General features: G+C 61.0%; 42 protein-coding genes and 2 tRNA genes (1 of these 44 only partly in view). 32 read left to right on the top strand and 12 right to left on the bottom strand.

Features of this window, described 5'->3' with window-relative positions; all coding sequences use genetic code 11:
• The 4 genes from OZY47_RS07680 to OZY47_RS07665 form a co-directional block, all read left to right on the top strand.
• A protein-coding gene (locus OZY47_RS07680; protein WP_277177758.1) for an NAD(P)/FAD-dependent oxidoreductase crosses the window boundary here: on the top strand, window positions 1-1,481 show its 3' portion. The gene continues 163 nt to the left of window position 1, outside the view; 1,481 of the gene's 1,644 nt are visible here — the last part of the coding sequence; its start codon lies beyond the left edge, outside the window; it ends in the stop codon at window positions 1,479-1,481.
• 341 nt (window positions 1,482-1,822) lie between these two features.
• Window positions 1,823-3,829 (top strand): transcription termination factor Rho, encoded by a 2,007-nt coding sequence (gene rho, locus OZY47_RS07675; protein WP_277177756.1) that lies wholly within the window; start codon window positions 1,823-1,825, stop codon window positions 3,827-3,829.
• A 316-nt stretch (window positions 3,830-4,145) separates the two neighbouring features.
• Window positions 4,146-4,538, top strand: coding sequence for a chorismate mutase (locus OZY47_RS07670; RefSeq protein ID WP_277177754.1), 393 nt, complete (start codon window positions 4,146-4,148; stop codon window positions 4,536-4,538).
• A gap of 262 nt (window positions 4,539-4,800) precedes the next feature.
• On the top strand, window positions 4,801-5,379 hold the full coding sequence (locus OZY47_RS07665; protein ID WP_277177752.1) for a hypothetical protein: 579 nt from the start codon (window positions 4,801-4,803) through the stop codon (window positions 5,377-5,379).
• A gap of 153 nt (window positions 5,380-5,532) precedes the next feature.
• Here OZY47_RS07665 and valS read toward each other — a convergent pair whose 3' ends face one another.
• The 4 genes from valS to OZY47_RS07645 all read right to left on the bottom strand — a co-directional run bounded on the left by valS (window position 5,533) and on the right by OZY47_RS07645 (window position 11,744).
• Window positions 5,533-8,283, bottom strand: a complete 2,751-nt coding sequence (valS, locus tag OZY47_RS07660) for a valine--tRNA ligase (RefSeq protein ID WP_277177750.1) — start codon at window positions 8,281-8,283, stop codon at window positions 5,533-5,535.
• 135 nt (window positions 8,284-8,418) lie between these two features.
• Entirely contained in the window at window positions 8,419-9,948 is a 1,530-nt protein-coding gene (locus tag OZY47_RS07655; protein WP_277177749.1) for an ABC transporter substrate-binding protein, read from the bottom strand.
• A 167-nt stretch (window positions 9,949-10,115) separates the two neighbouring features.
• Window positions 10,116-10,784: an endonuclease III gene (gene nth / locus OZY47_RS07650; protein ID WP_277177747.1), complete on the bottom strand. Its 669-nt coding sequence runs from the start codon at window positions 10,782-10,784 to the stop codon at window positions 10,116-10,118.
• A gap of 159 nt (window positions 10,785-10,943) precedes the next feature.
• The gene (locus tag OZY47_RS07645; protein WP_277177745.1) at window positions 10,944-11,744 is read right to left on the bottom strand and encodes a response regulator transcription factor; all 801 of its coding nucleotides are present in this window, start codon (window positions 11,742-11,744) and stop codon (window positions 10,944-10,946) included.
• 261 nt (window positions 11,745-12,005) lie between these two features.
• Here OZY47_RS07645 and OZY47_RS07640 point away from each other — a divergent pair, with 261 nt between their 5' ends.
• Window positions 12,006-12,941 carry a hypothetical protein gene (locus tag OZY47_RS07640; RefSeq protein WP_277177743.1) on the top strand — a complete coding sequence of 312 codons (936 nt, stop codon included), beginning with the start codon at window positions 12,006-12,008 and terminating at the stop codon, window positions 12,939-12,941.
• Between the two features lie 308 nt (window positions 12,942-13,249).
• Here OZY47_RS07640 and OZY47_RS07635 read toward each other — a convergent pair whose 3' ends face one another.
• From OZY47_RS07635 to OZY47_RS07620, 4 genes are all read right to left on the bottom strand, one after another.
• Entirely contained in the window at window positions 13,250-13,819 is a 570-nt protein-coding gene (locus tag OZY47_RS07635; protein WP_277177742.1) for a manganese efflux pump MntP family protein, read from the bottom strand.
• Window positions 13,820-14,206: 387 nt separating this feature from the next.
• Window positions 14,207-14,698, bottom strand: a complete 492-nt coding sequence (locus OZY47_RS07630) for an inorganic diphosphatase (protein WP_277177740.1) — start codon at window positions 14,696-14,698, stop codon at window positions 14,207-14,209.
• 210 nt (window positions 14,699-14,908) lie between these two features.
• Window positions 14,909-15,478, bottom strand: coding sequence for a hypothetical protein (locus tag OZY47_RS07625; protein WP_277177738.1), 570 nt, complete (start codon window positions 15,476-15,478; stop codon window positions 14,909-14,911).
• 4 nt (window positions 15,479-15,482) lie between these two features.
• A complete protein-coding gene (locus OZY47_RS07620; RefSeq protein ID WP_277177737.1) occupies window positions 15,483-17,579 on the bottom strand; it encodes a maltotransferase domain-containing protein in 2,097 nt (698 codons plus the stop codon).
• 355 nt (window positions 17,580-17,934) lie between these two features.
• Here OZY47_RS07620 and OZY47_RS07615 point away from each other — a divergent pair, with 355 nt between their 5' ends.
• From OZY47_RS07615 to OZY47_RS07600, 4 genes are all read left to right on the top strand, one after another.
• Window positions 17,935-20,178: a peptidase gene (locus OZY47_RS07615; RefSeq protein WP_277177736.1), complete on the top strand. Its 2,244-nt coding sequence runs from the start codon at window positions 17,935-17,937 to the stop codon at window positions 20,176-20,178.
• A gap of 311 nt (window positions 20,179-20,489) precedes the next feature.
• Window positions 20,490-21,269 (top strand): hypothetical protein, encoded by a 780-nt coding sequence (locus tag OZY47_RS07610; protein WP_277177735.1) that lies wholly within the window; start codon window positions 20,490-20,492, stop codon window positions 21,267-21,269.
• Between the two features lie 427 nt (window positions 21,270-21,696).
• Complete coding sequence (locus tag OZY47_RS07605; protein ID WP_277177734.1) at window positions 21,697-22,659, top strand: dolichyl-phosphate beta-glucosyltransferase; 963 nt, start codon at window positions 21,697-21,699, stop codon at window positions 22,657-22,659.
• Between the two features lie 80 nt (window positions 22,660-22,739).
• Entirely contained in the window at window positions 22,740-25,556 is a 2,817-nt protein-coding gene (locus OZY47_RS07600) for a glycosyltransferase family 39 protein (RefSeq protein ID WP_277177733.1), read from the top strand.
• 450 nt (window positions 25,557-26,006) lie between these two features.
• On the opposite strand, the gene OZY47_RS07595 is transcribed toward OZY47_RS07600, so the two are convergent.
• Window positions 26,007-26,083, bottom strand: a tRNA-Met gene (locus tag OZY47_RS07595).
• A 364-nt stretch (window positions 26,084-26,447) separates the two neighbouring features.
• Here OZY47_RS07595 and metA point away from each other — a divergent pair.
• The 12 genes from metA (at window position 26,448) to nucS (ending at window position 38,806) form a co-directional block, all read left to right on the top strand.
• Complete coding sequence (gene metA, locus OZY47_RS07590; protein WP_277177732.1) at window positions 26,448-27,482, top strand: homoserine O-succinyltransferase; 1,035 nt, start codon at window positions 26,448-26,450, stop codon at window positions 27,480-27,482.
• 478 nt (window positions 27,483-27,960) lie between these two features.
• A complete protein-coding gene (gene atpB, locus OZY47_RS07585) occupies window positions 27,961-28,773 on the top strand; it encodes a F0F1 ATP synthase subunit A (protein ID WP_277177731.1) in 813 nt (270 codons plus the stop codon).
• Window positions 28,774-28,863: 90 nt separating this feature from the next.
• Window positions 28,864-29,091, top strand: a complete 228-nt coding sequence (atpE, locus tag OZY47_RS07580; RefSeq protein ID WP_277143542.1) for an ATP synthase F0 subunit C — start codon at window positions 28,864-28,866, stop codon at window positions 29,089-29,091.
• A 55-nt stretch (window positions 29,092-29,146) separates the two neighbouring features.
• Entirely contained in the window at window positions 29,147-29,674 is a 528-nt protein-coding gene (locus OZY47_RS07575; RefSeq protein WP_277179230.1) for a F0F1 ATP synthase subunit B, read from the top strand.
• 60 nt (window positions 29,675-29,734) lie between these two features.
• Window positions 29,735-30,562, top strand: a complete 828-nt coding sequence (locus OZY47_RS07570; protein WP_277177729.1) for a F0F1 ATP synthase subunit delta — start codon at window positions 29,735-29,737, stop codon at window positions 30,560-30,562.
• A gap of 62 nt (window positions 30,563-30,624) precedes the next feature.
• Window positions 30,625-32,256: a F0F1 ATP synthase subunit alpha gene (gene atpA, locus OZY47_RS07565; protein WP_277177728.1), complete on the top strand. Its 1,632-nt coding sequence runs from the start codon at window positions 30,625-30,627 to the stop codon at window positions 32,254-32,256.
• A 3-nt stretch (window positions 32,257-32,259) separates the two neighbouring features.
• The gene (locus OZY47_RS07560) at window positions 32,260-33,210 is read left to right on the top strand and encodes a F0F1 ATP synthase subunit gamma (protein ID WP_277177727.1); all 951 of its coding nucleotides are present in this window, start codon (window positions 32,260-32,262) and stop codon (window positions 33,208-33,210) included.
• A gap of 8 nt (window positions 33,211-33,218) precedes the next feature.
• Window positions 33,219-34,715 (top strand): F0F1 ATP synthase subunit beta, encoded by a 1,497-nt coding sequence (atpD, locus tag OZY47_RS07555; RefSeq protein WP_277177726.1) that lies wholly within the window; start codon window positions 33,219-33,221, stop codon window positions 34,713-34,715.
• Entirely contained in the window at window positions 34,715-35,011 is a 297-nt protein-coding gene (locus tag OZY47_RS07550; protein WP_277177725.1) for a F0F1 ATP synthase subunit epsilon, read from the top strand. Before atpD ends, OZY47_RS07550 begins: the two co-directional genes overlap by 1 nt.
• A gap of 319 nt (window positions 35,012-35,330) precedes the next feature.
• Window positions 35,331-36,272 carry a nucleoside hydrolase gene (locus OZY47_RS07545; protein WP_277177724.1) on the top strand — a complete coding sequence of 314 codons (942 nt, stop codon included), beginning with the start codon at window positions 35,331-35,333 and terminating at the stop codon, window positions 36,270-36,272.
• A 3-nt stretch (window positions 36,273-36,275) separates the two neighbouring features.
• Window positions 36,276-37,706 carry an MFS transporter gene (locus tag OZY47_RS07540; protein ID WP_277177723.1) on the top strand — a complete coding sequence of 477 codons (1,431 nt, stop codon included), beginning with the start codon at window positions 36,276-36,278 and terminating at the stop codon, window positions 37,704-37,706.
• A gap of 257 nt (window positions 37,707-37,963) precedes the next feature.
• Window positions 37,964-38,806 (top strand): endonuclease NucS, encoded by an 843-nt coding sequence (gene nucS / locus OZY47_RS07535; protein WP_277177722.1) that lies wholly within the window; start codon window positions 37,964-37,966, stop codon window positions 38,804-38,806.
• A gap of 156 nt (window positions 38,807-38,962) precedes the next feature.
• On the opposite strand, the gene OZY47_RS07530 is transcribed toward nucS, so the two are convergent.
• Complete coding sequence (locus tag OZY47_RS07530) at window positions 38,963-39,934, bottom strand: FKBP-type peptidyl-prolyl cis-trans isomerase (RefSeq protein WP_277177721.1); 972 nt, start codon at window positions 39,932-39,934, stop codon at window positions 38,963-38,965.
• 140 nt (window positions 39,935-40,074) lie between these two features.
• On the opposite strand from OZY47_RS07530, the gene OZY47_RS07525 reads away from it, so the two are divergent.
• From OZY47_RS07525 to OZY47_RS07515, 3 genes are all read left to right on the top strand, one after another.
• Complete coding sequence (locus OZY47_RS07525) at window positions 40,075-41,697, top strand: hypothetical protein (protein WP_277177720.1); 1,623 nt, start codon at window positions 40,075-40,077, stop codon at window positions 41,695-41,697.
• Between the two features lie 2 nt (window positions 41,698-41,699).
• The gene (locus OZY47_RS07520; RefSeq protein ID WP_277177719.1) at window positions 41,700-42,704 is read left to right on the top strand and encodes a hypothetical protein; all 1,005 of its coding nucleotides are present in this window, start codon (window positions 41,700-41,702) and stop codon (window positions 42,702-42,704) included.
• Window positions 42,705-43,419: 715 nt separating this feature from the next.
• Complete coding sequence (locus tag OZY47_RS07515; protein WP_277179228.1) at window positions 43,420-44,385, top strand: tetratricopeptide repeat protein; 966 nt, start codon at window positions 43,420-43,422, stop codon at window positions 44,383-44,385.
• 402 nt (window positions 44,386-44,787) lie between these two features.
• Here the strand turns inward: OZY47_RS07515 and OZY47_RS07510 are convergent, their stop codons facing one another.
• The gene (locus OZY47_RS07510; RefSeq protein ID WP_277177717.1) at window positions 44,788-45,408 is read right to left on the bottom strand and encodes a hypothetical protein; all 621 of its coding nucleotides are present in this window, start codon (window positions 45,406-45,408) and stop codon (window positions 44,788-44,790) included.
• A gap of 145 nt (window positions 45,409-45,553) precedes the next feature.
• On the opposite strand from OZY47_RS07510, the gene OZY47_RS07505 reads away from it, so the two are divergent.
• The 8 genes from OZY47_RS07505 to OZY47_RS07470 all read left to right on the top strand — a co-directional run bounded on the left by OZY47_RS07505 (window position 45,554) and on the right by OZY47_RS07470 (window position 56,403).
• Window positions 45,554-45,627: transfer RNA gene (locus OZY47_RS07505), tRNA-Arg, on the top strand.
• Window positions 45,628-45,689: 62 nt separating this feature from the next.
• Window positions 45,690-47,063, top strand: coding sequence for a hypothetical protein (locus tag OZY47_RS07500; protein WP_277177715.1), 1,374 nt, complete (start codon window positions 45,690-45,692; stop codon window positions 47,061-47,063).
• Between the two features lie 179 nt (window positions 47,064-47,242).
• Window positions 47,243-49,048 (top strand): arginine--tRNA ligase, encoded by a 1,806-nt coding sequence (argS, locus tag OZY47_RS07495; protein WP_277177714.1) that lies wholly within the window; start codon window positions 47,243-47,245, stop codon window positions 49,046-49,048.
• Between the two features lie 132 nt (window positions 49,049-49,180).
• Entirely contained in the window at window positions 49,181-49,591 is a 411-nt protein-coding gene (locus OZY47_RS07490; protein WP_277177713.1) for a GNAT family N-acetyltransferase, read from the top strand.
• A 165-nt stretch (window positions 49,592-49,756) separates the two neighbouring features.
• A complete protein-coding gene (locus OZY47_RS07485; RefSeq protein ID WP_277177712.1) occupies window positions 49,757-51,364 on the top strand; it encodes a diaminopimelate decarboxylase in 1,608 nt (535 codons plus the stop codon).
• A gap of 317 nt (window positions 51,365-51,681) precedes the next feature.
• The gene (locus tag OZY47_RS07480) at window positions 51,682-53,046 is read left to right on the top strand and encodes a homoserine dehydrogenase (protein ID WP_277177710.1); all 1,365 of its coding nucleotides are present in this window, start codon (window positions 51,682-51,684) and stop codon (window positions 53,044-53,046) included.
• 398 nt (window positions 53,047-53,444) lie between these two features.
• Window positions 53,445-54,596, top strand: a complete 1,152-nt coding sequence (locus OZY47_RS07475; protein ID WP_277179225.1) for a homoserine kinase — start codon at window positions 53,445-53,447, stop codon at window positions 54,594-54,596.
• Between the two features lie 265 nt (window positions 54,597-54,861).
• Window positions 54,862-56,403, top strand: a complete 1,542-nt coding sequence (locus tag OZY47_RS07470; RefSeq protein ID WP_277177709.1) for a Maf family protein — start codon at window positions 54,862-54,864, stop codon at window positions 56,401-56,403.
• Window positions 56,404-56,582: 179 nt separating this feature from the next.
• On the opposite strand, the gene OZY47_RS07465 is transcribed toward OZY47_RS07470, so the two are convergent.
• On the bottom strand, window positions 56,583-57,524 hold the full coding sequence (locus OZY47_RS07465) for an AEC family transporter (RefSeq protein WP_277177708.1): 942 nt from the start codon (window positions 57,522-57,524) through the stop codon (window positions 56,583-56,585).
• Window positions 57,525-57,671 lie beyond the last annotated feature (147 nt).

The following is a 57,671-nucleotide window of genomic DNA, read 5'->3' as shown; positions in this document are numbered from 1 at the left end:
ACAACGGCAATCGCATGGATATCGGCGGCCACCGCTTCTTCTCCAAGGACGACCGCGTGATGGACTGGTGGAAGAACATCATGCCGCTGCAGGGTGCGCCCTCGTACGACGACAAGAAGCTCGGTCGCCACCACGACCTCGAGCCCGGCGGCCCCGATCCGGAGAAGACGGACAAAGTGATGCTCAAGCGCCACCGCGTCTCGCGCATCTTCTGGAACCAGCACTTCCTGGACTACCCGATCTCGCTTTCGCCCGGCCTGTTCAAGGCGCTGGGCCTGAAGCTCACGTTGAAGGCCGGCTTCAGCTATCTCTGGTCGATGATCCACAAGCTTCCCGAGGACAACCTCGAGAACTTCTACATCAACCGTTTCGGCCGTCAGCTCTACTCCATGTTCTTCGAGGGCTATACCACGAAGGTCTGGGGCCGCACCCCGTCGCAGATTTCCGCGGATTGGGGCGCTCAGCGAGTCCGTGGCCTGAGCGTCATCAGCGTGCTCAAGAACGCCATCCAGAAGATGATGCCGAAGAAGCGTGATTCCAAGGACGTCGAGACCTCGTTGATCGAGGAATTCTGGTACCCGAAGCTCGGCCCGGGCCAGCTTTGGGAGATCGTCGAGAGCCAGGTCGTCGATGGTGGCGGCAAGGTCATCACCGACGCGAACGTGGTCGAGCTGCGCCAGAAGGATGACGGCAGCATCGCCTCCGTCGTCTATAAGGACGCCGACGGCCAGCGCGTCGAGCTCGGCGGCGACCAGTTCATCTCCTCGATGCCGGTCAAGGATCTCGTCAACGCGATCGACAAGGCGGTCAAGGAAGACGACACCCCGTCGCAGGATGTCGCCACGAAGCCTGCCGCCGTGCCCGCCGACATGACCCGCATCGCCAACGGCCTGCCTTACCGCGACTTCGTCACCGTCGGCCTGCTCGTCAAGCACCTGCGTCTCAAGAACACCACCGACATGAAGACGCTCGGCAACCCGCCGATCGTGCCGGACTGCTGGATCTACGTGCAGGACCCGGGCTACATGGTCGGCCGCGTGCAGATCTTCAACAACTGGAGCCCCTACCTGGTCAAGGATGTGGACAACACCGTCTGGGTCGGCCTCGAGTACTTCTGCGAGGAGGGCGACGACTTCTGGAACCTCTCCGACGAGGAGGCCACGGCGTTCGCCATCAAGGAACTGACCCGCATGCGCGTGATCAACGGCCCCGAGGACGTCCTCGACTCCCACCGTGAGCACGTCAAGAAGGCGTACCCCGCCTACTTCGACACCTACGACGAGATGCCGCAGCTCATCGACTACCTTGATTCCTTCGGCAACCTTTACTGCGTGGGTCGTAACGGCCAGCACCGCTACAACAACCAGGACCACTCCATGGCCAGCGCGATGGAGGCCGTCGGCAACATCAAGTCCGGCAAGACGGACAAGAAGAACGTCTGGTCGGTCAACACCGAGAAGTCCTACCACGAGGAAAAGTAGCGTTTCCTGGTCTTTAGGTTTTCGCAATCAGCCATCCATATTGTTGGGTGGCTGATTTTGTATTATCGCGAGATTGCGTTGCACATTTCGTCGTATGGTTTCATCTCGCAAATATTGCGTGATGTCCCACGATTTTGTGACGCATTTTTTCATGTTCCGGCGGCACCCGCGACACGCGGCACTCCGTGTCGCTATTGGTCTTAGCTCTACTGTATGGTGAAAACCAGTTCGAAAGCCGCATATTGGCGGCGAACGTTCTTAAGCGGTTTATAGTAATCCGCATCTTTTTCACAAAGCTTCCAAGCAGTAGTGCTATGGGAAGCCAAGGAAAGGCATTACCAGTGGCAACAAGCCAGAATATTGAGGATATGAAGCTGCCTGAGCTCAAGCAGCTCGCCAAGCAGATGGGACTCCGGGGCACGTCAACGATGCGTAAGCCGGATTTGCTCGCCACCCTGCAGGCCGCCCGTTCCGGCGGTGAGGCGCCCAGCGGCGTCACCGTCCGTGCCCCCAAGACCAGCGTCAAAAGCCCCGTCGATTCAGTGAAGCGCGATGCCGAGGATTCCGCGGCGAAATCGGAAAACTCGAAATCGAATATGAGCGGCAAGACCGCCGGCTTGCGAGATGAGCGCGAAGACGATCGCGAGGGCCAGCCTGGCGAGTCCGAAGCCGAGCGCAACGATGGACAGGCGGAAAGACGTGTCAATCGGCACGTCGGCACCAGTCAGGCCTCGGCGTCGGCGCATTCGTCCAACGGTTCGGATTCCGAGGAATCCGACGACGAGCCGATGCGCAGACATACGCGCGTGGCCGGTCACCACCATGGCGAGCGGATGATGGAGAACGATGAGGAGCGCGGTGGCCATCGTGGCGCGCGCGCCGATCGCGAGTCCAGCCATGACGGCAACTCCAGCGAGGTGCGCGACCTGGACGACATCCTGGCCACGCTGCCCGTGGTGGACGACAAGCGCGAGCACGATGACGAGAGGCAGGAGCAGCCCCGCCACGAGTTCAACCGCCGTTCGCGCGGCCGCAACGAGCGTTACGGCCGTGGCGATCACGAGCGGGGCAACGAGCGTCACCAGCGCCGCATGCGTGGCCGTGACCGCAACAACAATTACGATTACAACGACCGCGACGATCGCGAGGAGCGTTACAGCCGTTCCGAGCGCGACCGTGACCGCGATCGCGACGAGCGCCGCAACGATCCGCAGGAGGGCACCGTCCCCGTCGCCGGCATCATCGACGTGCTCGATTCCTATGCCTTCGTACGCACCTCCGGCTACCTCGCCGGCCCCAACGACGTCTATGTCTCCATGGGCCAGATTCGCAAGTACGGCCTGCGCAAGGGCGACGCCGTGCAGGGCACGATCCGCCCGCCGCGCGAGGGTGAGCGCCGCAACCAGCGTCAGAAGTTCGTGCCGCTGCAGTCCGTGGAGACCATCAACGGCATGAGCGTCGAGGACGCGGCCAACCGTCCGCACTTCTCCAAGCTCACCCCGCTCTACCCGCAGGAGCGCCTGGTGCAGGAGACCACGCCCAACAAGCTCATCGGCCGCCTGATCGACCTGGTATCGCCGATCGGCAAGGGCCAGCGTGGTCTGATCGTCTCCCCGCCGAAGGCCGGCAAGACCATCACCCTGCAGAACATCGCCAACTCCATCGCGACCAACAACCCCGAGGTCCACCTGATGGTCGTGCTGGTTGACGAGCGCCCCGAAGAGGTCACCGACATGGAACGCACGGTGCAGGGCGAGGTCATCTCCTCGACCTTCGACCGTCCCGCCTCCGACCACACCACCGTCGCCGAACTGGCCATCGAGCGCGCCAAGCGCCTGGTCGAGCTTGGCCAGGACGTGGTGGTGCTGCTCGATTCCATGACCCGCCTGGCCCGCGCCTACAACATCGCGGCGCCCGCCTCCGGTCGAATCCTTTCCGGCGGCGTCGATGCGCAGGCGCTCTACCCGCCCAAGAAGTTCTTCGGCGCGGCCCGCAACATCGAGAACGGCGGCTCGCTCACCATCATCTCCTCGGCGCTGGTGGAGACCGGCTCCAAGATGGATGAGGTCATCTTCGAGGAGTTCAAGGGCACCGGCAACATGGAGCTGCGCCTTTCGCGCGATCTGGCCAACAAGCGCCTCTTCCCGGCCATCGACATCAACGCCTCCGGCACGCGCCGCGAGGAGCTCATCACCCCGAACGACGAGCTGGCGGTCATCTATCGCCTGCGCCGTCTGCTTGGCGGCCTCGAGCCCGAGCAGGCCTACCAGACCATCGTGCCGCGCCTGAAGAAGACGGCCACCAACCGCGACTTCCTGCAGGCCATCATCAAGCAGAACAACAACTGATGCTCGTTTCCTGAGCTATAGCTGCTAGCTGCTGCCAACTGTTGATTGCAAATGTGACGCAAAACAAGCTGTTTGCGTCACATTTGCAATTTGTGGGTGTGTTTGGTTGCGGATGTGACGCGGATGGGCTGGTTTGCGTCACAAGCGCAAGTTTTTGGATAGCCCCGGTTGCATTTGTGACGTTTATGCTGGGGTTTGCGTCACGTTTGCAATCGGGGAATGGATGTGATTGCATTTGTGACGGCCGCCACGCGGTTGCGTCACATTTGCGACCAGGCCGTGGGGTGGTTGGCGTTGCGCGCGGTATCCTTGGATTATGAACGATAGTGACTCCTCTGGCTGGCGCAACACGACCATCGACGACGCCCAAGCCGCGCAGAACCCTGAAATCGCGCACGACGTCGCGCGCATCAAGCAATTGCGGCAGTCCATCGACAACGTGGACACGGCCATCGTCTCGCTGCTCGCCGAACGCTTCAAATACACCGCCGAGGTGGGGGCGCTCAAGGCGAAGGCGGGGTTCGCCCCTGAGGACCGCGAGCGTGAAAGCCGCCAATCCGTGCGTCTCAAGCAGGTCGCCATCAGCGCAGGGCTCGACCCGAACATCGAGGAGAACTACCGCGAGTTCGTGGTCACCGAGGCCAAGAACCGTCACCAGCGCATCGCTGAGGCCGGCGGCGACCCCGGCGTACTCGACGTCTATGCATGAGTGGTGTAGCGGGGCAGGCGTAGGTAATCGAGAGTCGAGAGCGTATAGCCTGAAAATCCAGTTTGCGGATATCGGGATGTCAAATCTGTCAAACGGTTTGTCGCCTTCGCGTCAACGGATTTTATAAGGACCGCGAACCCTTCTGCCGTATCGGGTTGTGACTTTGATGTATCAATGATGATAGTTTACAAATACCAATTTCAGTTGTATGGAATATTATTGGTATTGACACATACTGTCGCATATCAGCGAGGAGAATGGTATGGGCAAGAAGCAGTCCGGCAAGAAGCACGACAAAAAGAAAGGTTCCCATGCCAATGACGACATGATCGCCGCGCAGAAGCGGCTTGAGGACCGCGTGGAGCTGATGGAGCGGGCGATGGTCGAATTCGAGGAGGCCTTGGGCGGCACCCAGGACCTTCCTGTGTCGTGGTTTTTGTATTGTGAGCGCGCCGGGCTGTCGATGACGCAAAGCAAGTTGCTGCTCACCGGGCTCTCCTCACTGCTCAAGGCGTGCATCTCCAATATCTCCTGGGCGCCCCATGCGCCCGCCTGCCTGGGCGAGAACGGGCTGGAATTCTCCACGGATTTCGACGCGACGAAAGGCGAGCGTGGCCCGGCCTATGATGTCGAGCATGTGCGGCTGGTGATGCGCTCGGTGATTTTGGAGGATGATGTGGCGCGTATGCCGGACTCGCAGGTCACCGGGTTCATGCATGCCATCGAAAGCATGGCTATACGTGGCAAGACGCTGTGCGAGCCGTACACGGCCGTCGTGGGCACCGTTCCCAGTGAGAAGCTGGTTTGTGGCGATTTGTCGACCATCAGTGAGTGGTTGTGAACGATTGGTTGTGAGGCGCGAGAGGCGTTGAATATTGTGAGATATCGAGAGTGGGCCCGCATCGATGAACGGTGCGGACCCACTTCTTTGCCGGATTCACAAGAACCCGGGTTTTGGCTTTTTCTCTTGGCTTTCGCCTCGGCTATCGAGCCATCACTTCTTCTTCGGCTTCTTGGCCGGCGGTTCGCCGAGCTCGGCGTCGCTGACCTTCACCACGATTTCGTTGTCGGGCACGTCGGCCGAATCGTCGACCGCGACTGTAAGCGGACCGGTGACTTTGCCAGCCTCGGCGATGTCAATGAGGCTTTCGTCGATGGCCTTCTTGCCGGCTTCGGGGACGTTGAGCGTCGCCTTGAGGATCGGGGTCTTCATGGAGACCTTGGCCTGAGACTTCAAGCCACGCAGCTCGGCCAGCGCCTTGCCGGCCCAGACGAGCATGTCCGGATCAGCGTCACCAGCGGCGGCCTCGTACGGTTCGGCCTTCGGCCAGGCGGCGGTGTGCACAGAGCCCTCGCCCGCGTGCATCCAGTGCCAGACCTCTTCGGTGGCGAACGGCATGTATGGCGCGAAGAGACGTGCGAACGCCTCGAGACCCAAGCCCAGCGTGGTGCGAGCGGACTTCACAGCGGCTTCCGTTGGCGTCTTGCCAGTGGAATCAGCCGTTCCGTAGGCGCGGTTCTTTACCAGTTCGATATAGTCGTCGCAGAACTGCCAGAAGAACGTCTCGATGATCTCGAGCGCCTTGGAATGTTCGTAGGAATCCATCGACTTGGTGGCCTCTCGGATCACGGAAGCCATGCGTGCCATCACGGCGCGGTCAAGCGGTTCGGTGACATCGGCCGGGTTCCAGGCGGCACTCGCGGCGGCACCGACGTGATGGTTGTCGTCCTCGCGGCCGATGGCCAGCGCGAACTTGGTGGCGTTCAGGAGCTTGATGGCCAGACGGCGGCCGATCTTCATCTGGCCCTCGTCGTAGGTGGCGTCGAGGCCGAGCTTGGCGGAGGCAGCCCAATAACGCACCGCATCGGCGCCGTACTTGTCGACCGGCTCCTTCGGAACGACGACGTTGCCCTTGGACTTCGACATCTTCTTGTGGTCGGGGTCGAGGATCCAGCCGGAAAGCGCGGTGTGCGCCCACGGCAGGCAATGGTTCTCGAGATGCGCGCGGTCCATCGTGCTGAAGAGCCAGGTGCGGATGATGTCCTGGCCCTGCGGGCGCAGGTCCATCGGGAAGGTGGCCTTGAAGAGGTCCTTGCTTTCCTGGTCGGGCTCGGCCCAGTGGGTCACGATTTGCGGGGTCAGCGACGAGGTGGCCCAGGTGTCCATGATGTCCTTCTCGGCGGTGAAGCCGCCGGGCACATCACGCTGGTCCTCGCTGTAGCCGGCCGGCACATCGTTGGTCGGATCGATCGGCAGCTGGTCCTCGCTCGGGGTGATCGGATGGTCGTAATCCGGATCGCCGTCGGCCTTGACCGGGTACCACAGCGGGAACGGGACGCCGAAGAAGCGCTGGCGCGAGATGAGCCAGTCGCCGTTCAAGCCGTTGACCCAGTTCTCATAGCGCACGCGCATGAAGTCGGGGTGGAACTCGAGCTCCTTGCCACGCTCGAGCAGCTCGGCGCGCAGCTTCATATCGGTGCCGCCGTTCTTCAGGTACCACTGGCGCGAGGTGACGATCTCGAGCGGCTTGTCGCCCTTCTCGTAGAAGTTCGTCATACGCTTGGTGGGCTTCGGCTCGCCGTCGAGGTCGCCGGACTCACGTAGGTGCTCGACGATGATCTTGCGGGCCGTGAAGGTGGTCTTGCCTTCGGTCTCCTCGAAGATCTTCTTGCCGCCTTCGTCAGTGATCCAATCGGGCACGTTCATGATGATGCGGCCGTTGCGCTGGATGATCGGGCGGGTCGGCAGGTTCAGGTCACGCCACCACTCGATATCTGTCTGGTCGCCGAAGGTGCAGCACATCGCGATGCCGGCGCCCTTGTCCATCTCCGCGGCGGGGTGCGCGAGGATTGGCACCTTCACCTTGAAAAGCGGGGAGTAGACGTACTGGCCGAAGTACTTCTGGTAGCGCTCGTCGTTGGGGTTGGCGATCAACGCGCCGCAAGCGGCCAAAAGCTCCGGACGGGTGGTCTCGATGTAGATCGGGGTGCCGTCCTCGAAGCGGAAGGCGACGCGGTGGTAGAAGCCGTCGTACTCGCGGCTTTCCAGCTCGGCCTGTGCCACTGCGGTCTGGAAGGTGACGTCCCAAAGACCGGGGGCGTCCTTCTGATAGGCCTCGCCGCGCGCGAGATTGCGCAGGAACGCCTTTTGAGCCACGCGCTGCGGGTGTTCGCCGATGGTGTGGTAGGTCTGGCGCCAGTCGATGGACATGCCCAAGGAACGCCATAGCGCCTCGAACTGCTTCTCGTCCTGCGCGGTGAGCTTCTCGCACAGCTCCACGAAGTTCTTGCGGCTGACAGGCACCTGGTCGCGGGCGTTGATCTTCTTGCCCTGCGTGCCCTCGAACGGCGGCTTGAAATCAGGATCATACTTGAGCGACGTGTCGACGCGCACGCCGTAATAGTTCTGCACGCGGCGCTCGGTGGGCAGGCCGTTGTCGTCCCAGCCCATCGGGTAGAAGACGTGCTTGCCCTTCATACGCTCGTAGCGGGCGATGACGTCGGTATGGGTGTAGGAGAAAACGTGGCCCACGTGCAGGCTGCCCGAAACGGTGGGCGGCGGGGTGTCGATGGAGTAGACGGCCTTGCGGTCGGGCTCGCCGTTACCGTCGCGCGGGATGTCGAAATAATAGGTGCCGTTGTCGTCCCAATCGGCACGCCATTTGTCCTCGAGGCCGTCGACGCCGACCCTGTCGGGAAGCGGCGAAAGGCTTGCGTTGATAGTGTTATTGTCCTGATCAGTCATAACCCTCAAGTTTAGAAAGCAATGGTGACATCAGGGCGTGCCTGTCCACGTTGATATTTGAGGGAATATGCGTGGCGATACCCAAAGCTTTATTCACGGCGATATCGACGAGGCTGTTTCGGTATGGCAGCGGGGCTATTTCGTGAGCACATCGCGCAACGGCAGCAGCTGGTCGGTCATGTTGCGTGGGGCGCCCGTCACCTTCTTGGTGGTCACCACGGTGCTGCTCTCGTTGTATAGCCAAGCGCCCGCGGCGTCGAGGCTCACGGCCTTCGCGTAGGTCTTCAACGCGCCTTGGTAATCGGCGTCGTTCGTGGTGGCCAGGGCGTTGCGGTACATCTGTTGGGTGTCGCCGTTCTGGTAGCCGAACTTGTTGTCGGCGAACTGGCCGGCGTCGTCAGTGCCGTCCATGGTGGTGATGGCCATCGTGTAGTCGCCGTTGCCGATGCGCTGGCGCACCGTGGCGTCGTTGACCACCTGCATCGTCAGGTTGAACCGGGTGGGCGCGAACTGCTTGGCGATCTGGTTGCCGAGGTCGCTGTATTCCTCGGGCACGAGGAAGGTGGCGCTGCCGAGGTAGGCGGGGGAGAAGTAGTTGATGTCGTTCTCGCCTTCGCTGAGGTTGTGCGGGTAGAGCGAGTTGAGGTCTTCGTAGCCGGGCTCGAGCGGCCCGATCGGACCTCCCAGCGGGGCCGAGGCGCTTGGCTGGCTTTTCACCAGGCTTGGGGTGTCGAGGATATAGCGTGCCGCCTTGCGCGCGCGTTCGTCGGAGAATATGGAATTGGTGCCGTTGTTGAGCGCCAGCATCACCTTCACTGTGCCCGAGCCCTTGGTGACGTTGTATTTGTCGTTGTTCTCGTAGGGGCTGGGCGACTCGGCGGGCTGGAGCACCGCCACCTGGATCTCGCCGTCGCTCATCGCCGAGCGCATCGAGTCGGCGGAGTCGTAATAGTGCAGGCGCACCTGCGAGGACGCGGATTGCTGCTGCCAATACAAGGTGTTGCGCACCAGTTTTATGGAATTGCCGGGCTCGAACGTGCGCAGGGTGAACGGCCCGCTGCCGAGCGCCTGCTTGGCGTAGTCGATCTTGGCGTTGGAATCGTATACGATGCCCGCACGCGAGGAGAGCGCCCGCAGCAGCTTCGGGTTCGGCGTGCTCAGGGTGACCACCACCGTCGAGGTATCGGGGTTGCGCACCTGGGCGATGCCGGTGAGGTCCTCGGCGCCCACGTAGCTGTCGTTAATGACCTGCTGGAGTGAGTAGACGACGTCGGAGGAGTCCATCGCGTCGCCGTTGGAGAAGCGCATATCGCTGTGCAGGTCGAAGGTGTAGGTCAGGCCGTCCTTCGAAATATCCCAGCCTTTGGCCACGGAGGGCACGAGGTTGTTGTCTTGGTCGCGGCCGACCAGCGTCTCGTATACATTGCCCAGCAGCGCCTGGTCGAGCTCCTTGCCCGGGGTCTTGCGGATGTCGAGCGTCTGCGGGGCGGGGCCGTCAATGCCCACGGCCACTTCGGTGAGCGGGACGATGGAGGTGAGGCTGTTGATCGGGCGCCGGTTGTGCGCGGCCCAGCCGATGCCAACGGCGGCGAAGAGCACGGCGGCGACACCGATGAAGGCCAGACCCTTCATCGGTCGAATCGAACGCTGTGCATGCCGTGACATAATACAACACTGTACCGTGCCGGGCTGAATGATAGCTGAAAGTCATACATCGTTTCAGAGGTGTGATCGTCGCGGCATCGCGTGGCATTGCGCCAGCGTCAGAGATGACGGAACGGCGGTGAAGAAATGGCGGAATTTCGGCTTTTTGAGGCCGATTGTCAACCGACTCAGCCGAACATGCCGGCGGAGGGGCAGGTGTCGTTGAGCGGGCAGTCGGCGCATTCCGGCCGGCGCGCGTGGCAGGTGGAGCGGCCGAAGAGGATGAGGCGGTGCGAGAGGTTCGTCCATTCGTCCGGCTCGAAATAGTCGGTGATCTCCTTCTCGATCTTCACCGGGTCGGGATGCGTGCTGCGCCAGTCGGAGCGCCAGCGCAGGCGGCCGGTCAGGCGGATGACGTGGGTGTCGACGGGGAATCCGGGGATGCCGAAGGCGTTGCCGAGCACCACGTTCGCGGTTTTGCGGCCCACGCCGGCCAAGGTGGTGAGCTCCTCCATGGTCTTGGGCACCACGCCGTCGAAATCGCGCATGATCTGGCCCGAAAGCGTGATGATGTGGTCGGCCTTGGCGCGGTAGAAGCCGACCGGGTGGATGATGTCCTCGATGCGCTCAGGATTGGCCGCGGCGAGCTTGTCGGGTGTGCCGTAGTCCTTGAAGAGCGTGGGTGTGACGCTGTTGACCCGCACGTCGGTGGTCTGGGCGCTCAGCACCGTGGCGACGAGAAGCTGGAACGGGGTCTCGAAATCAAGGGCGCACTCCGGCTCGGGGATGATCTCGCGCAGCACCTCGTACTCGGCGTGCATGCGCTCGAATCGTTGCTTTTTGGTCTCCCTGGGCATCGTTCACTTCCTGTGTTGGCGCGTTGTGCGCGTCGCGTTTGCGTGGATGGCGTCGGATATCAATGGATATCACGCGATATCGCTGAATATGCTTGACGTACCCGAATATATCCGTCGACCGCTATCTTGTCGCCACTATAGGTACCAAACCGCACAAAATCAGGAATTATCGCTCGACGCGTTTTCGGTGTGGTTGTCGGAAGCATTGTCGGAGGCGCCATCCGCGGCGTTGCCACCATCCGCGCTTTCGGAGCTGCACTCCTCCGGCGGGTCGAAACGGTAGCCCACATTGCGGACCGTGCCGATCATATGCTCGTATTCGCCACCAAGTTTGGCGCGCAGACGACGGATATGCACGTCGACCGTTCGTGTGCCGCCGTAATAGTCGTAGCCCCAAACCTCCTGCAGCAGCTGGGCGCGCGTGAAGACGCGATGCGGATGCTGCACCAGGTATTTGAGCAGCTCGAACTCCTTGTATGCAAGGTCGATTGGCTGGCCCTTGAGGCTGGCGGTATAGCTTTTGGTATCCACGATCAGGTCGCCGGAACGCACCCGGCCGTCCTCGCGGTAGACGCCTTGGTCCTTCTGCGTTGGCGCCACGGCCGGAGCGTTCGCGCCGCGCTCGCAGACCAGCCGCAGCCGCCCCTCCACTTCGGCGGGCGAGGCCGTGCAGACCACCACGTCGGTGACGCCCCACTGCCCGTTGACCGCCGTGAACCCGCCTTCGGTGAGTATGAGGATGATGGGCAGGCCAAGCCCCGAGGCGTGGATGAGGTTGCACAGCGTCTTGGCCGTGGCCAGGTCGTCGCGGGCGTCGAGGAAGAGGATGGTGTTTTCGGGAAGTTTGATGAGGCTGGCGGTCTCCATGGGCAGCACGCGCACGCGGTGGGAGAGCAGGGCCAGGCTCGGCAGCACGGTGGCCGGGTCGGAGGCCGCCGTCATCAACGTCAAGTCGGTCATTGAGCCCCCTTCCCATGATGGGCGCAGGTTGTTGCCCGAGGCGGAACTCGCGCCAGCCTGGCCCTCGCCGATTGTGTGCCATTTTACCTGCTGGTTGTGGACACTTGCGGCTACCATATATTGCTATGGAAAGCCCGGATTGTGTCGGCTGTGTTACGCTCGACGCTCCCGGAGCTTGGTAATGTTGCTGGGAACGCCTGTGCTGCGGCCAAAACGGGCGGTGTGAGGGCAATTCCCTCATTCGAGATTGGAGCTCACAATATGGACGCTGGGGTGGATCAAGGCGCCGAAGGACGGCAAGCGGTTGGCTCGTCGTCCGGCTCCAGCGTGGACGTGGCCGGCGCCGGCTCTGGCTCGGGTGTTGTCGGTGTTGGTGCCGGGCAGGGTGGTTCCGGTCGCTCGGCCAAACACATTGTGCTGCTTGAGGTTTGCGTCTATGTCGTCATTGCCGTCATGCTTGTGGCCTCCTGCTTTGTCGACGGCCAGGTGCAACTCACGATTGCGGAACTCATCGCGCAGATGATGGTGTTCGGTATTATTTTCTGGCCTATGCGCGGTTCGATTGTCGACAGGATCATCGGTATCGTCGGCGGTGAGCTGATGATTGGCGGCACGCAGATGGTGCTCTTGGATTTGCTGCCCAGAACCGGCGAAACCAGCGGCAACCATCGGGCGCATGTTGGCCGATTCGAGGAGGTTTCTACCGGCAGCCTGCTTCATGTCTGCACGCTTTGGGCAGGTGCGCTGTTGGTGGCGCTTACCGTTTTCGCTATTTTGGGATTCCTTCATCAGATGCTGCGCCGTGAACGCACGAATATGGTGCTTTCCCTTTCGGAAAGTTTGATGATTAACGTTGCCCTGGTTGCCGCTTCCGGATGGGTGTTCCTTCCGGTGCTGCTGCGTTATTTCTCGGGGGATTTGAAGGACGCGAAGGTTGCCGGCACCGCTCAAATCGGTATAGTGACGATTATCGTCATCGTCGTTCTGGCGCTGTTGGTGGCGTTGGCTTGTGCTTCGGTGCGCTGGTGGTGTGATTACAATAGGGTGAGTCAGCCTGATCGCAGTGAGGTCGTTCCGCATTGGAGCGCTGATGAGCGCCGGCGTTACTCATGGATTGGCATTGGTCTTGCACCGATTATGTACGGCGGTTTGGTTGTGTTCCTGGCGTTGGTCGCGCTGCTTGTTTTCGTTGGCTGATGGTTATCGTGGCGATTCATAGCACGGAACGCTTGTATATGCCGTGATTGTTCTTCGGTGCTATGTCGTGTTTTGCTTGAGAATCGCACAACGTTGAAATATCAATGATTCTGGTGACTGGCAAATTGTCGTGAGGAATATATTTGCAGCAGGGAAACTCTATTCCGGTTGGAATTCCGTTCCCTGCTGGTTCGGTATATCAGCGAACACATTTTTGAATATGCCATGTCTTCGGAGCTGTGCCGAAATGGATTTGGACGTTTGCTCGCTGTGAATGGGCAGGTCACCGTTATGGTCGAATAACTTAACTACCAGGCGATGATGCCGAGGTGTTCCAGCAGGGTTTTCAGGCCGATGAGGATGAGGACGATACCGCCGATGATCTGGGCGGTCTGCTGCCATTTCACGCCGATGACGTGGCCAAGGTAGAGGCCCGCGATGGAGAAGGCGCCGGTGATGATACCGATGATGGTGGCCGCGCCCCAGATATTGAGCGGCATGAACTGGAAGCTGACACCGACCGCGAAGGCATCGATGCTGCAGGCGACGGCCAGCGGTGCCATGTGGCGCCAGTCGAATTGCGCGGTCTCCTTGGCGTCCTCCTCGGGTTCGCCGAACGCCTCGCGAATCATATTGCCACCGATAAGCGCGAGCAATCCGAAAATAATCCAATGGTCGACGGCCTCGACGTAACGCCCGAACAGTGATGCGAAGAAATAACCCAGAATCGGAAACAGCGCTTGGAATCCACCGAACCAGAGCGCGGTCTTGATGGCATTGACCGGCTTGACGTGTTTGGTGGCCAGACCCTTGCCGATGGCGATGGCGAAGGCGTCCATCGACACGGACACGGCGATAAGCAGAATTTCGACGATCATAAGCTTGCGTTTGCACTTTCGTGTTCATCCGCAACGCGATTTCGGGAACGGCAACGTCGATTCGCTGCCAGCGCATGTCGCACGCGGATGGGCCTCGACGGTCGCCCGCCTACGCCTTGTGTTTCGGCATTGAGAACTGCCGGCAACTCCTTACTGTTCCGGCTTTGAATTCCCGATGTGAATACCGTTCGCATGCCACAATTGTTGAATTCAGTATAGTACTGGGCCGATGTCTCGTTCGGCGGTTTGGCGGTCTGCGAATACGGCAAACGAAAACCGGGACGATGCATGACGCACGTTCCGGTTTCGTTGATGAAGAATGTCGAATGGCTATTGGCTGATGGTTATCAACTCGACAGCCGGTCGATCTTCAACGTGAGCGATTGCTCACTTCTTGGCGGCGAGGCGCTCGCGGGCGGCCACGATTTGCTTCTCGGCCTCTTCGGCGCCGGTCCAGTAATCGCCGGGCATGACTTCCTTGCCAGGCTCCAGGGCCTTGTACTGCTCGAAGAAGTGCTTGATTTCGGCCTTGTGGTAGTCGTTGACGTCGTCGACATCCTTGATGTCGTCGAAGCGCACGTCGGCGGGCACGCACAGCACCTTGTCGTCGCCGCCCTCTTCGTCCTCCATGTGGTAGAGCGCCACGGCGCGGCACTTGATCTCGCAGCCCGGGAACACCGAGTTCGGGATCATCACGAGCGCGTCGAGCGGGTCGCCGTCCTCGCCCAGGGTGTCCTCGATGTAGCCGTAGTCATCCGGGTAGCCCATCGCGGTGAAGAGGGTGCGGTCGAGCTTGATGCGGCCGGTCTCCTCGTCCATCTCATACTTGTTCTTCGACCCGCGCGGGATCTCGACGAGGACGTTGAATGTCTCTGCCATGTTTGCTCCTTAATAAGGATTGATTATTCGCCCTCTAGCTTAGCGCATATCCATGCCGAATCATAAAGAAAAACTGGTAAAAACGCGGAAACCGGTCCCCGTGCAACACGGGCAATCCGGCTTCCACTTCCTTGCCTCCTCGGAGGTAGGCGATAGTCCCATTATAGATACTTTTGTGGATTTTTCTACTTTATCAAGTGACATTATGAATTAAATGATGCTGGTAGTGGGTAGTCTGATGACGTTTTGCGGGTGAAAAAGTGACCTGTCTGCACTTCCTACCGCTCCGAGTATCTGATCGGGAATCCAAAGTCTGGCATCTTGCGACCCTGGCATCAGGTCATAGCGCAAAACTCTGAAAAATCCTCGCGATCTGAGTCCCTGAATGAATGTGATTTCGGCATTGTTTTGTTGTTTGGTGCGACCTTCCATAAAGACTTGAGCGACTGAGTAATCTTGTTCAAGAACGGGAAGTAAGTGTTCGAGACACCTTCTGCGGGCACGTTCGGGCCGGGTGATGCCAGAAGTAAATTCGACTGAAGCGACGATATGCACCAGATTCAAACCATCAATGAATGCGATTGATTTTCTTCGTTCTGGCAGGGTCATATCATGCCAGTGAGCTTTGGTTCGTTTTACAAGATGTTCTTTGATGAAGAATGTTCTGATTGTTTTTTCATCAAGGCCGCAAAGGCTTGCACCGATAAGATATCGAGACGATGTAGACCCGTGCTCCTTGACGATGCTCTCGTCGCACCAAGCTAGCGGATTTATAGCCATAATTTTATGCAACGGTGAGGATATAGGCGGGGCGATTGGCGGGGTCGAGCGTGAGTTTGTTGTTGCTCGTCCAGATGAAGTCGCCGCCTCCGAGTTCGTCGTGGACGGTGAAAGATTTGTCCCGTGGCAGGCCGAGCAATGCGGGGTCGAAATTGACCTCCGAGGTGTGGGCGGCCTGGCAATCGAGATTCACCACGACGATGACGGTGTCGTCCGTTTTGGATTCGTTGAGGTCGGCCGGCGTGTGGCGCGCGAAGGCGACGACGTTCGGGTCGCTGGTCCAGAGCATCACCAGGTCGTGGTAGCTACGGCAGCTCGGGTGCTCGCGGCGGATGTGGTTGAGCTGGGTGAGCAGATCGGCGATGCCATAGCGCTCGGCCTGGCTCCAATCGCGCACCTTGATCTCGTATTTCTCGTTGTCTGCCTGTTCCTCGTGGCCCTCCTGCTGCCGGTTCTCCACCAGCTCATAGCCGTTGTAGATGCCCCACGAGGGTGAGCCCATCGCGGCCAGCACGGCGCGCACCTTATGGCCTTCCGCACCGTTGTCGCGCAGGTAATCGGTGAGGATGTCGGGTGTGGTGGGCCAGAACGTGTTGTGCTGGTAATAGGCCTTGTCGCCGTTGGTGGTCTGCAGGTATTCGGTGAGCTCGTCCTTGGTGTTGCGCCAGGGGAAGTAGCAGTGCGATTGCGTGAATCCGGCCAGGCTCAGCGCCTGCATGATGGCCGGGCGGGTGAACGCCTCCGCCAGAAAGAGCGTCTCGGGGTGCCGGGTCTGCACGGCTTTGATGACGTCCTGCCAGAAACGCACCGGCTTCGTGTGGGGGTTGTCGATGCGGAACATCGTGACGCCCTCGTTGATCCAGAGGTCCATGACTCGCTCGGTCTCGCGCTCGATGCCGGGCATGTCGATGTTGAAATCGATGGGATAGATGTCTTGGTATTTCTTCGGCGGGTTCTCCGCGAAGGCGATGGTGCCGTCGGGCTTGTGACGGAACCAATCCGGATGCTCGCGCACCCACGGGTGGTCGGGCGAGCATTGCAACGCGAAGTCCAACGCGACCTCGAGGCCGAGCTTGTGGGCATGGTCGCAGAACGTCTTGAAGTCGTCCATGTCTCCAAGCAATGGGTCGACGGTGTCGTGTCCGCCGGCTTTAGCGCCGATGCCGAATGGTGAGCCCGGGTCGTCGGGCCCGGCCACCAGCGCGTTGTCGCGGCCCTTGCGGTTGGTCACGCCGATGGGAAAGATGGGCGGCACATACACCACGTCGAATCCCTCGGCGGCCGCGCGGTCGAGTCCGCTCAAGGCGGTGGTGAGGGTGCCCTGCGTGATTCTGCCGGTCGCCGGATCGCGTTTCGCGCCTTCGGAACGCGGGAAGAACTGGTACCACGCGGTGAAACTCGACTTCGGCCGTTCGACGCGGAATCGCAGCGGGTCACTCGACGTGAGCCCGTCGCGCAGCGGGTGCTCCAGATGCAGCGCCTCAATGGCTGGATTGTCCGCGGCTTTCAGGCGCTCGCCAGCGTCGATATCCGCGTCGCCAAGCGTTCGCGAGACGTTGAGCAAAGTCGATTTTTCGGCGTCATCGAGCTTGGCGTCCTTCGTCCGCGCCCAGCGTGCGAAGAGTGCCGAGCCCGTGGTGAGGATGTTGTCGACGTCGTCACCGACTTCAACCTTGATACGCGCGTCGGCGAGCCACGAGGCGTAGATGTCCTCCCAGCCCTCAAGCGCCACCGTCCATTCGCCGAGCTGTTCGGCGACCTCGGCGAACTCAGGTTCCCAAGGCCTCACGTTGCTGGCCTCACCGGCGGCCAGGTCCACGGTCCACAAGTCAAGCCCGGGATTGACATAAGCCATCGCCTTGACTCGACGCACTTTCCCATCCGGCCCGTGCAGCACCGCCGTGGCTCTCGTCCTGCTGCGGCCCTCGATGAAGATCTGCGCGCTTACCTTGAACACTTCGCCCAGCTCGACGCGTGCCGGGAACGTCCCGCATTCCTCATTCGGCGTCGCGGAGAGGATGACGATGCGGCCGAACTGGTCGGGCTTGGTGATGGGGAAACTGGGCGTGGCTGGTTCTTCGATGGCCTTCGTTGTGTTCATCTGTGCCTCCGCTCGGTAGTGTTTCCAAGTGCCGAACCGCCTTGCCCGGCCCGGCATCGTGTCTTCATTGTAGGGGAGCGTGATGGTCGTTTTCGTCAATCTTCTGGACATACGCGAAATTTGTGGATAACTTCGGAGGGATTTTTTGAAAAGTCGATAACTCTGTGGATAAATTCGGTGTGAAGGTCTTCAAAACGGCGAAATGTGGATAAGTGAAACGGAGTTATCCACAACACGCCGGAGACCCCGACCGTTCGACCACAGTACCTGAAATTCCTTCGCTAGGCATCCGAAAAGGGCCATCCTGTTGTCTACCCGCTCGAAATCGGGAGGGAGGAACGGAAAGGATGCAGCGATGAAAGTATGGAAGAGACGCCTGACCGCCGTGCTCGGCGCGATGGCGATGATAGCGACAAGCGTGGCCGTTGGTGTGGCGGGCGTGGGCACGGCGCAGGCAGACACGCTTGAATGGACGGGCAGGGACACCTATCTGAGTTATCGGTTCGACGGGAGCCCGATGCGCATCGGGGTGCTCAACAAGGACTCCCAAGGACGAAAATATTATTGCATCGAGGCGGGCGCGCCGGCCAATCACGACATCAACAACATCGTCGCTTTCCCCGACAGCGTCAAAGCGCGACGCCTCTCTTGGCTCATGGGGCGCTACAGCGATTCGGACCAGCGCACGCAGGCGGCCATCGGCGTGCTCGCCCACGACTATTTGGACCACAATCTCGGGGTTTGGGGCCAGCATAAGGACATCATCATGGGGCAGTACCCCGACCTGGCGGGTCGCGTCAACGAGCTGTGGGACGAGGCCGGCAGGAACACCCCGGGCGGGGCCGACATCGGCCAGTCCTATCTTCAGGGCATCAGAAAAGGGTCCGTCAACGTCGCGATTGAGGATGACTCGGGCCTGCCCATCGCGGGCGTCACCTTCCATGTGCGGCTCAACGGGCCCGCCGTCTTCGACAACGGCAGCGACGAGGTGAGCGGAGTCTCCGCCTCGCAGCCCGTGACGTTGGGCTGGAAGGCGACCGACAAAGGCGACGTGACCGCCTCCGTCACCTACGACCGCAAGACGCTCGACATGATCTACAGCGGTCAGGATTACGCCCGAATCGGCAACGACGTGCGTACCGACGCCGGGTCGATCGAGTTCAAGGTACGCAAGGATTTCAAGCCGGATATCTTGAGCTCCGTCGCCGCCAAGGTGGTCAACGACGGGCAGCCGGTCTCCGACGACCTGACCTCCACGCTCATTGGTGACGACAACTACTGGGTGCCCGATATGAAGCTGACGGCTTCGGGCTGGTATTTCGCGGGCTTGCGTCCTGACGAGCTTCGCGGAGAGGTGACGGCGGCCCAAGGCTCGAATGCCTCCGACACCTTCCTCAACTGTCTCGCCGCCAGCGGCCACGAGCCCACGGCTTACGGACAGGCCGAGTTCACGGGGCCCGGGCAGACGGTGAGGGCCACGGCCACCACCACTGCCGGCGGATCGCAGCAGTATCGCGCCCCGGCGGGAGGTTTCGGCACTTGGGTGTGGGCCTTCGAACGCGACAAGCAGAGCGAGGAGGCCAAGGAGTATCTCAAAGGCGACTCGGTCTCATCCTTCTTGGAACCCAACGAGACCAATTCCAACAGGTTCAGGATCGAGGTGCAGTCCAGCGTCACCGAGCATTCGGCCAGCATCGGCTCCGAACTGAGCGACACCATCACCGTCTCCGGCTTTCCCGAGGACCACGGGAGCTTCCAAGGCAACCAGAACTATGGGTTCAGGCCTGACCAGCCCTTGGCGCAGGTGGACGTCTGGTGGGCCGGCAGCGCCGATGGCCAGCAGGATGACGCGCAATACCGGCCGCAGGGCAAGGCCGCTCCGGCTCCGGACGCCAATCACCGTCTCGTCGGCACATGGGATTTCCCTGCGAAGAACGGCACGATTCGCGTGGGCGGCGGGGTTCTGGACGCCCATGGCGCCCCGGTCAACATCGTGGCGCAGGATCATGGATGGTATGTGTTCGTCTGGCGCTTCGGCGGCGATGACCGGGTGAAGCCCGCCGCCAGCGACTACGACGACGCTTGGGAGCGCACCCGCGTCGAGGGCTTCTCGCCGCAGGAATTGCCGATGATCACCACCCATGTCGACAAGAGCGCGGTTAACGTCGGCGACACCTTCCATGACGTCGCTAGGGTCACCGGCGATCTGCCCGTCGGCTCCTACGTGGAGTTCACGGCCTACGAACCGGTGTCCAAGGGAGCCCCGGCCGGCAGTGGCCGCAAGATCATGGACGCCAGGCGCGTCAGCGTGCCCTCGAGGCACTCGGGCTCCGAGGTCTCAAGTCCGGACGTGCAGGTCGATAAGCCCGGTGAGGTCTATTGGCAAGCCGCTGTGGTCTCGCCACAAGGTGATGTGCTCACGGCCCACGAGGTCGGCGTGCGTGAGGAGACGGTCACCGTCAGCGATGGTCCCGGGCCGCAATCGGAGAGTCTGGCGCATACCGGAGCCACGGTGCTGGTCTTTGCGGGCATCGGGCTTGGGGCGCTTGCGGTGGGTGCGATCATGGTGTTCGCCATTCGCCGCCGCAGTGGCTGCTAGGCGACGGTTGTTGGATGCCGGCTGTTGCCTGCTGGATGCGGTCGTCTCGGATGGTGGTGACGCCATGCGGGGCGCCGCGTCCAGCGGACGTCCAGAAAACTTTCCTGAAGATTTGCGCAATTCACTAGACGCCGTACGGCTTGGCTCCAGCGGCTCTCCAATCTCGTGTTGTGCAATATGAACCAGACGGAACCCGGTTATGGCCGTGAATCCCAGCGGCCAAAGGGTTTCGGCGCTTGCGGGGTTTCTGTTTCCCGTGACGAAATGGTTTTGCACAAGACAAAAAGAACACGTATATAAAGGAGCCGAACATGGCCAACACATCACCGTCGAATCCCGAGGATTTGCAACCGACCAAGGAATACCAGGCCGCCGACCAAGAGACCATTGCCGTCGATTCCGCCGCGGTTTGGCAGGAGGGGCAGGCGGCCGCCGGCGCGCCCACGAATCAGCCGTATAGCGGGCAGCCGTACGGAAACCCGCAAGGAGGAAGTCGGCGGTATGCGGGTCAACCATATGCCAGCGAGCAATTTGCGGGACAGCAATATGGGAATGATGGCGGCTCTTCCGCTGACACGACTGGTGGTTCGTCGAAGGACGGCGATTTCCAGCTCGGGGGTTATGTTCCTCCAGTCGACATATCGGCGAAGAACCATGGCCGGGCTAAATTCTGGGCCATCACCGCGGTGATAGCTCTGGTCTGCGGTCTGGCCGGCGGTGCCATCAGCGGTTTCGGGGCTGCAAGCATGGCCACCCCGAGCCACCACAACGAGCGTTCGCAGACTTCCGGCCGCGCTGGCGAGGGCATGGGCGAGCCGATGGGCGGCGAGGGCATGCCTGGTTCTGGTAGCCAGCCGGGCGGATCGGGTTCGCGCAAGTCTGGCGGCTCGCAATCGCAGCGTGGTGGCAACGATTCCCAGTCTGGCGGTTCCGACTCCCAGTCAGGTGGCGATGCCCAAGGCCTTGATTCGCAAGGCGGTTCGGGCTCCGGCTCGGGCAACTCCGATGGCTCCTCGAACGGAAACTCATCGTCCAGCTCGTCGAGTTCATCCACCAGAGCTGGCGTTGGCACAAGCCTGGATTCGATCTAACCGATTGTCGTTCCGGGTCGTTTCCGATATCGCATCGGCCGACCTGGACGACGATGTGGAAGGCCAATGTTCCATTCTGTGGAATGTTGGCCTTCCACTTTCATTTTGGCTTGATTCCAAGCTTCTTGGGCGATTTGCCATCCAGCGAACGTCCAGCGTACGTTGCGGATACTGGTGAAAACCTCTTGGCCTGGCCCAACCATATGCCGAGTGTGTTTCAAGTCCCGCCACCTTTACTGGCACTATGACATCACTGCAACAGCCCGAGGCGGCTTATCCCTCAACTCTTCATCTTCATCCGGCGGCCGAGCCTGATTCCGATTCAAGGTATTCGGCTGAATTCGGCGCCACGTACCAATCCGGTGTCAAATCCGAATCTGGGCTGAAACCCATAACAGAACTTGGCCCCCAAGTTGAAGCTGGACGTATGGGGAAATCCCAATCCGCACAACGCCTCAACGTGATTGCCGACCGTGTCGGACGTCCCCATGAGGTCGACGCGGATATCGTCATTCCGGTCTACAACGAGAGCGAACAGCTCGCGGATTCGGTGCGGACCTTGATGGATTATCTCGAGCGCAGTGCACGGGAACGGCGAGATGGCGCGGGCTACACGTGGAACATCGTGATCGCCGACAACGCCAGCACCGACGGCACCTGGCCAATCGCGGTCTATCTGGCGCGGCAATACCCACAACGTGTTCGGGCCATAAGAATCGCCGCCAAAGGCCGTGGCCGCGCGCTGAAACTGGCGTGGGGCGAGTCCCGGGCGAGCGTCCGAGCCTACATGGACGTCGACCTTTCCACCGACATCCGCTGCGCCGACGTGCTGATTCACTCGATTCTCGACGGTCCGGCCGAGGTCGCGACCGGCTGCCGTCTGCTTGATGAGTCGCAGGTCGACCGTTCACCGAAGCGTGAGTTCATCTCGCGTTGCTATAACGTCCTGCTGCGTGCTACCCTCGGTGCCGATTTCCAAGACGCGCAGTGCGGTTTCAAAGCCATCAGCGCCTCGGCCGCGAGATTCCTGCTTCCGCGAATCCAAGACGACGAGTGGTTCTTCGACACCGAACTGCTCACGCTCGCCCAAGCCTACGGTCTGCCCACCTATATTTTCCCGGTGCGCTGGGTGGAGGACGCCGGCACCACCGTCGACATCCCCGATACCGCGCGCAAGGACATCGAGGGCATGATGCGCATGCGCCACGTTCTCGGCTCGCTTGAGGAGCGTCGTCTGGTCGATGATGCGAAACGACATGACGCGCTCGCGGATCAAGTTACTAAGGCCGGCAAATCTTCGGCTCTCTTCCCTCGTTCGTGTCGCATCCCTGTGGCGCGGCATACGTGGATTTCGCCCCAGGGCGCGCGTCATCTCGCCGTTCAGCGCTGACGCCAGCCCATATTTTAATCGTTTTTTCAATCACACGCGTAATCACGTTCCCAATCACACCTACTTATTAAGGACTCCAAATGAACGATTCAACCGACAAACGGGGGAGCGGCGGCCAGCCCGGCGCTGATTCACCTCGTGTTGGCAGCGACGCCGGTAATAGCTCAGTCGCCGGGAATGCTGCCACCGGAGCAGCAGCCACTGCCGACGCCTCGAATCCAACCAACCCGTTCACCCGCATGCGCACCGCGTTCAAAGGTGTGCCCGGCGGCCGGTTCATCTCGGCCGACGCTTCGCGTACCGTCCGCCATTCCATCGCCCGCAAACGCACGACGATCGACTGGCTGGCCTTCGCCCTGATGATGGCCGGCGCCGTGGCGATCATGTTCGTCAACCTCACCGCCAACGGCTACGCCAACGAGTTCTACGCGGCCGCCGCCCAAGCCGGATCGAAAAACTGGGAGGCGTTCCTGTGGGGCTCGTCCGACGCGGCCAACTCCATCACTGTCGACAAGCCGCCGGCCGCGCTCTGGCTGATGGCGCTCTCCGTCCGACTCTTGGGACTGAGTTCGTTCGCCATCCTGCTGCCAGAAGCGCTGTGCGGTGTGCTGAGCGTCTGGCTGCTATACGTCTCCGTGCGCAGGTATTGGGGTAATTGGGCCGGCATCATCGCCGGTTCCACTCTGGCCCTGACGCCCGTCGCCGCGCTGATGTTCCGCTTCGACAACCCCGACGCGCTGCTTGTGCTCCTGATGATCGCCGCCTCGGCCTCCGTGCTGAGGGCGCTGGAATACGACCCGGCACGCAAGGCCAACCGCAAGCGCACCCTATGGCTGGCGCTCGCGGGCGTGTGCATCGGTTTCGGCTTCCTCACCAAGCAGATGCAGGTCTTCCTCGTGCTGCCGGGCTTCGCGCTTGCCATCCTCATTGCCTCGCCGACCAAGTTCTGGCGCCGCGTGGCCGACAGCCTCGTGGCGCTCGCGGCGATGGTCGTCAGCGCCGGCTGGTGGGTATTGCTCACCGTCATCGTGCCTTCCGGGTCGCGCCCGTATATCGGCGGCTCACAGAACGATTCGTTCCTTGAGCTGACGTTCGGATACAACGGTTTCGGCAGATTGACCGGCAATGAGACAGGTTCGGTCGTACCCGGCGGTGGCGGCGGAGGCAAGGCCTCCAAGGCCTTGGGCAATGCTTATAGCGCCATGACCGGCGGTATGGCGGGCGGGCCCGGTGGCGGCCAGACCGGCGGCGGCCAAGGCGGCGGAATGTGGGGCCAAACCGGCATCACCCGCCTCTTCGACGGCGTCTATGGCACCCAGATCGCATGGCTCGCGCCCATCGCGTTCGCCGGTGTGGTCATCGGCCTCGCGGTCTCGCTGCGTGTGCGCCGCACCGATATGCGCCGCGCCGGCGTGATGGTGTGGGGTGGCTGGCTTGTGGTCACGTGGCTGACTTTCAGCTTCATGGGTGGCATCTTCCATCAGTATTACACCGTCGCGCTCGCGCCCGCCGTGGCCGTGATGGTCGCCGTCGCCGTGCGCACGTTGTGGGAGCACCGGCGCATGTTGTGGTCACGCGTGGTCGCCACGCTGCTGGTGCTCGGCAACACGTTGTGGGCTGCCGAGCTGCTCTCGCGCTCGACTTGGCTGCCGTGGCTTCGGGTTGCCGTGCTGGTAGTCGGCGGTTTTGCGACGATCGCGTTGCTGATTACGGTCATCGCCGCTTTGCCGATTCGTTCGCTGCGCGCGATGCGTTCGGGCAATGGTGGCAAGGCTGTGCGCAACATTGGCTTGGTTGGCATCGTCCTGGCGACGGTCGCGCTTTACGCCGGCCCGGTTGCGTGGACGGGTTACACGGTCGCGACCGGTCATCACGGTTCGATCGTCACCGCCGGTCCGGAGGTCACAGGTTCCATGGGTGGTGGCCCCGGTGGCGGTCATGGCGGTCAGGGTAGCCCCGGTGGAGCCGCTGGCATGGGCGGTCCCGGCGGTCAAGGTGATGGCCAGACCGGTCAGGGTAGTCGTGGTAATCAAGGCGCCCAAGGCGGTCCCGGCGCCGGATTCGGAGGTGCCAATAACCAAGGCAATCAGAGCAACCAAAACGGCCAAACGAACAGCTCCAACGGTTCCCGCAACAATGGAGGTAGCGCTGGTGGTCCGAGTAATTCCGGTAATTCTCGAAGCGCCAACGGTGCGAATAACGCTGCGAACGGTTCCAACAGTTCCGCTAACGGCTCAGCTAGCGCCTCCAACGGTTCCAACAGTTCCAACAGTTCCGCGAACGGTAACGGTTTATCTTCGAGGTCCTTTGACACCCCGAACGCCACTGGCGCAGACAATTCCAGTGACTCAGGCGCTAGCGGCTTCGGTGCTAAGGACTCTGGCAAGTCCGAAAAGTCCGACGGCGCATCCTCCGGCATGCCCGGCGCAAGCAATAGCTCCAAAAACGGTTCGAGGAGCGGCCAAAACCGCATGAGTCATGGTGGCGTTATGGGGCATGGTGGCGGCTTGACCGGCGGCGACGGCTCAAGTTCGGTCGGCAGCAAGTTGAAAAAGCTGTTGATGAAGGACGCGGGCAAGTACACCTGGGTCGCGGCCGCGACGGGTTCGCAGTCGGCCTCCGGCTACCAGCTCGCCACGCAGCAGCCGGTCATGCCGATCGGCGGCTTCAATGGCTCCGACCCGAGCCCCACGCTCGCGCAGTTCAAGCGCTACGTCAAGGAGGGCAAGATCCACTACTACATCGGCGGCGAGATGGGCGGCGGCATGGATGGCAGCCAGATGGGCGGCTCCAACGCCTCCAGCCAGATCGCCACCTGGGTCAAGTCAAACTTCAAGTCCCAAACCGTAGACGGCGTCACCCTCTACGACCTCACTTCTCCGAAAGCCACTGAGTAGCGGACCAGGCGCGGTACCGTCCCAGCAGACCAGTTGCATTTGCGACGCAAACCAAGCCATCTGCGTCACAAATGCAATATAACGGTTACGAAGGTTGCGATTGTGACGCCAAACCGACCATTTGCGTCACACCTGCAATAAGAAGACAATGCAGATTGCAATCGTGACGCCAAATCAACCGCTTGCGTCACATTTGCGACCAAACAAAGACAAGATTGCAATCGTGACGCCAAATCAACCGCTTGCGTCAATTTGGGGTTATAGGCCAGAATATTTGGTTTATAACCGGGGTTTGGCCAAGCGGCAGTGAGTGTTTCGTGCCGTTCTTTTTTCGTTCCTGAAAGTTAGGGTGACGCCGGGCCGATTCCTCTGGCGATAGCGTAGATTTAAGCGTACCTTGGCGTTGCCGAAAAATGATGAAGCCCGGAAATCGTTGAGATTCCGGGCTTTTGGTAGCGGGGGCAGGATTTGAACCTGTGACCTCTGGGTTATGAGCCCAGCGAGCTACCGAGCTGCTCCACCCCGCGACGGCTGTTTCAAACAGCAATATTCAACAATACGAGAAATGGCGAGAATGTCAAACTTCGGCGCGTTTTCAGCTCAGAGACGAGCAGTTTCAGCGAGTTTGTCCATTTTCCGAGGGCATTTGTAGTTACGTGAGGGTGGCAAGCCATATCCTGACTTTTTCTGACTTCCAACGGCATTCGCAATCTGGCGATGCATCCAACTTTCCGCAGCTTGCAGCACGCATTTCGCCGTCGACACCATATATCGATATCAAACGTAATCACGAAACCGGCATTCAAAACAATCCCAACCCAAAGAAACCAGCGTCGACCCGCCGTCGCAAAACGCCATGCGAAAAGCCCAGACCAAGAGCATAATGGAGCTATGCCTATCAGGATTCCCAGTGGTTTGCCAGCCCGCGCCATACTCGATTCGGAGCGGATTTTCGCGCTCGAGCGCCCCGACGCCGAGGAGCAGCAGATCCGCCCGCTGCGCTTGGTCATCCTCAACCTCATGCCCAAGAAAATCGAGACCGAGACCCAGCTGCTGCGCCTGATCTCGAAGTCGCCGCTCCAGGTGGAAATCGATTTCATGAAGACCTCCACCCACGAATCCACCCACGTCAGCGCCGACCATCTGCTCAAGTTCTACGAGAACCTCGACGCCTTCGCCGACAACTATTACGACGGCCTCGTGGTCACCGGCGCCCCTGTGGAGCAAATGGATTTCGAGCAGGTGGATTATTGGGATGAGCTCACATCGATTTTCGACTGGGCGCAATCCCACGTGTTCTCCACGATGTACCTGTGCTGGGGCGCGATGGCCGGCCTCTATCACCGCTACGGCGTGCGCAAGGTCGACTACGACCAGAAGATCTTCGGCGTCTTCCCACAATTCCTGCAGGACGAATACTGCTTCATCACAAACGGCTTCGACGAGATCTCGCTGCAGCCTCACTCCCGCCTCGCCGGCGTCAACGAAAGCGACGTCGCCCAAAACCCCGACCTGCAGGTGCTCACCTGGGGCCCGGAATCCGGCCCCGGCCTCATCGCGGCGCGTGATTTCTCGGAGGTCTTCGCGCTGGGTCACTGGGAGTATGGCAAATACACGTTGCGCGACGAGTACGAGCGCGACATGGTCAAAGGCCTGAAAAACGTGCCGTTCCCGAAGAACTATTTCCCGCACGACGATCCTAAACTCGAGCCGCTTTTCTCGTGGCGTGCGCATGCGAACCTCTTGTGGCGCAACTGGCTCAACTGGGTCTACCAGACCACGCCCTATGACCTTTCCGAGGTGCCGCACCTTCGCGCGCAGAAGCGCCTAGGCACCGACCGCGCCATCCGTCACGAGCCTGGCTCCCCGAGAGAAGACGGTTTCAAACCGGTGGAGCGCGACGGGTACGGGTTGATCAGGCGTTGATTGGTCGAGCAATCGTTGATCAATCGTTGGTCAATCGTCGGCCAAGCGTTGTTTAGGCGTTGACCAAGCGGTGGGCAATCGTTGGACAGGCGCTGAGCAAGGCATTGTGCAAGCGTTTATTGTGATTTCGCCCAAACTGGCTTTCGTAAATTAGGCAGCCAGCAATTATATGTCTCAATCACAGTCCGCAGTAGGGTTCCCGCAGACAAAACCGAGGTAAGAAACGCCGAAGGAACCATTACAATACAAGGAATTTCACACCTGCATGACCAAGTTGACGTAAAATCATCTCCGGCTGTACGAAAGTCGGCCATGCAGGGGATAAACAAGTGATAAACAACGGTGGGGCAAGATCTCGAGTCTTGTTTTACTTGAGGATTTGACGTCGAGATACGGGCGTCATTCTCCTTGAGACGTCGCACAATTTTTCCTGCGCATGGCTTAAACTGGTAGGTCTGTAGTGAGTCAGGAGGCGCACATGATGGAAACGGTCGGCACGAGTCTGTTGCTGGCGTCCGGGTCAGGTCCCGAGATCCCAACCGTCAACGACTTCCTGCCTCCTGAGATCCTCTTCCAAGGCACGCCATTCGCCATCAACCGCATCATTCTCATCCGGTTGGTCGCCACGGTCGTGCTGCTGCTGGTCCTGGGCATCACCGCCGCGCGCGCCAAGCTCATCCCCGGCCGCTGGCAGGGCCTCATCGAGTACGGCATCGATTTCGTGCGCAACAACGTCGTCTACGAGACGATGGGCGAGCTTCGTGGCCGCCGTTACGTGCCGATGATCGCCACCCTCTTCTTCACCATCTTCGTCTTCAACCTCTTCGGCATCATCCCGGGCGCCAACATGGCCGCCACGGCCACGGTCACCATGCCGCTGGTCTTCGCCATCTGGGTGCTCGTGCAGTATTGGGTCGCCGCCTGCCGTGAGAAGGGCTTCTTCCGCTACATCCGCGACGAATGCTTCACCCCGGGTGTGCCGTGGCCCATCTACATCCTGCTGGCCCCGATTCAGCTGCTCGAGCTGCTGGTCATCCGTCCGGCCTCGCTGACCATTCGACTTTTCGCCAACATGATCTCCGGCCATTTGGTCCTGGCGACCTGCCTGGCGTTCGCGCAGTACTGGATGATCGACGCGGCCAACAAGTTCGTCGGCATCCCGGTGGGCGGCCTCTGGTTCGTCGGTGGTTTCGTGATGACCCTCTTCGAGGCGTTCATCGCCTTCCTGCAGGCCTACGTGTTCGCGATTCTCGCCACGGTCTATATCAACCTGAGCTATCCGGACGAGTGAGGCGAGCAACACAACGCCTTCGTCCCAAATCAAAATTTGAGAAAAACACAGATTTTTAACGTGAATCCATCCCGTTAGAAAGGAAAACAAATGGACATCATCACCCTCGCAGAGGTTGCAGGCAACCTGAGCGTCATCGGTTACGGTCTCGCCACCATCGGACCAGGCATCGGCCTCGGCATCCTCTTCGGCAAGGCCATGGAATCCACGGCCCGCCAGCCTGAGATGAGCGGCAAGATCCAGACGATCATGTTCATCGGCCTGGCTCTCGTCGAGCTGCTCGGTCTGCTCGGCTTCGTGGCGCTGCTCATCAAGTAGTCCAAGACTTGGCAGAACCACAAACAGCAACAAAACGTGAAAGGAGGACTTCATGATGACACTTGCGGACGGCGGCATTCAACTGTTCATTCCCAAGGTCTACGACATTGTGTGGTCCCTGATCATTCTCGTTATCGTCGCGCTGTTCTTCTACAAGTTCTTCATGCCCAAGTTCAATGCGATCTTCGATGAGCGTGCCGAGAAGATCGAGGGCAACATCTCCAAGGCCAAGAAGGCCAAGGACGATGCGGACGCGGCCAAGAAGAAATATGAGGACCAGCTCAACCAGGCCCGCGTCGACGCGTCGAAGATAACCGACGACGCGCGCAACGAGGCCACGAAGATCATCTCCGACGCGCACACCCGCGCCGACTCGGAGGCCGCCCAGATCGCCGCCAACGCGCAGCGTTCCATCGCCTCGCAGCAGCAGCAGGCCATGGTGAGCCTCAAGGGGCAGGTGGGCACTTTGGCCACCGCCCTCGCGGGCAAGATCCTCGGCACCAAGCTGCAGGATGGCGACGTGCAGAAGGGCATGCTCGACCAGATGATCGACGGGCTCGACAAGACGAGCGAGAACAAGTAACGCCGCGGTTGGGCAACCGGCTGTGCGCGGCGAACGGATTGAATGGAAGTGAGGTGAACAATGCGAGGAGAGGCATCATTGAGCGCGGACCGCGAGTCTCGTGACTCGCTGGCCCCCAAGCTCAAGGGCGCTGGCGCCGACGCCTGGCGCATCGGGGAGGATTTGTTTGTGGTTACCAACCTCCTGGACCACGATGTGCAGGTGGAGCGTTCGCTCACGGATCCATCCAGGCCGTCGGCCGACAAGGTGGCGTTGATCAAGGCCATCGTCGGCTCCAAGGCGCACCCGGTCACCGTTGAGATTCTGGCTGATCTGGTCTCCCGCAGGTGGAGCAAGGTGGGCGATATCGCCAACGCCACCGAGGATTTCGGCGTGGACGCGATGATGTATTACGCGGATTGCACCGACGCCACGCTTGAGGTCTCCATCCAGCTCGCCGAGATCCATTCGGCCATGCTGAAGATGTCCGTGCTGCGTTCGGAGCTTTCCGACCAATACACTCCCGCCCAGGCCCGCGTCGATCTGTTGCGCAAGGCCCTCACCGGTTCGAAGCTCAACAAGGTGACCATGCGCTTGGCGGAGCACGCGGCGGCCAATCCCCGTCGGCGTCGCTTCCTGCAGACCGTGCAGTGGCTCGTCGGCAAGTTCTCGCGGCATATGGGCCAGTCGATGGTCACCGTCACCACGGCCACCCCGCTCAACGACACCCAGGTGGAGAAGCTCGCCAGGCATTACACCAAGCAGGTGGGCCGCCCGGTCCACATCAATTCCGTGGTCGATCCCGCGGTGCTTGGCGGCATGCGCGTGCAGGTGGGCGACGACGTTACCGACAACACGGTGGCCGCACAGCTTGAGCAGCTTCATCGCACGGTCAAGGCGCAGGTGTGAGGCCAGGGCGTGACGAATCGAACAAGACTTACCAGTCAATCAATAATCAATAAGGAGTGATCATGGCAGAACTTACCATTGATCCCACCGCGGTGCGAAAGGCCCTCGACGAGTTCGTCGAGTCGTATCAGCCCAGCGACACCCCCACCCAAGAGGTGGGCTATGTCGCCACGGCTGGCGATGGCATCGCACACGTGACGGGACTGCCTGGTTGCATGGCCAACGAGCTGCTGACGTTTGAGGACGGCACCCTCGGCCTGGCTTTCAACCTTGATCCCCGTGAAATCGGCGTGGTGATCCTCGGCGACTTCGCAGGCATCGAGGAGGGCCAGGAGGTACGGCGCACCGGTGAGGTGCTCTCCGTGCCGGTGGGTGACGGCTATCTCGGACGCACGGTGGACCCGCTGGGCAAGCCAATCGACGGCCTCGGCGAGATCAAGAGCGAGGGCCGCAGAATTCTTGAGGCGCAGGCGCCCGACGTGATGCATCGTCAGCCCGTCGTCGAGCCTCTTTCAACAGGCCTGAAGGCCATCGACGCGATGACGCCGATCGGCCGCGGCCAGCGCCAGCTCATCATCGGCGACCGCCAGACCGGCAAGACCGCCATCGCGATCGACGCGATCCTCAACCAGAAGAGCAACTGGGAGAGCGGCGACCCGAAGAAGCAGGTGCGCTGCATTTACGTCGCGGTCGGCCAGAAGGGTTCCACCATCGCCTCCGTGCGCCAGAGCCTCGAGGAGGCCGGTGCGATGGAGTACACGACGATCGTGGCCAGCCCGGCGTCCGATTCCGCTGGCTTCAAGTACATCGCCCCCTACACCGGCTCGGCCATCGGCCAGCACTGGATGTACAACGGCAAGCACGTCCTCATCGTCTTCGACGACCTGTCGAAGCAGGCCGAGGCCTACCGTTCGATCTCCCTGCTGCTGCGTCGCCCGCCGGGGCGTGAGGCCTACCCGGGTGATGTGTTCTACCTGCACTCCCGTCTGCTCGAGCGCTGCGCCAAGCTCTCCGATGACCTTGGTGGCGGCTCCATGACCGGTCTGCCGATCGTCGAGACGAAGGCGAACGACGTGTCCGCCTACATCCCCACGAACGTCATCTCCATCACCGACGGCCAGATCTTCCTGCAGTCAGACCTGTTCAACGCCAACCAGCGCCCCGCAGTGGACGTTGGCATCTCGGTCTCCCGCGTCGGTGGCGCGGCCCAGACCAAGGCGCTGAAGAAGGTCTCCGGCACTCTGAAGATCTCCCTGGCCCAGTACCGCTCGCTGCAGTCCTTCGCGATGTTCGCCTCCGATCTGGATGCGGCGTCCAAGGCTCAGCTGACCCGTGGCGCCAGGCTCACCGAGCTGTTGAAGCAGCCGCAGTTCTCTCCTTATTCGATGGAGCAAGAGGTTGTCTCCGTCTGGGCGGGCACCCACGGCAAGCTTGACGACCTCGAGATCGCCGACGTCCTGCCCTTCGAAAAGGGCCTGCTCGACTATGTCGACCACAACACCGACATCCTCAAGACCATCCGCGACACCGGCAACTTCACCGACGAGACCGAAAAGGCTCTCGATGATGCCGTCGAGGAGTTCCGCAAGACCTACGTCACCAAGGCCGGCAAGCCACTGGTGGCCAAGAAGAGCGATCCGGAATTCACGCCCGCGAAGGTCGAGCAGGAAAAGATCGTGGCGGGAGATAAGTGACGCATGGCTTCGCAACTCGCATTAAAATCACGAATCAATTCCACGACGTCGTTGGGGAAGATCTTCAACGCGCAGGAGATGATCGCGTCTTCGCACATCGCCAAGGCACGCACTGTGGCTTTGAATGCGAAGCCCTACAGTGACGCGATTTCGGATGCGGTGCAGGCGTTGGCCGCCCACACGGACATCGATCACCCCATCGTTCGCAAGAAGGAAAGCAACCCACGTGTCGCGGTCCTGGCCCTGACGGCCGACCGTGGCATGGCCGGCGCCTACACCTCTTCGATCATCAGGGAGACCGAGTCGCTGCTCGACCGCCTCGACGGGGCCGGCAAGAAGCCCGAGCTCTACGTCTACGGCCGTCGCGGCGTCTCCTATTACAAGTACCGGAACCGTGACATCTCCGAGACTTGGGAAGGCGACAGCGACCACCCCGGTGTGCGTATCGCCGAGGAGATCGCCGACCGCCTCCTGGCCGACTACATGAAGCCGGCGAGCGAGGGCGGCGTCTCCGAGCTCTACATCGTGTTCACCGAATTCGTGAACATGGTGGTGCAGAAGGTGCGCGTGCTGCGCATGCTGCCGGTCCAGGTCGTCAGGACCGGGACCGCCGAGAGCGTGGTGGCCGACGATGACGCCTCCGACGCCAAGCCGAAGTCGGGCGACAAGGACGGCGAGACCTCGCCGCTCTACGCCTTCGAGCCGAGCCTCGACCAGGTGTTGGACGCGATTCTGCCGAAGTACGTGCAGTCGCGCATCCATGAATGCCTGCTGACCTCGGCCGCCTCGGAGACCGCGAGCCGGCAGAACGCCATGCACACGGCGACCGACAACGCCAACAACCTGATCGACGACCTGACCCGCCAGCTCAACGCTTCTCGCCAGGCTTCGATCACACAGGAACTTACTGAGATTATCAGCAGCGCAGACGCGCTGAACAAAGAGGAAGAGTAGGAACGCATATGGCTGAAAACGAGTCAACAGCTCAGTCCACAGCGGCTTCCGAAAAGCCGACGATCGATCCGAGCGCCGGGCGCATCACACGCGTCCAGGGCTCCGTCATCGACGTCGAGTTTCCGGCTGGCCACCTGCCCGACATCTACAATGCCCTGAAAGTCAAGATCGGCAACGAAGGCGACACCGAAGGCGAGACCGTCAAGGAGATCACCCTTGAGGTCGAGCAGCATCTCGGCGACTCCACCGTCCGCTGCGTCGCGTTGAAGCCAACCGACGGCCTGGTCCGTGGCGAGAGCGTTCAGGACACGGGCGGCCCCATCGAGGTGCCGGTCGGCGACGTGACCAAGGGCCATGTCTTCGATGTCACGGGCAACATCCTGAACAAGAAGCCCGACGAGACGATCAAGGTCAAGGAGCGTTGGTCTATCCACCGCAATCCTCCGGCCTTCGACCAGCTCGAGAGCCGCACCAAGATGTTCGAGACGGGCATCAAGGTCATCGATCTGCTCACCCCGTACGTCGAGGGCGGCAAGATTGGCCTCTTCGGCGGCGCGGGCGTTGGCAAGACCGTGCTGATCCAGGAGATGATCCAGCGCGTGGCGCAGAACCACGGCGGCGTCTCCGTGTTCGCCGGCGTTGGCGAGCGTACCCGTGAGGGCAACGACCTGATCGGCGAGATGGACGACGCGGGCGTTCTGGAGAAGACTGCGTTGGTCTTCGGCCAGATGGATGAGCCCCCGGGGACCCGTCTGCGCGTGCCGCTCACGGCCCTGACGATGGCCGAGTACTTCCGCGACGTGCAGAACCAGGACGTGCTGCTCTTCATCGACAACATCTTCCGCTTCACGCAGGCCGGCTCAGAGGTCTCCACGCTGCTCGGGCGTATGCCTTCCGCAGTGGGCTACCAGCCGAACCTGGCCGATGAGATGGGCTCCCTGCAGGAGCGCATCACCTCGACCCGTGGCCACTCGATCACCTCGCTCCAGGCCATCTACGTGCCTGCCGACGATTACACCGATCCGGCCCCGGCCACCACGTTCGCCCATTTGGACGCGACCACCGAGCTCGCTCGTGACATCGCCTCCAAGGGCATCTACCCGGCCGTCGACCCGCTGTCGTCCACCTCGCGAATCCTCGATCCGCGCTACGTGGGCCAGGAGCACTACGACACCGCGAACCGCGTCAAGGCGATTCTGCAGCGCAACAAGGAGCTCCAGGACATCATCGCCCTGATCGGCATCGACGAGCTCGGCGAAGAGGACAAGACCACCGTCAACCGCGCGCGCAAGATCCAGCAGTTCCTGGGTCAGAACTTCTACGTGGCGAAGAAGTTCACCGGCCTGGAGGGCTCGTACGTGCCCGCCGACGAGACCGTTGAGGCCTTCAAGCGCATCTGCGACGGCGTCTATGACGAGGTGCCGGAGCAGGCGTTCTCGGGCATCGGCGGCATCGACGACCTCGAGCACAAGTGGCATGACATGCAGAAGGAATACGGTGCGTGATGGCAGGGTCACAGTCTTCCATGCAGGTGAACATCGTCGCGGCCGACCGTCCCTTGTGGAGTGGTGCGGCCAGGTCCGTCACCATCCCCGCGAGCGAGGGTGGCATGGGCATTCTGCCTGACCATGAGCCGATTCTGACGGTCATCAAGGAGGGCACGGTCTCCGCGGTCGACACCGACGGCAACCGTCACTCGTTTGATGTCTCCGACGGTTTCATCTCCTTCGACTCCAACAGGCTCACCGTCGCGGTCGAGCGTGGCGAGGAGCCCAAGGCGAAGGCCGAGTCGGTGGTGTGACGTCCACGCGGTCACCGCATCGATGATGATCTGACGTCATTGTCTTTATGACGGAGCGGGGCAGCCGGTACAATCCGGTTGCCCCGCTCCGTTTTTATATTCTGGCTTTTTATTCTGGTTTCCCGCTTGGGTGAATAATTGACTTGATTTCTCGGCCAAACCTAGCGCAATGATGCCATTATGGTCGGTTGGTGACATATATTCTCGGTTCGCGCTAGTCTAACGTAGGCGAAGAAATGATCGACTTCGCCGTGCCGGTCGTGTTGATTTTGGTAGGCTGGTTTCGTCCGATTAAGGACAAAGAACACAAAGGAGAGATATGCCCAAGAAGATTATTCTGGATTCCGATCCAGGGCATGATGACGCGGTGGCCATTCTGTTGGCCGTCGGCAATCCGAAGATCGACCTGCTGGGCGTCACCACCGTTGGTGGCAACCAGAGCCTCGACAAGGTGACGTACAACGCCCGGGCCATGCTCGAGGCCGCCCACGCCACCGATATCCCGGTGCACGCCGGATGCGACCGCCCGCTGGTGCAGCCTCTGGACACCGCCGCGTCGATCCACGGCGAGACCGGCCTCGACGGCGTCGAGCTGCCCAAGCCCACGCGCCCGCTCGACAAGGGCCACGCCGTCAATTGGATCATCGACACGATCATGAGCAACGAGCCCGGCACCATCACACTGGTTCCCACCGGCCCGCTGACCAACATCGCCATGGCGGCCCGCATGGAACCGCGCATCGTCGAGCGTGTCAAGGAAGTCGTGCTCATGGGCGGCGGCTACCACGTCGGCAACTGGAGCGCCGTCGCGGAGTTCAACATCAAGGTCGACCCCGAGGCCGCGCATGTGGTCTTCAACGAGCCTTGGCCCGTCACCATGGTCGGCCTCGACCTCACCCACCAGGCGCTGTGCACCCCCGCGGTGCAGAAGCGCATCGAGGGCCTGGGCACCGACCTGTCGTCCATCGTCTGCGGCCTGATGAACTTCTTCCGCAAGTCCTATCAGGACAACCAGGACTTCGTCGATCCGCCGGTGCACGATCCCTGCACCGTCGCCTACCTGATCGACCCCGACATCGTCAAGACCCGTCGTTGCCCGGTGGACATCGAGCTGCGCGGCGAGCTGACCCAGGGCATGACCGTGGCCGATCTGCGTGGCCCCGAGCCGAGCGCCGAGGAGTGCCACACGCAAGTGGCCGTCAAGCTGGACTTCGAAGGCTTCTGGAATCTGATTATTGACGCGATCAAGAGGATTGGTTGAGATATGAGTGAACAACAAACAAGCGGGTCCGCCCAGAACAAGACCCTCGACAAGGGCGGCAAGTCGATCGTCGCGTTGATGGTCGCGTTGATGGCGGCGATTTTCGCCTTCCAGCTCAACGCCTCCATGCTTTCGCCGGCGTTGACGACGATGCAGTACGAGCTGAACACCACCAGCGCGCAGATCGGCCTGACCCAGACGGTGTTCTTCACCTCGTGCGCGGTCTTCTCGCTCTTCCTGCCCCGTCTGGGCGATCTGGTCGGGCGCAAGAAAGTGCTGCTCGGCATCCTCGTGCTCACCGCCGTGGGCTGCCTTGTCTCGGCCATCGCGCCGAATGTCGTCGTGCTGATGATCGGCAGGATCATCCAGGGCGTCGCCGGCCCCGTCGTGCCGATGACCCTGATCATGCTGCACAACCAGGTCACCGAGGACGAGCGCTACGCCAGGCTCATGTCGATCCTGACCGCCGTCAACGGCGGCATCGGTGGCGTCGACGCGATTCTGGGCGGCTGGCTCGCCGGCACCTTCGGCTTCCGCTCCGTCTTCCTGGTCATGGTCGCCGTGGCGGTCATCGCTATCGTCCTGGTCATCTTCTTCGCCCAGGAGAGCCACGCGGAGGAGACCCCGCGCATGGACTGGGTCGGCGTCTTCTTCCTGTGCGTCGCCTTCGTGGCGGCCTACCTGGCCATCAACGAGATCGAGAAGCTCGCCGAGGCCAACTGGACCATGGTCGCCATCGGCATCGTCATCGCGGTCGTGTTCTTCGTGGTCTTCTGGAACGTGGAGAAGAAGAGCCACGCCCCGATGGTCACCACCAAGTATCTGAAGCAGCGTAGGACCTGGGGTCTGCTGCTCACCACGCTGACGATGATGACCGCCATCTTCGCCGTCATGAACGGCGTCGTGCCCGCCATGGCGCAGGATGCCAAGGTCGGCGTCGGCCTGAGCGCGAACGTCGTCTCCTTCGCCACCCTGACGCCTTACGCGCTGGTCGGCCTCGTCTTCGGCCCGGTCGCCGGTGTGCTGGCCTCCAAGTTCGGCTACCACAAGGTGCTGCGCGCCGGCATGCTGGTCAGCGCGCTCGGTGTGCTCCTGGGCATCTACACCGCCTTCCAGCCAAGCATCTGGGCCCTCGTGCTCACCTCGCTGGTGCTGGGCGTCTCGTACGCGGGCACCGTCAACATCATGCTCAACGGCCTGGGCGTCGTGCTCTCGCCGGCCGACAACACCGGTTACCTGCCTGGCCTGAACGCCGGCGGGTTCAACCTCGGCGCTGGCCTGAGCTACGTGGTGCTCTATGCGGTCATGAACGCCTTCACCACCTCGCAGGGCCCGCGTGCCGGATACGCCATCAGCTTGGTCGTTTCCGTCGTGATGGTGCTCGTGGCCTTCGCGTTCTCCTTCTTGATCCCTCACGAGGGTGAAGAGAAGTAGTCGCTGGCGATTGCCGCACATTATCTGGCAGCGGCCGGTTAGTCGATTCGTTCGGCGGCCGGCCGCTGTTTTTGTGTTTTTGGTGGTATATAAGCGGTATTTGGCTGGTGTGGATTAGTCTATGGTTCGTTGCGCTATACACATTGCCGAATTGCCACACTATATATATGGTGCTATTTATACTATTTCAATTGTTTTGTCCTATATATAAGGACTATATCGTCGCGTTCGCCCAGAGGCTCGGGTAGAGTGGGGCCGTGCGAATTATTGTTGCTGATTGCTCCGCCATCTATTCCGGAAGGCTCAACGCCTCATTGCCGATGGCCAAGCGAGTGCTGCTGATCAAGGCCGACAACAGCCTGCTGATTTTCTCCGAACTGGGCTCCTACAAGCCCCTCAACTGGATGGCCGCTCCTTGCACCATTAAAGAAGTGACGCCGGAAGCCAACGCGGAGGCCGGTTCCGGTGCCGACGCTGGTGCCGGTTCCGAGACCGAAGAGGTTGTGGAAGACGTTGCTGAGACTATCGAAGACGTCGCCAACGATGCTTCCGAAAGCGTTTCCGAGGAAACTGCTGAAGATGTCGTAGAAGAGGACGTCGCGGAGGCGGCCCCGGAGAAGGTGTTCCGCGTCGCCGCGCAGAAGTCCAACGACATCCTCGAGGTGACCATCCAGCACATCTATTCCGACGAGACCTACGACCTGGGCGAGGACCCGGGCCTGGTCAAGGACGGTGTCGAGGACCACCTGCAGCACTACCTGGCCCAGCAGATCGGCCGCATCGGCGAGGGCGCGAAGCTCGTCCGCCGTGAATACCCCACGCCCATCGGCCCGGTGGACATCATGGCCATCGATGGCAACGGGCAGCATGTCGCCATCGAGATCAAGCGCCACGGCGGCATCGACGGCGTCGAACAGCTCACGCGCTATTGCAAGCTGCTCAACAAGGACCCGCTCATCGCACCGGTGCGAGGCATGTTCGCCGCGCAGACCATCACCCCGCAGGCCCGCGTGCTTGCCCAGGAGCGCGGTTTCGAATGCCTCATCCTCGACTACGACGAGATGAAGGGCACCGACGACGACAGTCTGCGCCTCTTCTGATTGAGTTTGTCGGCCGTTTTGCTCGGCATAGCCGACTGAACAGATACGCCCATAAACAGCCCATAAACCAGTGATGCCCCGGACCACAAGGCCTGGGGCATCACCCATTCATACTCTCAGCGCATCGTTTTACGCGCTTTCAGCATTTCGCCACGCTCACTGCTCGGACTGCTGCGGGCCGTAATCGTAGACCAGATCGACCACAAAGTAGAGCGTGGAGTTGGCCGGTATGCCCTTCTGCGCCTTGTCGCCGTAGCCAAGTTCCGGCGGGATGACCAGCAGCATCTGCGAACCGACGGTCTGGCCGGAGAGGCCCTGGGTCCAGCCCTTGACGACCTGCTGGAGCGAAAGCTGCGTGGGGGCGCCCTTGTCCCACGAGGAGTCGAACTTCGAGGCCTTGCCGTCCTTGTCCATCACCCAGCCGGTGTATTGCACATCGACCGTGTCGGTCTCGGCCACCTGCTTGCCCTTGCCGCGGATGAGGGTCTGCGCCACGAGGTTGCCGTCGGGCTTGTAGCCGTTGAAATCGATGGAGGGCGCGCCGTCGGAGGCGAGCGTGACCTTGGGCAGGTTGGCCGGCACGTCGGTCACCTTCTCGCCGGTGGCCCTGGTCACGGCCTTGGAACGCGAGACGATGGTGAGCGCCATGATGTATGAGGTGCTTGACTTGTTGCCGTCGTTGACGCCGAAGGCCACGGTCGAGTCGATCTTCTGCCCCTTCAGTACGTTGTAGTACATGTCGTTGAGGCTCTTCTTGTTCATCACGATGGAGCAGTCCGGGGTGTTCTTCTCCCAGGTGCTCATCATCTCGCCGCCGTCCTTGGCGTTGATCGAGACCGCCTGCACACACACGCGGTCGCCGTCCTGGATCTGCGCGCCGTCGCCCTTCTGCAGCACCGCGTAGGAGTTGTTGACCACCTGCATGGGGGTGTGGAACGAGATCTTCGGCTTCTTGCCGAGCTTGCCCGAGGCGGTGACGCCGGCCATCTGGGGGTCGTTGGAGTTCGTCGAGGACGAGTCGCTTGACGACCCGCAGGCTGCCAGGCCCACCGACAGGGCCAACGCGCAGAACGCCGCGAACGCCCGCGCCAGGGATTTAGAATGTGTTACAGTCTTGAGATTGTGCATGGTAATCAACTTTAGCCTTTAACCATGATTTAGGCCGTGGTTGTTATGCATATGAATGGATATATAGGCCCGGATTCCAATGATAGGCATAGCTGAAATTCAGAAATCTATCAGCCTCGCCTTGTAGAATCGGAAAAGTTATGACTTCAATGCACAATGAACATCAAAAGGCGAACGCCAAGCCGACGCGGCGTGCTCGCGTCATGCGCGGTATCGTGGCGCCGATTCTCGGGCTGCTGGCCGTCGTGTTCGTTGTCCTGGGCGCGCTCAACGCCACCATCTGGAAACCCGATCCCGAGGTCGCCGCCTCCCAGCAGATCAGCGGCACCCGCTATATCGTCACCGACCCGGGGGTGCTGAACCTCGTCGACACCTCCGTGGACCTCAAGGTGAGTGTGGGTGGCGCCGCGCAGAAGTCGAAGGTGTGCGTGGCCCTGGCCTCCTCGAAGGACGCCACCGGTTGGGTGGCCGGCCATAGCTATACGAGGGTGACGGGCCTGAGCAATTGGTCCACGCTTTCCAGCAAGGTCGACGGCGCATCCAAGGAGAACGCGGGCAAAGCCTCCGATGGCGATGTGGCGTTCAAGGATTCCGATATGTGGCGCAAGGTCCAGTGTGGCACGGGCGAGGCCAGCATCGAGCTGCAGAACGTCGCGGCCGGAGATGTGGCCATCATCGATTTGGCGGGTGGCCAGGCCCAAGCGGACGCGCAGGCCGCCGGGTCTTCGAAGGATTCCGCTAAGAGCGCCGATGTGGCGAAAGCTCCCGTGACGTTGCGTATGCACTGGGTGCGCCAGCATGCTCCTAATTATGCGTTGCGCTTCTTCATCGTCGCGGCGGTATTGGTGCTTGCGGCCGTGCTTGCCGCCTCCGTGTTCGCCATGGAGCCTGAGCGGATCAGGAAGATGGTTGGCAAACATACGCCGAAGCGAGCGGCCAAGGATATTGAGGCCAAAGCCATCAGCGAGGAAGTGACCATCAGCGAGGCGATGACCGGCAGCTTCCAGGCGTTGAAGACCAGCCTGGAGCACAGCAGCCACAAGCATGCCCCCGCGCACACCGCCAACCACATCGCCAGCTCGCACGGTGCGGACGATGCCGGGGCCGCCGATCAGGGTGAGGGTGGCGTTCCTTCCTCGCCCAGCATCATCGACCCGATGCGGCGCAATATGGTGGCGAACGTCCAGGCGCAGAGCGCGGCCGACATCGGTTATGATCCGAACGCTTATGATCCGAACGCAGAGACCAGCGTGATTGACATGGACGAGATGAACAAGGCCTTGAATGGTGGGCTTGGGAAGCCTGGGGACCTCGGTGATCTCGGAGATCTTGGCAACCATAACAAGAGCTCGTCTGCCGATACCGATATCAATACCAATCTTGGCGACAAGTCGGCCGCGGCCGGGGCTGACGACAAGGCGTCCAAGCTGTTTGGCGACAACGGCATGGCGTATAGCGTTCCCTCGCTTTCGCTGGGGGCCTTGGCCGGGCAGACCGAAACGGAGCCCGATGACGCCGAACCTGATATGGGGGCCGCCGAAAACGTTGTGTCCACGAGTGACAGCCAGCCGGACGATGTGGCGAATGTTGCCGAGACCGTTGCCGTCACGCCTGCCGCACCTGCCACACCCTCCACGCCTGCCGATGAGTTGCAGGCCTATTTCCAGCGTCTCGCCGCCGAAGAATCCGGCAATGATTCGGACGGCGACGCTAATAACGATAATAATGAAAACAGCACAGGCAACGACGGAGGTGAGGCGTGAGGATGACTAGGATTTCAACGAAAATAGCCGCCGCGGGACTCGCCATCGTGGCGCTCTTCGGCATGTCCGGCTGCCAGGGGAGCGTCCCCCATCCCAAGAGCCAGTCCTCTTCGGCCGCGCAATCTCCCGACATGACCGAGGCGCAGGAAAAGAAGGTGCGCGGCGACATGCTCGACGTGCTGGACGCCGCCGACAAGGCCAAGAGCCCGGACGAGCTTTCGGCGCGTCTTTCAGGCCCGGCGCTTGAGGTGCGCACCAGCGAGCTGCAGATCGCCAAGGCCACCGGCAACCTCGACCCGAAGGCCACGATTCCGCGCGACATCGCGCAGACCGTCATCCCCACGCAATCCGGCTGGCCGCGTTCCGTCTTCTCGATCACGACCACGACCAAGGACCAGCAGTCCAAGCGCCTGATGGTGATGAACCAGGACAGCGCCCGCAGCAACTACAAGCTCTGGGGTGTCGTGCGTCTCTTCCAGGGCGCGAAACTGCCGAAGTTCGCCATTCCCAGCATCGGCGCCGATATGGGCTCCTCCGACGACTCTGGGCTCGCCGCCAAGCCGCAAGACACGGTGAGCGAATACGCCGATTTGCTGCAGAAGGGCAAGCAGAGCAAGTACGCCTCGAAGTTCGCCGACGATTACTTCCGCCAAGACCTCGACAAGCTTTCGCAGACCGTCGCGGAGGGCATGGAGCGCAACAAAGGCACCCAGACCCAGACCTTCACACCTGTCAAGGGGCAGGTCGCGGTGATGCGTTCCAGCGATGGCGGCGATTTGGTGGTCGCGCAGATCAACTCCGAGTGGACCCGTGCCGCCGGTGAGGGGCGCGAGTCGCAGCCCGCCTCCGACGCCGAGCGTGCGCTGTTCGGCCAGGGCAAGGCCACCAGCACCATGAAGGTGACGTATGTCAACGTGGTCGCTTTCTACGTGCCGCCAGCCCAATCCGGCGAGAAGATCACGGCCGTGGGCGCCGAACGCCAGCCGATCAAGGTCGAAGCCGTCTAGCTTAAGCCCCCGCTCATTGCAGATGTGACGCAAATATGCTGTTTACGGTCACAATCGCAATGTTCGTTACCGTTTGGTTGTAGATGTGACGCAAACAGTCGGTTTACCGTCACAATTGCAATCTGCATGGCCTTCTCGTTGCAAATGTGACGCAAATGGTCAGTTTGGCGTCGTAATCGCAACCTTCATGACCGTTTGGTTGCAAATGTGACGCTTACAGGCTGATTACCGTCGCAATCGCAACCTTTTCGTTGTCGCTGGCTTGCAAATGTGACGCAAAGGGTTCGATTTGTGTCACAAATGCAACGTAAGTTATCGTTTAGTTTCCGTCAAGATTGCAACCACTGTCATCATTTGGTTGCGGATGCGACGCCTGTAGCCGGTTTACCGTCGCAACCGCAACCTTCGTGGCCTTCTCGTTGCAGATGTGACGCGAATATGCTTATTACCGTCATGATTGCAATCTGCATGGTCTTCTTATTGCAGGTGTGACGCAAACACGCCGATTATCGTCGCAATCGCAACCTTCGTGACCGTTTGGCTGCAGATGTGACGCGGATGGCTTGGTTTGCGTCGCAAATGCAACGAGTTTGCTGGGACGATACCGTGCCTGGTCCGCCATAAGATGAAGTGCTCGCTGGCGGGTGGGGGCGCAGGTAAGTTGGGAATTATCGTTTGAGCATGCGATAGAGGCATGCACGAAGAAAGAGGCATGATGGCAGAGAACAAGCCGCAGGCGAATCCGGGTATCTCATTGGCGGGCGCGGTCGATCTGAGCGCGTTGAAGCACCAGGTCAAGGCCGAGCCGGGGCAGGCAGGTGGCGCGCCGGCCGCTGGTGGTTACGTCATCGACGTCACCGAGGCGACGTTCCAGGCCGTGTTGCAGACTTCGGCCACCTATCCGGTCTTGCTGTTGCTCTGGATTCCCACCGACGACAGGCTTTTCCCAATGGCGCGCGAGTTGGCCGAGGCGGTCAACGGGCTCAAGGGCAAGATGCAGCTCGCCCGCATCGACATCAACGAGGCGCCCGAGATCGCGCAGGCGTTGCAGATCAAGGGCGCTCCGGCGCTGTTTGCGCTGATCGGCGGGCGGCCGATGCCGATTCTGCAAGGGTTGCCGGGCGATGAGGAGATGAAGCAGATCGTCGACGAGCTCCTGCCGCAGATCGTGCAGTTGGCGCAGCAGTCGGGTGTGACCGGCGAAGCGCCGTATTCCGGCGATCCCGACGCGGATGGTGCTGGTGACGGTGACGCCGCCGCTTCCGCCGTGCCTCCAGAGCATCAGGAGGCCCACCAGCTCGCCGCCAATGGTGACTACGCCGGTGCCGCCGAGGCCTACGCCAAGGTGCTTGAGGCGAATCCCAACGACACGTTGGCCGCCCGCGAGCGTTCGAAAGCGCTGCTGCTGGGCCGTTCCGACGATGTGGACGTGCGTGACGCGCGCAAGGCCGCCGCCGACAAGCCCGATGACGTGGAGGCGCAGCTCACCGTCGCCGATGTCGACATGATTGGCGGGCAGATCGACGACGCCTTCTCGCGCCTGCTGGATTACCTGGCGGCTGGCCATAAGGCCGACATCGAGCCGGTTCGCAAGCGTCTGCTTGAGTACTTCACCATCCCCGAGCCCGATGACCCGCGCCTCAAGTCCGCCCGTCGTCGCCTCTCCACGCTGATGTACTGAGGCTTCGCGCCGCCGCAGAGCTAACTCTTCTTCGACTTTTCGACGGCATATTTCGGGCAGAATCCACGTGATTCCTATCCAAAATATGCCGTTACTGCTTACCAACAGCTGAAATTGGACGGAATCTGGCAATATTATGTCCGATATCTGCCGTTGCTTATTTTCGACGGCACAAATCGCCCGATAATCTGCTGATTCATGTCCATAATTCGTCGTCATTCGTTGACGGTAGAAAGACGGATGTGATTCGGCTTGATTTCGTCCGTTTTCCGTCGGATTCAAGTGACGGCATGATTCGAGCAAAATCTGATATGAATGCATCTGTTTTCTGTCGTCACGCAGCAGGTATCAGTTTCCGAATATCTCGGATAGTGAGGAAAGAACGGTCCCGATTCGCCCGTTTTACTCGTGGCGGTTATGGCCGTAAATCTGCTCGAAATGGGGACCGGTCTGCGCCAGCTCTCGCTCGAAGTCGGCGCTCCAAGTGCTGAAGGGACGCCCGGCGAGCCCGTCGTTGGAGAAGCGCGCCTGATCGGTGATCTCAGTGACGCAGAAGTCGGGGATGACGAGGTTGGTCACCGGCCGCGAGCGTTTGGCTTCGGCGATGACCAGCGGTGCGTTCGCGCCGCCGAAGACGTCGATGTCCCAGCCGTCCTCGCCGATCCATGCGGCGAAGCGGTTCTTGATGATGATTTCGCCGCCGCGCTTGATCAGTTCCGCGGCGATGTTGGCGTCGATGGGCCGCGATGCCTCGTAGCGCGTGCCGCCCACGGACGGACCCTTGATGGCCACGGAGGCCTCGGTGAAGTCGTCGCGGTGCTGGTCGAGCACTTCGTGCGCGTCGGTGTCGGCGTCCATGGCGATGTGGGTCTTCCGGCTCACCAGCCGCACGCGCAGCGCGTAGTTGTCGGCGTGAACGTAGTAGCTCTGCACGATCAGAGTCGGCGTGTCGTCATAGACGTCGGGCATTTCGTGGCAGAAGAACCGCCGGTCGAATTCGAAGTCGTTCGTTTCAGGGGACATACATCAAGTTTAGACCGGACCACGCACACCCAACAGGGCGGTTACCAAAAGATACCGTACTGTTTCCAAGCGTCGCCTTTTGAAACCCCCTGTTTGGGTGTGCGTCGCGAAGTCACATGGCCGTGTAAACTGAACACTGTTGTTTGGGTCCGTAGCTCAGCTGGATAGAGCGTTTGCCTCCGGAGCAAAAGGTCGTGGGTTCGAATCCCATCGGGCCCACAAAATCAGCGATGCGGCTGTGTCTATTAAAACCTATTCAACGGTAGAGTATTGTGGTTTTCATGGTTGACTATGGTGCTGGCAACGTCGATACCGCGACGTTGAATGTCCCGGAATCGGTGAACGCGAAACGTGATTGGCTGGGCGCGCTCAAGGCCGTCGCCGCCGTCACGGGCTACGAGGTGTCCGACCAGGGCGGTGTGGTCGAGTGTTCGCCTTCATCCCTGTCTTTGTCCTCTGTAGTCTTGCCCACGACACCGGCCAACGCAGCGCCGCGGACGAAGCCAAGGCATCCAAACGGTGGCGGCCAGTCCGCATCGGCTCCCGCGACCTATCGACTTGTCTCTCACGGACGGCGTGGCGAATGGACGATAATCCGCCTCGACGGCCATAAAAGCACCGAGTTGGCGAGTTTCGACAAGCCACAGAGCGCGGTGCTCTTTCTCGCGCTGGAAATGAAGAACCCGCAGCTCACCCGTCCGGAAGTGGTGAGAAACGTCGCGTCCTGCGACATCCCGGAATGGAGGGTTCCCCAAGCGCTCGCCGATTGCGTCGGCGAGGACAATTTCGCCTGCGGGCCGCCCAAAAGCTCGGGCCGGAACGTCGGTCTCGCGCAATCCCAGGGAAAATGGTTCGTCTACTACTACCGCGAAAAATACAATCTGTACCATGTCGGCTTTTACCAGACGTATCCCGAAGCCCTGCAGGCTATGGCGGACATGGCGTGGTCGCTGCGTTGCGCCGAGGAATACGCCTGGGAGCTTGGTGTCGGTGGAGGGCGCGACGTCCAGCAGGCGATTGACATGTTTCTGACCGGTCAGCCGCAATGTTCGCCCTACGACCCGGAGAACCGCATAAAGATAGAGGTGCCCACTTACGGATACCGGTATGAGGGCGACGGCGCGGGCCCGGATGATGGTACAGGCCCGCATGACGGTCACGATGCCGACAGAAAAGGCGATGAGCTGCATTTCAGCGATGAGACCGAAGACGGTTTGTTCATCACGGAACCCGGCGATCGATATCGCCCTGACCGCCGGTTGCTGCATACGTTTGCCATGATGAGCGTGGTCGCCACCGCGATAACCATTGCCGCCGCGGTGGTCTGCATGGTGTGGCTGTCGCCTTCGGAGTTGCCCGGTTGCCTTATTTTGCTGGCGCAGGGCGCGCTGCTGCTGGCCAATACAGTAGCCATGTTCAAGTGCGTGAGGCGACTGTCTGCGGCGAATTATCGTTTGCTGCGGGTGCTGTCTTGGGTGTTGTTGGGCTCGGTGGTGCTGTTCGTCGCCGTCGGCGTGATTCTGGGCGTGACGGTCCATCTTGAGATCGATCTGGAGCCGATCATCGGTGTGGTGTTCATGCTCCTGCTCTGGGATTGGGGCCCTGGTGTCGTCACTGGCAAATACAAGGAATGGAACATGGCGGCGATGGTGTAAGGCTTCGGTGGTCTAGTCCAACTGTGTCTGGTTTGTTTTTCTGGTGACAGTGCGTTCCATGTGGCGAATTTCCGGCCGGTTCGATGGCGCGGCGTGGTATGGGCGTTTTGGTGTCGAATACTGGACGGCTGCGTGTGCCGGGTCGTTAATTGGTTATGAGATATAGTATTATAAGGCCTATGAATCCAGAAGCCTTAAGTGAACTTATTTCGAAAACCGCCCATGAGCTGGTAGACGCAGGTGCCGCCGGCCAATTGACCGCGGACATGATCCCGTCCGTCGACAAGCTCAACGTCATGCGACCCAAGGACCGTGCCCATGGCGACTGGGCCTCCAACATCGCCATGCAGCTGGCGAAGAAGGCCGGCATGAAGCCGCGTGATTTCGCGCAGGCCTTCGCCGACAAGCTCGCGGGCGCCGATGGCATCGCCTCCGTCGAGGTCGCCGGGCCTGGCTTCATCAACATCACCCTTGACTCCGCCTCGGCCGCCGCCGTGGTCGACACCGTCCTCGAGCAGGGTGCGAAATACGGCACCAACGACCACCTCGGTGGCAAGGTGCTCAACCTCGAGTTCGTCTCCGCCAACCCCACCGGCCCGCTGCACATCGGCGGCGTGCGCTGGGCCGCGATCGGCGACGCGCTGGGCCGCGTGCTTGAGGCCAACGGCGCCAAGGTCATTCGTGAGTATTACTTCAACGACCACGGTTCGCAGATCGACCGCTTCGCCAAGTCGCTGGTTGCCGCCGCCCACAACGAGCCGACGCCTTCCGACGGCTACAAGGGCAAGTACATCGACGAGATCGCCCAGCGTGTGATCGACGAGGCCAAGGCCGACGGCGTCGACGTGTTGTCGCTTCCGCGCGAGAGCGCCGGCGTCGACGAGAACGGCGAGTCGCTCGGCGAGGGCGATTCCGAGCAGCGCGAGGAGTTCCGTTCGCGCGGTGTCTCCATGATGTTCACCGAGATTCAGGATTCGCTGGTCAACTTCCGTGTCCACTTCGACGTGTGGTTCCACGAGAACAGCCTCTACCAGAACGGCGCCATCGAGAAGTACATCGACAAGCTGCGCCAGCAGGGCGACATCTACGAGAAGGATGGCGCCACCTGGTTCGCCTCCACCAAGCATGGTGACGACAAGGACCGCGTCATCATCAAGTCCAACGGCGAATACACCTACTTCGTGGCGGATATCGCCTACTACTACAACAAGCGTCATCGTGACGGCGACCCCTCCATTCCGGCGGATGTCGCCATCTACATGCTCGGCGCCGACCACCACGGCTACATCGGCCGTCTGATGGCCGTGTGCGACGCGTTCGGCGACACCCCGGGCGTCAACATGCAGATTCTCATCGGCCAGATGGTCAACGTGATGAAGGATGGCAAGGCCGTGCGTATGTCGAAGCGCGCCGGCAACGTCGTGACCATCGAGGACCTGGTCGACGCGGTCGGCGTGGACGCCGCGCGTTATTCGCTCGCCCGCACCGACTACAACACCAGCATCGATGTGGACTTGGGCCTCCTGGCCTCCCACACCAACGAGAACCCGGTGTACTACGTGCAGTACGCGCACGCCCGCAGCTGCAACGTCGACCGCAACGCGGCCGCCGCCAAGATCGACGCCGCCAACGCCGACATGTCGTTGCTCGACACCGAGGTGGACGGCGAGGTCATCGCCTCGCTGGCCCAGTGGCCCGCGATTGTCGCCGAATCGGCCGACCTGCGTGCCCCGCACAAGGTCGCGCACTATCTTGAGGCCCTCGCTGGCTCGTACCACAAGTGGTACAACGTCGAGCGCGTGGTGCCCATGGCCCTCACCGACGCCGAGGAAGCCAAGGGCGAGGCCGAGCGTGAGGCCCTGCGCATCGCCAAGAACCCGGAACCGGCCCGCGCCGCCGCGCGTCTCAAGCTTAACGACGCCGTGCAGCAGGTCATCGCCTCCGGCCTCGACATGCTGGGCGTCACCGCTCCCGACAAGATGTGAGAGCGAAATCTGTAGCAAATAGCGAATAGTAAATCGGTCGCGTCTTTCATTATGAAATGACGTGGCCGATTTTTTATGCGTCAGATAGCCTGAATACGTAGGGATTAAACGAGAGAAGAGAAGCAGGGAAACATGGTAGACGAAAGCATCAGGTTCACGGACGACAAATGTTTCACACAGGATCAGGCCGAGCGTCTTTTCCTTTCCGTCGGCTGGGTTTCCGCAAAATATCCCGAACAACTGTATAAGGCCCTGATGGGTTCCTCGACGGTCTTTTCCGCGTGGGACGGCGACCGGCTTGTCGGGTTGGCGCGTGTGCTGGACGACACCTCGATGATGGCTTATATGCATTACGTCTTGGTCGACCCCGAATATCAGGGGCGGGGAATCGCCGGTCATATGGTCGAGATGGTCAAGCGGCGTTATGCCGATTACTTCTACATCGAGGTCATGCCCGAAGAAAGCAAGAACGCGTCATTCTACGAGCAGCATGGGTTCAAGATCATGCAGGATGGCGTCGCCATGCAGATTTGCAAGGGTTGAATTTCCGCAGTCGGTTTGCGCGATATGTTGCGCTTTCGGGCAGGTTTTGCCCGACGTCCATAAGCAAACCGTCAAATTGAGATGGTTTCGGCGTTTTCATATCGATTCGCTATCGTTGAATGCAGCTTAACAATACCGTGAGGGACGATAAAGGGGACGGAATATATGGGTATCACTTCGATTTGGCCGGAGGCGACGGCCTTCAACGACAAGGGCGAACTGACGTTCCATGGGCACAGCGCGTCCTCGTTGCTGGGCGAGTTCGGCTCGCCGCTCTACCTGATCGATACCGATGAGGTGCGTGCGCGCGCGAAACGCTTTGTCCGTTCCGCGGCCGACGCCTTCAACACCAACACCACCCACGTGAGCTTCGCAGGCAAGGCGTTCCTCTCCAAGGAGGTCGTGCGCATCGTCACCGAAGCAGGCATGTCAATCGACACCTGCTCGATGGGCGAGATTCGCATCGCGCTCGCCGCCGGGGTGCCGGGGCGCAGGCTGGTGCTGCACGGCAACAACAAGTCCGACGAGGAGATCGAGCTGGCCATCCGCGAGGGATTCGCCAAGATCGTGGTCGACTCGCCCGATGAGCCAGAGCGTATAGCAGCCATCGCGCATCGTCTCGGCAAGCGCGCCAAGGTGATGGTCCGCGTCACCTCCGGCATCCACGCCGGCGGCCACGAATACATCTCCACGGCGCACGAGGACCAGAAATTCGGCGTGCCGCTGCTCCCTGCGGGCGTAAGGCCGGGAATCCTTGATATTCTGGGCAAGCTCGGCAATGCCGATACCAATGGCGATTCCGTGGACGCGTCTTCCGCTTCAGCAGAGACTTCGGACGAATCTAAACTTGATTACTCCGTCAAATATCCCTATGACATCAGCCATGTCAAGGTTTCCGATGAGGAACGTGAACTGGCCGAGGCCATGAACGCCGTGGCGGACGGGCCGGCGCTCGCGGTGCTCAAAGACATCTATCATCGTCAGGAAGACCTGGAGCTGGTCGGCATCCACTCGCATATCGGCTCGCAGATCCATGACGCCAACTCCTTCATCGAGGCCGCGCGGCGCATGATGCTCCTGCGCAAGACCTTCTATGCCACCGACGCCTACACGATGCCCGAGGTCGATCTGGGTGGCGGCTATTCCGTGGGTTATACCGATGCCGAGGATTCCATGGACATCGATGCAGAGCTCGGCCGCCTGTCCGATGCCGTCGCCACCATCAACAAGGCGCTGGGCATGCCCGCGCCGGTCATCTCCTTCGAGCCCGGCCGCTGGATCGTCGCCCCTGCGGGCGTCACGCTTTACCGGGTCGGCACGGTCAAGCACATCGCGCTGCCCGAAGGTACCAAAGACGAGGCCGGCAACCCCATCTCGGAGCGCACCTACGTTTCGGTCGATGGCGGCATGAGCGACAACATCCGCCCGGCGCTCTACGGCGCGGACTACACGGCGCTGCTCGCCAACCGCGACCGTGGCGGCGACATCGATGGCGAGGGCAAGATGGCCGACGGCACCGAGACCATACTCGCCCGCGTGGTCGGCAAGCACTGCGAATCCGGCGACATCATCGTGCGCGAATGCCTTCTGCCGAGCGACGTTCATCGTGGCGACATCCTCGCCGTCCCGGTCACCGGCGCCTACGGCCGCACCATGGCCAGCAACTACAACCAGGCGTTGATTCCGGCGGTGGTAGCCGTCAGCGAGCAGGATGCCCATGTGATGATGCGCCGCCAGACCATCAACGACCTCCTCGCCCTGGACGTCAGCTGAGCGCCGCGTCGGCCATCTAGTGACCAGGCCACGTACTACGGGACAGTACGAAAACTATCGCTGAGCTCGTGTCACCGATAGTTTTTGTCCACTCATATGTGTTTTCTATCGTTGAATTCAAGTCAGCGATAGAAAACGCACATTGGGGAGTAGTGAGGGCGTATGGCGGCGGGTCGGTGAGGTGGCTTGCACACGCCTGTCGGATTTGTTTTTTTAGGATTGATGCACTGGGTAATGCAATATTGCGGTATTGTGGCAATGCGGAAACGTAGCAATGCGGAAATGCAGCGGGAACGTTCGAATAGGTAGGAGCAATCATGGGGCAGACGGAGGATTTTTCTCAGGCGCGACGCGACGATAATGGCGCAAAAGCAGGCGAAGGCAACACAAATCCGATTCGCGTCGGCTTGTTGGGCGCTGGAACCGTCGGCTCGCAGACCGCACGGCTGTTGGTCGAGCAAGGTGAAGAGTTGTCGCAGCGCATCGGTCGTCGCTTGAAGATCACCGGCATCGCCTGCCGCCACCCCGAAAATGTCGATTTCCCGTGGATCGACAAGAGCCTGCTGACCGAAGACACCGAATCCGTCGCCCGAAACGCGGACATCGTCGTCGAGCTCATCGGCGGTATCGAGCCCGCACGCACGCTTGTGCTGGAGGCGCTCAACAACGGATCCTCCGTGGTCACGGCCAACAAGGCGCTGCTTGCCAAGCACGGCACCGAGCTTTATCGCGCGGCTGAGAACAACAACGTCGATCTCTACTTCGAGGCCGCCGTGGCCGGCGCGATTCCGCTGGTCCGCCCGTTGCGCGAGTCGCTGGCCGGCGACACCGTCACCAGCGTGATCGGCATTCTCAACGGCACCACCAACTACATCCTCGACGAGATGACCACCAAGGGCCTCGATTTCGACGTGGCGCTCAAGGACGCGCAGGCCAAGGGCTACGCCGAGGCCGACCCGACCGGCGACATCGAGGGCGAGGACGCGGCCAACAAGGCGGCGATCGTGGCCACCCTCGCGTTCCACACACCCGTGAGCATCGATGACGTCGCCGTCGAGGGCATCACCAAGGTCACCGCCGACGACATCGCGGCGGCCGCGGCCGAGCACAAGGTGGTCAAGCTGCTTTCCGTGGTCGAGAACGGCGAGAACGGCGTCTCCGCGCGCGTCTACCCGGCGCTGATTCCCGAGGGGCATCCGCTGGCGAGCGTGCACGGCAGCTTCAACGCCGCGTTCGTGCACGCGGAAGCCGCCGATGACCTGATGTTCTACGGTCCTGGTGCCGGTGGCGCGCCCACCGCCTCGGCCGTGCTGGGCGACATCGTCACCGAGGCCCGCCATATCGCCGGTGGCTCCGTCGGCCCGCAGATTCCGCTTTACAACAATCTGCCCAAGGCCCCGCTGAGCGCCTCGCGCGCCGTGTTCGCCGTGTGCTTCCGCATCTGCGACAGGCCCGGCATCCTCGCGGCGATCTCGAAGAAGTTCGCGGACTACGGCGTCTCGATCAACGGCATCAACCAAGACCTCAAGCCCACGCCGCACAACCCGGGCTATTCGGGCGAGCTGCAGATTCTGCGCTTGGTCACCCATCTGTGCGACGAGATCACGTTGCGCAAGTGCGTCGACGAGGTCTGCCAGTTCAGCTTCGTGATGGACAACCCCTCGATTCTCCGTGTGATGTGAGCGGGGGAGCACGGACGGCGTTGTCGTCGACGTTGGAGCTTTCAGATTCCTGCGTTGCTGGACAATAGTCGATTTCGCCTCTATGTCCGGAACTGAACGTTCTGATGGGTGGCTGAACCAGTATTCCGCTGCATTTTTGGATTTGGAATCGTTGGTTTTGGGTTAAGTAGGTGCTTTTGGCGTTAAGTGGGTGCCTCTCTGGAAGATACTGGGGCCAGAGCCACCGATATTGTGCCATTCTTGAGAAGCGATTCCGAGAATAGGCACCTACTTAACCCACAAAGCACCCACTTAATGGTTACTCGCGGTTGCGGAGCGTTGAAATCGGCTTAAATGGGTGTTGAGGGATGCCGTATCATGGTGCTCATCAGACGACAGACGAGGTGAATATGGCTGGAATGGCTGCGAAGGCGAAGGTTGTGAAGGTGCGCGTGCCTGCGACGAGCGCGAATCTCGGATCGGGTTTCGACACCGTCGGCCTCGCGCTCGATTTCCACGACGAGCTCACGTTCACCGCGAATGATGTGGCAACAAACGGTTCGGCGGATGTCGATGGCGAAAACGACGGCGCGAGCGACACCGCCGCGCGCGTCATCATCCACGGCGAAGGCGAGGATTCACTGCCCCGCGACGAGACCCATCTGGTGGTCTCCACCTTCCGTCGCGCTTGCCAGGCCTTGGGATTGCGCCGGTTCGGTTTCACGCTTGAGGCTCACAACAACATCCCGCAGGCCCGGGGAATGGGCTCATCGGCCGAGGCCATCGTCTCCGGCATCGCGGCCGCCTGGGCTTTCGCGCAAGGCAACAACGAGCTTGACCGCGAGGCGATTTTCCAGATGGCGGCGTCGATCGAAGGCCATCCCGACAACGTCGCGCCCGCGGTGTTCGGCGGCTTGACGGCCTCGTGGAATTTCGAGACCAGCGAGGGCGTCGGATCCGTCGCGATTCCTGACGGGCAGCCCCTGCAGAAGGGCTTCCATACGGTCAACTATCCGGTCGACCCAGCGATGACCGCCACGGTTTTCGTGCCCGATTACGAGCTTTCCACCGAGCGCGCGCGTCAGGCGTTGCCCGCTTCGGTGCCGTATAAGGACGCCATTTTCAACGTCTCCCGTGTCGCGCTGCTGCCCGAGGCGATGAATCCTCGCCTGCGTGCGGATTCGGATGCGGGCGCAGGTGCCAGCCAAAATGTTTCCGACCGCTCTGCCGCGGGGCCGCTTTCAAGTCTTATCTCAGATTTGCGAGATAGCGCGAAAACGTTCTCCGCGCTTGCCTCCCGTTCGAACTCACTGCTTTTCGCCGCCACGCAGGACCGTCTGCACCAGCCCTATCGCAAGGCTCTGATGGCGCCATCGTGGTCGCTTATCGAGAAGCTGCGCGCCAAGGGATTCGCCGCCGCCGTCTCGGGCGCCGGCCCTTGCGTGCTTGTGCTCCACTACGGCGACGCCTCCGCCCTAATCGACAAGATTGCCTCCGAGGAGCTGTCCGGCTCCCACTGGCGCGTCCTCCACCTCCCCGTGAGCCCCGACGGTGTCCAGGTTTCCCTCTGACTCTGATCTTCAGCATCCCCGTCTGTTTTGGCGTTTTCGATTTCGCGTTGCTTCCAGCTTCAGAGCTTGTGAATGTCAACGATGGTTTTGCATGGCAAAAGCGAATTTGTGAGTTGGAAGACAGTGGGGGACGGCGAAGGCCGATTGCGGCGAGATTGAGTCTTGCCCGTCGATGAAAAGTAGGTAGCATGGGGGAAGAGCCTCGTTTTGAATGTGTTGCCAGTAATCGATCGATTCATCTGGCCTTTCGTATGTTTGGAGTGTTATGTCTGTTCCGCTGATTCTCGCCTCGCAGTCGCCGTCACGACGCAACGTGCTCAATGCCGCCGGCATCAGCCCGACCATTCACGTCTCGCATGTGGATGAGCCGGCCGCCGTCGCTGCAGAGGCAGAGGCACGTGGCGTCGCAGTCGAGGATTTGAGCTGCGAGCAGCGCGTGATGATTTTGGCGCAGGCCAAGGCGCGGAGCGTGTATCAGGCGTATCGTCAGGTCGCCGAGGCGTCCCAGGGTGCCAGCGGCGAACAGGTCACCGCTTACCCGCTTGAGGCCGAGGGGACTTCGAAGGCCGAAGCTGGCGGCAATGCCGGGAAGATGGATAACGACAGTTCCACCAGCTTCACCACCGGCAAGTATGCCGAGGAAACCTACGACCACCATTCGACGCTAACCCGCGACTTTTCGGGTGTCTCCGTGCCCGTCGTCGCCGAACCGATGGATCAGGCTCTGGCGGATCATCCGGGCTTCGCTGCCGCGGAAGTCGGACCGTTGATTGTCGGTTGCGATTCCATGTTCCTCTTCGAGGGCGAGGCGTTGGGCAAGCCGCATACCTCGGAAATCGCGCGCGAACGCCTTCGCGCCATGCGCTGCAAGTCAGGGGAGCTGTGGACCGGCCACTGCCTCATCGATTTCGCGACGGGCCGTCAGGAGCTTGCCTCAAGCCATGCGACGGTGCGTTTCGGCGATTATTCCGACCGTGACATCGAGGCCTACATCGCGTCGGGCGAGCCGCTGGAAGTGGCGGGATGCTTCACGCTGGAAGGTCTTGGTGGCGCGTTCATCGACGGCGTTGACGGCGATCCGAGCGGCGTGCTCGGCCTGAGCCTGCCGTTGCTGCGCCGCATGGTCGAGAAGATGGGCGTCGCATGGACCGATTTGTGGAACGTCGGCCTTGGCAAGGTCGCGGCGGCGAAGATGGAAAGGATGGAAGCGGCAGCCGTTTCGAATAGCGCAAATGCCGGCTCTGCCAGTGATGCCAAGGCTTCCGCCGAAGCACAGGCCGCGTCGATCGTCCCGCCCAAAGACAACGTCCACCAACCGGGCGACGGTTGGGTGCAGTGCGCCTGCGGCCGTCGCCACTGGGGTCTCAACGGGGCCGCCGGTGTGCTGCTCGCCCGGCGGGATGAAACGACCGGTGAGGTCACCGATGTCGTAATGCAGCACCGCGCGATGTGGAGCGCGGAAGGCGGCACCTGGGGCATCCCCGGCGGCGCGCTCGCGGATGGCGAAAGCCCGATCGAGGGCGCCCTGCGTGAAAGCTACGAAGAGGCCAACATCACCCCGGAGGACATCGAGGTGGTCGGCACGCACCGCGAGGAGCACGGCCCCTGGGCCTACACCACGGTCTTCGCCTTCGAGAAGCCGGGCCACACGGTCAATCCGCATCCCAATGACGACGAGAGCATGGAGATCGCCTGGATTCCGATCGATGAGGTGCCCCACCGCAAGCTGCTGACGGCGATGAACGCCGATTGGCCGCGTTTCGTCGAGCGGTTGGGCGACTTGGCTCGTCAATATTCGGGTCGATAAGGGAAGGCCGCTCGCACTTTAGACCAGATAGAAATAGGTAATCGGCGAAATATCAACGATTGTAGAAATCTATCTGGCCTAAAGTGCGAGGGTGCAAGTTACAAAAGTCGAAGATACGAAACACAAATTGGCGGAATCAAGCCGATTCATGATTTGTATCTTCGACTTTTGTAACTCCACTAACTCAAGAACGCTGCGATGATGGCGATGACGATGGGGCTGGAGACCGTCGAGATCAGCACGCCGTCACGCGCGAACGCCATGCCGACGTTGTAGCGGGCCGCGTAATTGTAGACGTTCTGGCCGGCGGGCAGCGCGGCGAGCACCACGCAGGCGTAGAGCACCTTGCCGCGGAAGCCCATGATGAAGAACGCGATGAGGAACGCGATCAGCGGCATCACGATGTTCTTCAAGATCGTGACCGCGATGACGGCCGAGCGCGAGCGCTTGTTTTGCATCGGCTTGGTGCCGTGCAGCGACATGCCGAACGCCATGAGGATCATCGGCACCGCCGCCTGCCCGATCATGTTGACCGGGTCGAAGATGAACTTCGGGATGGGGTAGAAGCCAATCCACGCGGTGATGGCCGAGACGAGGATTCCGCCCAGCGAGCCGATGAGCAGCGGCTGGTGCAACGGCTGCATCAGCGCCTTCTTCACCGACATCTTGCCGGTGGTCGTGTAGTCCAAAACCGTCAGCGCGATGGGCGTGAAAATCGCCTGCTGCATCACCAGAATCGGCGCCACGAGCGCGGGGTTGCCGAGAATGTAGGTGGCGATGGGCAGGCCGATGTTGTTGGAGTTGAGGTAGAGCGAGTTGAGCGCGCCCACCGTCGCGTCCGCCGGGCCCATATGGAAGAAGATCTTGTTGAGGATCAGGAAGAGCACGCCCACGGCCAGCGCGGAGAAGAACGCGACGAAGATCGAGGGGTGGAAGATCTCCATGATCGGCTCTTTGGAGAGGATAGCGAACATGAGGAACGGGTTGGTGACGAAGAAGGCGTAGCGGTTCAGAACCATCTGCGCGGTCGGGCCGCCGATGTTGAAGCGCGCGGCGACGTAGCCGGTGCCGATGATGACGGCGATCACGACGAAGCCTTGCATCGCGTTCAGCAAACCCATGAATTCTCCCTTAAGCGGGCGATATAAATCCCGCTCCACACAATATAGTGCCCCGTCATCCCACATTTGTGAAGAGTGGTCTCATATCATGTCGCGCAGCTGGGGCGGGTGCGGTTTCGCACCTCGCTAGCGTCTTCGAGGAGGGTT

Origin of the sequence: Bifidobacterium sp. ESL0790 (assembly GCF_029395435.1) — a bacterium.
Classification (GTDB): domain Bacteria; phylum Actinomycetota; class Actinomycetes; order Actinomycetales; family Bifidobacteriaceae; genus Bifidobacterium.
This window is presented reverse-complemented; position numbering and strand designations above follow the sequence as displayed.

Coding starts and splice junctions, on each gene's coding strand:
- OZY47_RS07530 (WP_277177721.1), bottom strand. CDS start 39,934: ATGCACAATCTCAAGACTGTAACACATTCTAAATCCCTGGCGCGGGCG.
- OZY47_RS07470 (WP_277177709.1), top strand. CDS start 54,862: ATGTCTGTTCCGCTGATTCTCGCCTCGCAGTCGCCGTCACGACGCAAC.
- OZY47_RS07520 (WP_277177719.1), top strand. CDS start 41,700: ATGACTAGGATTTCAACGAAAATAGCCGCCGCGGGACTCGCCATCGTG.
- atpE (WP_277143542.1), top strand. CDS start 28,864: ATGGACATCATCACCCTCGCAGAGGTTGCAGGCAACCTGAGCGTCATC.
- OZY47_RS07465 (WP_277177708.1), bottom strand. CDS start 57,524: ATGGGTTTGCTGAACGCGATGCAAGGCTTCGTCGTGATCGCCGTCATC.
- atpA (WP_277177728.1), top strand. CDS start 30,625: ATGGCAGAACTTACCATTGATCCCACCGCGGTGCGAAAGGCCCTCGAC.
- OZY47_RS07485 (WP_277177712.1), top strand. CDS start 49,757: ATGGGTATCACTTCGATTTGGCCGGAGGCGACGGCCTTCAACGACAAG.
- OZY47_RS07550 (WP_277177725.1), top strand. CDS start 34,715: ATGGCAGGGTCACAGTCTTCCATGCAGGTGAACATCGTCGCGGCCGAC.
- OZY47_RS07490 (WP_277177713.1), top strand. CDS start 49,181: ATGGTAGACGAAAGCATCAGGTTCACGGACGACAAATGTTTCACACAG.
- OZY47_RS07630 (WP_277177740.1), bottom strand. CDS start 14,698: ATGGCAGAGACATTCAACGTCCTCGTCGAGATCCCGCGCGGGTCGAAG.
- OZY47_RS07625 (WP_277177738.1), bottom strand. CDS start 15,478: ATGGCTATAAATCCGCTAGCTTGGTGCGACGAGAGCATCGTCAAGGAG.
- valS (WP_277177750.1), bottom strand. CDS start 8,283: ATGACTGATCAGGACAATAACACTATCAACGCAAGCCTTTCGCCGCTT.
- OZY47_RS07545 (WP_277177724.1), top strand. CDS start 35,331: ATGCCCAAGAAGATTATTCTGGATTCCGATCCAGGGCATGATGACGCG.
- OZY47_RS07560 (WP_277177727.1), top strand. CDS start 32,260: ATGGCTTCGCAACTCGCATTAAAATCACGAATCAATTCCACGACGTCG.
- atpD (WP_277177726.1), top strand. CDS start 33,219: ATGGCTGAAAACGAGTCAACAGCTCAGTCCACAGCGGCTTCCGAAAAG.
- OZY47_RS07605 (WP_277177734.1), top strand. CDS start 21,697: ATGGGGAAATCCCAATCCGCACAACGCCTCAACGTGATTGCCGACCGT.
- OZY47_RS07480 (WP_277177710.1), top strand. CDS start 51,682: ATGGGGCAGACGGAGGATTTTTCTCAGGCGCGACGCGACGATAATGGC.
- OZY47_RS07645 (WP_277177745.1), bottom strand. CDS start 11,744: ATGACCGACTTGACGTTGATGACGGCGGCCTCCGACCCGGCCACCGTG.
- argS (WP_277177714.1), top strand. CDS start 47,243: ATGAATCCAGAAGCCTTAAGTGAACTTATTTCGAAAACCGCCCATGAG.
- OZY47_RS07510 (WP_277177717.1), bottom strand. CDS start 45,408: ATGTCCCCTGAAACGAACGACTTCGAATTCGACCGGCGGTTCTTCTGC.
- OZY47_RS07575 (WP_277179230.1), top strand. CDS start 29,147: ATGACACTTGCGGACGGCGGCATTCAACTGTTCATTCCCAAGGTCTAC.
- OZY47_RS07515 (WP_277179228.1), top strand. CDS start 43,420: ATGGCAGAGAACAAGCCGCAGGCGAATCCGGGTATCTCATTGGCGGGC.
- OZY47_RS07525 (WP_277177720.1), top strand. CDS start 40,075: ATGACTTCAATGCACAATGAACATCAAAAGGCGAACGCCAAGCCGACG.
- metA (WP_277177732.1), top strand. CDS start 26,448: ATGCCTATCAGGATTCCCAGTGGTTTGCCAGCCCGCGCCATACTCGAT.
- OZY47_RS07610 (WP_277177735.1), top strand. CDS start 20,490: ATGGCCAACACATCACCGTCGAATCCCGAGGATTTGCAACCGACCAAG.
- OZY47_RS07615 (WP_277177736.1), top strand. CDS start 17,935: ATGAAAGTATGGAAGAGACGCCTGACCGCCGTGCTCGGCGCGATGGCG.
- atpB (WP_277177731.1), top strand. CDS start 27,961: ATGATGGAAACGGTCGGCACGAGTCTGTTGCTGGCGTCCGGGTCAGGT.
- OZY47_RS07620 (WP_277177737.1), bottom strand. CDS start 17,579: ATGAACACAACGAAGGCCATCGAAGAACCAGCCACGCCCAGTTTCCCC.
- OZY47_RS07635 (WP_277177742.1), bottom strand. CDS start 13,819: ATGATCGTCGAAATTCTGCTTATCGCCGTGTCCGTGTCGATGGACGCC.
- OZY47_RS07600 (WP_277177733.1), top strand. CDS start 22,740: ATGAACGATTCAACCGACAAACGGGGGAGCGGCGGCCAGCCCGGCGCT.
- nth (WP_277177747.1), bottom strand. CDS start 10,784: ATGCCCAGGGAGACCAAAAAGCAACGATTCGAGCGCATGCACGCCGAG.
- OZY47_RS07640 (WP_277177743.1), top strand. CDS start 12,006: ATGGACGCTGGGGTGGATCAAGGCGCCGAAGGACGGCAAGCGGTTGGC.
- OZY47_RS07570 (WP_277177729.1), top strand. CDS start 29,735: ATGCGAGGAGAGGCATCATTGAGCGCGGACCGCGAGTCTCGTGACTCG.
- OZY47_RS07475 (WP_277179225.1), top strand. CDS start 53,445: ATGGCTGCGAAGGCGAAGGTTGTGAAGGTGCGCGTGCCTGCGACGAGC.
- OZY47_RS07670 (WP_277177754.1), top strand. CDS start 4,146: ATGAACGATAGTGACTCCTCTGGCTGGCGCAACACGACCATCGACGAC.
- OZY47_RS07540 (WP_277177723.1), top strand. CDS start 36,276: ATGAGTGAACAACAAACAAGCGGGTCCGCCCAGAACAAGACCCTCGAC.
- OZY47_RS07655 (WP_277177749.1), bottom strand. CDS start 9,948: ATGTCACGGCATGCACAGCGTTCGATTCGACCGATGAAGGGTCTGGCC.
- OZY47_RS07665 (WP_277177752.1), top strand. CDS start 4,801: ATGGGCAAGAAGCAGTCCGGCAAGAAGCACGACAAAAAGAAAGGTTCC.
- OZY47_RS07500 (WP_277177715.1), top strand. CDS start 45,690: ATGGTTGACTATGGTGCTGGCAACGTCGATACCGCGACGTTGAATGTC.